This is a genomic window from Meridianimarinicoccus marinus (genome assembly GCF_040689105.1).
In the GTDB taxonomy this organism is placed as follows: Bacteria; Pseudomonadota; Alphaproteobacteria; order Rhodobacterales; family Rhodobacteraceae; genus Meridianimarinicoccus; species Meridianimarinicoccus marinus.
In genome coordinates this window covers 1-55,569 of sequence record NZ_JBFBVU010000003.1, presented here as the reverse complement: position 1 = coordinate 55,569, position 55,569 = coordinate 1, and the positions used below count along the sequence as shown (strand labels likewise).

Sequence of the window (55,569 nt, the reverse complement as noted above, 5' to 3'; positions counted from 1 at the left end):
GCGGCATACAGCCGGGCGGTGAAATCGCCGTCGAACAGGCTGACCAGAAAGGTCACGCCGGGCTGGACCCGATCCGGCAGGGGCACGCTGATGCCGGGCGGCTGATCGCGCAGCGGCGCCAGATGCTGCACCGGTTCGACGCCCATCATCGCCTTGCCTTCGGCGTAGAGCGTGCGGGCGGTCTGGATCGCCTGCTGGATCTGCGGGTAGGGCGGCAGTTTCCACACGCCCAGAAGGGCCCCCAGAAAGATCCCCAACACCAGCCCCGACGTGATGGGGATGAAAAACTCGAAAAAACTGCGAAGTCGCGACATGACTGCCTTGCCCTTGAACTGCGTTGAAACCTTAGCGCGCGGGTCGGGCAGTACCACCGGAAAAAACCGGTCAAATAGATGCGCGTATCATCGCAGGGCGTGCAGGATCGTCAGCAGGCGGGTGGCGGCGGCGGTCAGGGCGGCCTCGTCATAGGCGGCAAAGCCCAGCACAAGGCCCTGCGGCGGGTCGGGCAGCACGCTGTAGGCCGACAGCGCCCGCAAGTGCAGCCCGTGGTCGGTCCCGGCCTGCGCAATCTCGGTATCTTGGACACGCCCGACCAGCGCGGGGCCAAGCGGGCAGGTCAGATGCATGCCGCCGGGATCTTCGGAGACCTGCAACAGGTCGGGCGCGCGCCGCAGGATCGCCAGCAGGTGCTGTTGCCGCCGGCCATACAGTCGCCGCATCCGCCGCAGGTGGCTGGCAAAAGCGCCGTCCTGCATGAAGGCGGCCAGCGCCGGTTGCGGGGTCAGCGAGGCCGAGGAACCGCGCGCCGCCATCTGCGCCGCAAGCGCGGGCAGGTGGCGGCCGGGCACCACAAGGTATCCCAGCCGCAGTCCGGGGCTGAGCAGTTTCGAAAAGCTGCCCAGATAGAACACCTGGCCGGTGCGATCCAGGCTGGCCAGCGCGGGAAGCGGCTGGCCGCGATAGCGAAACTCGCCGTCGTAGTCATCCTCGATCACCGGGGCACCGGTTCGGTTGGCCCAGTCGAGCAGGGCCAGCCGTCGGGCCAGCGGCAGGGTGGCCCCGGTCGGATAGTGGCGCGAGGGGGTGACGATGGCGGCGGCCAGCCCATCGGGCGCGGTGCTGATGTCGAGCCCGTCGCCATCGATCCGGCAGGGCACGGGCCGGCGGCCGGTGCGGGTCAGCACGCGGCGCAGCGGGTCATAGCCCGGATCCTCGATCAGCACCCCGGCCGCGGGGGGCACGCAGCTGTCCAGCACCAGTTCGAAAGCCTCGACCGCACCGCTGGTCACGACCACCTGCCGCGGATGGCAGGCAATGCCGCGCCATGCTTGAAGGTGCGCCGCGATGGCCGCGCGCAGGGGCGGCCAGCCCAGAGGATCGCCCTCGCCCAGCAGTGCCGGGTCGGGGCGCGCCCAGGCCCGCTCCAGCAGCCGCGACCAGAGCCGGTGCGGAAAGGCCGCCATATCGGGGACGCCGGGGCGAAATGGCTGAAACGGCGGCGGCGCGGGCAGTTTCGGTCCGGGATCCGGCGTTGCGGCGGGCCCGGACAGATCCGGCAGATCACTGGCCACGAAGGTGCCCGCGCCCCTCCGCGCGGTCAGATACCCTTCGGCCAGAAGCTGATCGAAGGCGGTTTGCACGGTCATCCGGCTGATCGACAGTTCCGCGGCCAGCGTCCGGCTGGCCGGAAGCCGCGCGCCGGGGGTGGCGGTGCCGGACAGGATCAACCCGCGCAGCGCCTGGGCCAATTGCAGGTGCAGCGCCGGGCGGGCCTGCCGGTCGAGGGTCAGGGCAAACAGGTGGCTTTGCAGATTGGCCCGGTGTTTTTTGTCTGAACTGGACATGTTGACTGGACCAATAGCCGGTTAGGACAGCGAAACACAAGACGCGAGAGAAACCGATGACCCAGCCGACCGACCGCACCCGCCTGCGCCGCACCCACGAGCGTGGCTCTTACGACAAGGCCGATATTCACGCGATCCTGGACGCGACCTCGCAATGCGCGGTGGGCTATGTGATCGACGGCAAGCCCTATGTGACGCCGACGCTGCACTGGCGCGAGGGCAACCACGTCTATTGGCATGGGTCGTCGGCCAGTCGGGCGATCCGCGCCAGCAAGGGGGTGGAGGTCTGTCTGACCGTGCAGATCCTCGACGGCTACGTGCTGGCACGGTCGGGGTTTCATCATTCGGCCAATTACCGGGCGGTCATGATCTTCGGGACCGCCGAAGAGGTGACCGATCCGGCCGAGAAAGAGGCGCGGCTGAACCGCTTCATCGACGGGCTGTGGCCCGGGCGGTCTGCCGGGTTGCGGCCCGCGCAGGCGCAGGAGTTGAAGGCGACGACGCTGTTGAGGCTGGAGATCACCGAGGCCAGCGCCAAGGTGCGGCGCGGTGGGCCGGTGGATGACGAGGCGGACTATGCCTTGCCGATCTGGGCCGGGGTGGTGCCGGTGCGGCAGGTCATCGACGCGCCCGAGGCGGACCCGCGCAATCAGGAGGGCGTGGCGCTGCCCGCGCGCGGGATCGGGTTCGAACAGGAGAGGTAGGGGCGAGCGCCCGGGCCCGGAAGGGGCAAGCCCCTTCGCGGTGCCCGGGCGCGGCCCGGCCTGTGCCGGGCGGGAGCGTGTCAGGCGTCGGGATTGGCCGGCACTGCCCAGCCCCGTTGCACGGCGGGCCGCGCATTGAAGCGGTCGAGATAGGCCGTCACGTGTTTGAAATCGGCCATGCCGACAAGATCGCCCACCTTGTAGACGCGGTTGAGCCCTTCGAGCCACGGTCCGATGGCAATGTCGGCGATCGAATAGTCGCCGGCGATCCAGTCACGATCCGCAAGCTGGGTGTCGAGCACGTTCAGAAGGCGTTTCGCCTCGGCGATATAACGCTCACGCGGGCGGGGGTCTTCGATCTCGGACCCGGCGTAGCGGTGGAAATAGCCCAACTGCCCGAACATCGGACCAATGCCGCCCATCTGGAACATCAGCCATTTCAGGACCTCGTATTTCTGCGACGCGGACTTTCCCAGCAGTTTGCCCGACTTCTCGGCGAGGTAGATCAGGATGGCGCCGCTTTCGAACAGGGTGATCGGCGTGCCATCTGGCCCGTCGGGGTCGAGGATCGCCGGGATCTTGTTGTTCGGGTTGAGCGACAGAAACTCGGGGCTTTTCACATCCTCAGGCGCGAGGGTGACGCGATGCGCCTCATAGGCAATCCCCAGTTCCTCCAGCGCGATGGAGACTTTCACCCCGTTCGGGGTGGCCAGGGAATACAGTTGCAGGACCGTGGGGTCACTGGCAGGCCAGCGGCGGGTGATCGGAAACCGGGAGAGATCGGGAAACGTGCTGTGAATGGTCATTGCGGGTCCTTCCTTGGCCTGACTGTCAGCTAGGTGCACGCGCAGCGAATGTAAGGTGCAACGGTGCAGAGCAACTGTGCGGATCCGAAGGGCCGGCCCCGCGCGTCCGATCGAGTATTTCAGCCAAAGAGAAAGATCGCGACCGGTACCGGGGCCACGGCGAGCGAGACAGTCAGAATAAAGCCATGCAGCGAGAACAGGCGGCAGAACCCGGCGATCAGGCTGATGCCGCCGCCGCCGCCGATCACGAAATTGCCCGGCAGGTTCAGCGCCGCGGCAAGGATCACGAACCGGTAGGACAGCAGCCGGGGCCGGGGGGATTGCATCAGGATGGCAAGCCGGGCCTCGGTGTCCAGCGGTTGCAACTGGCGCAGCAGGTCGGCCATCCGGGTCAGCCGGAGGCGCGACAGCAGCGCGATGACGCGGGTTTCCGGCAGGCAGCGGCCGATCAGGAAGGCCAGTGTCAGCGCCAGCACCGTGCACAGGTAGATCAGCGGCGCGATCCCGGCCCCGAAGGCCATCATCAGCCCCAGCCCGATCTCGACCCCCGGCACGAAGGGGATCATCAGCAGCACCACATAGGCCAGCATCGCACCCCAGACCATGCCATGGCGCAGCGGGTGCGCGCCTTCGGCCAATGCGCCGGGAAGATGCGCGAGCACCCAGTCGCTGGTGTGCCGGGCCGCCAGGATCAGCGCCAGCAGCAGGACCAGGCGCACAAGCAGTCCGGCCCAGGAAAAGGGGCGTCCGGGATTTGACATGGGAACGGTCCAAAGGGTGCCGGTCGGCAATGTGACCCGATGACCTTGCCGCAGACGGGCGGCAAACACCAGCACGGCGCAACGGCAGGCCCTAAAAACAACAAACCCCCGGGCGGAAGCCACGGGGGTCGTCATGGCGACAATGCCGCCGGTTCGCTGTCGAAAGACTTAAAGAAGACCTTCGCGCTGCGCCTTTTTACGGGCGAGTTTGCGGGCACGGCGGATGGCCTCGGCCTTCTCGCGTGCTTTCTTCTCGGACGGTTTCTCGAAATGTTGCTTGAGCTTCATTTCACGGAACACGCCTTCGCGCTGAAGTTTCTTCTTCAGGGCGCGGAGGGCCTGATCGACATTGTTGTCGCGAACGCTGACCTGCATAGTGGTGTCACCACCTTCCTAGTTTAGAGTTGCATGAATCGCAGGAAGTGGCCGTATAGCAAAGGCCACCTATGTTGTCTAGCAGCGTCAGAGACATCCGAGGACCCCATGACCCAGACCACGCAGACCCCGCGCGAGGTGAAAGATTCCCTTCTGGCGGCCATTGAACCGCATGTGCCCTTCGACGGCTGGACCGAGGCGGCCTTCGTGGCGGCAGTGCGCGATTCGGGCGTCGCACCGGCGGTGGCGCGCGGCATCTGTCCGCGCGGGGCGGTCGATCTGGCGGTGCACTATCACAAGAAGGGCGATGAGGAGATGCTGCGGCGGATCCGTGCCGCCGATATGGGCGAGATGAAGTTCCGCGAGAAGGTCGCCGCCGCCGTGCGCTTTCGGCTGGAGGCGGTGACGGACCGCGAAATGGTGCGCCGGGGCGCGACCCTGTTTGCCCTGCCCAATTACGCCGCCGACGGCGCCAGGGCGGTCTGGGACACGGTGGATGCGATCTGGACGGCGCTGGGGGATTCTTCGGACGATATCAACTGGTACACCAAGCGCGCCACGCTTGGCGCGGTGTATTCCTCGACAGTTCTGTATTGGCTGGGCGATGACAGTCCGGACTATGCCCGTACCTGGGCCTTTCTGGATCGCCGCATCGAAGGCGTGATGCAGTTCGAGAAGTTCAAGGCGCAGGTCAACAAGAACCCGCTGCTGAAACCGCTTTTCGCCGGGCCGAGCTGGGCGTTAAGCTGGGTCAAGGCGCCGACACGGGTGCCGGAGGTGGACCTGCCCGGAAGCTGGTCCGAACCCAGGAACTGAGCGCCCCCGGCCTGCGCGGGGCGGAAAGGAAGACCGATCCATGACCCTGCCTGACGCGATGCGCGCCGTGGAGATTTCCCAGCCCGGCGGCCCCGAAGTGCTGCGCCCGGTCACCCGACCCGTGCCCGAATCGGGACCGTCGGACATCGTGATCCGGGTGGCCTGGGCGGGGGTGAACCGCCCCGACGCGCTGCAACGCGCCGGGGCCTATGCCGCGCCGCCGGGTGCCTCGGATCTGCCGGGACTGGAAGCCGCGGGCGAGATCGTGGCGGTGGGTGCCGAGGTCACCCGCTGGCAGGTGGGCGATCACGTCTGTGCCCTGTTGCCCGGCGGCGGCTATGCCGAATTCGTGGCGACACCTGCCGATCATGCGCTCCCGGTGCCCGCCGGTCTGACGCTGGATCAGGCCGCCTGCCTGCCCGAGACCTTCTTCACCGTCTGGTCCAACGTCTTCATGCGCGCGGGTCTGCGCGCGGGCGAGACCCTGCTGGTGCACGGCGGATCCTCAGGCATTGGCACCACCGCGATCCAGCTGGCCACCGCCTTTGGCGCGCGGGTGTTCACCACCGCCGGGACGGCCGAGAAATGCCAGATATGCGAGCGTCTGGGCGCGGAGCGCGCGATCAACTATCGCGAGGAAGACTTCGTCGAGGTGCTGAAGGCCGAAGGTGGCGCGCATGTGATCCTCGACATGGTGGGGGGCTCGTATATCCCGCGCAACATCAAGGCGCTGCGCACCGAAGGGCGGCTGGTGCAGATCGCCTTTCTGGAAAGTCCCAAGGTCGAATTGAACTTCGCGCAGGTGATGCTGCGGCGGCTGACCATCACCGGCTCGACCCTGCGGCCGCAAAGCGATGCCGCCAAGGCCGAAATTGCGCGGCAGCTTGAGGAGAAGGTCTGGCCCTTGCTGGCCAGCGGCGATCTGGGGCCGGTCATGGACAGCGAATTCGCGCTGGAAGACGCGGCGCGTGCCCATGCGCGGATGGAAAGCAGCGCCCATATCGGCAAGATCGTCCTGAAGGTCGCGGGCTGACGGCTCAGGCCGCGGCGGCGTCCCTCAGCTTGCGGCGCACAAGGTCGATGTGCACCCGCAGGGTATAGGCGTTCTCGCGGTACTTCGACGGCACCTGCACCGATTTGGCTTCCTGTTCGATGGTGTCCAGCTCGGCAAACAGCGCTTCGCGCCGGGCATCGGTCATGGCGCCCTCGGCCTCCTGGTCGATGGCCACCAGCCGGTTGTAGCGGCGGTAGATGCGGGCGCGCATTTGCCATTCGTACAGGCTGGGCACCATGCGCATCAGCGGCACCAGCAGCACCAGCAGCGGCACCAGTAGCAGGGTGACGCGGGTGATCTGGGCCGCGACCCAATAGGGCATGTGCCGTTCCAGATAACTGGGGCCTTTCTGAAGCAGGGATTCGGCCTGTGTGTTCATCGGCAGGATGGTGCCTTCGGACATGGGGAATTCCAGATCGGCGCTGAGCAGCACGGGGCCGGAATGAATTTCCTGCGCGGCGCGCACCAGCCGGTCCACCAGCGCCGGGTGCATGTCACCCTGCGCCACCAGTGTGGCGACCATGGCGGTCAGGGTGATGCGCTCTTCGGGGATCTTGTTTGCATAGTCCAGAGCCGAGGGCGGGATGTCGGCGGGCCGCACATAGGCCACCCTTCGGGTCAGCGCCTCGGTATCGCGCAGCGAGCTGATGTTGATGCGCGGATCGGTCAGCAGCGGCGCCAGATAGGGGGCGTCGATGGGCGCCACGAAGATCGCCACATCCACCTCGCCCGCCAGCAGGGCTTCGGCGGCATCGCGTCCGCCGACCGGGTGCAGGTCTTCGTAATGGATCTTCAGCCCCAGCGTCTGCGCTGTGCTGTCGATGGCGGCCCGGGTGCCGCTGCCGGGCTCGCCCGCGGCAACCCGCAGGTCGGGCCATTTGTTGGGATCGGCGGCATCGATGAAATCGCTGCGATAAAGGATCAGGAACGGTTCCAGGAACACCGCCGCAAGCGAGGCCAGCCCGGTCGCCGTGGTGATCGGCACCCCGCCCTGGATCAGCGCCACATCGGCCTCGCCCCTGGCCAGCAGGCGCGAGTTTTCCATGGATCCGGCGGTGTCCAGGATCTCAAGCTCGATGCCGTCGCGCGCAAGGATGGCGCGGTATTGCTCGGCATAGGTGTAATAGCCGCCGCCGGGCCGCCCCGCCGCCATGGTCAGATGATCCGGCGGCACCAGTTCGCGCAACCCCGACAGGGCGATGAAGGCGGCGATCAGCCCGCCGATCAGGGTCAGCGGCAGCAAAAGCGGGCCGAGATTGGACAGGATGCGGCGCATGTCAGTCTCCGGTCGGGGGCATTCCCTGCCCCTTTCTATCCCTAGCGTCGCCCGCGCCAAAGAAAAGCCCTGGCTTTAAGGTCTGGAAAAAAACCATGGCTAAATGGGGGCATGTCGTGGCTTAGTTGTGGTTAACCATACGTTAATCATGGGGAGAGGCCCGTATGTCGGAGACTCCGAGAGCGCGGATATTGTCGGACCTGTTTGCCGGGGCCGGGATGGGCCTGCTTCTGGGCACGGTCATGGGATTGACCACGACGCCGGTTGTTTCGGTGGTGGTGGGCGCGCTGGCCGCCCTTCTGGGCGTGTTCATGGGGCTGGATGGGTCAACCGACGACAGCGGCCGCACACCGCGCGTCAACGGGGTCCGCATCGGCGCCTTGGGCGCGGCGGCAGTCATCGGCTTCGGGCTGGGGCTGTACGTCCGCATCAACAATCCGCTGGCGGAATCGCCCGTCGATCAAATGGCCCGCTGGGCCGAGGCGCTGCCCGAGGATCCGACACTGGCCAAGCAGATGATGCTGTACGAGCGCACCGGCATTTCGCCCGAGGCCTTCACCTATGGCACCGCCGCCCCGGTCGAGCCTGTGGTGGCCGTGATGAATGAAGAGGCGGTGAAGGCCAAATCGGCGATCCTGTTCTCCTCGCTCAGCGACTACGACGTTTGTTCCAAGCTGGACCCGGAAGAATACGGCACCCCGGCGGATGTGCTGGCGCTGTACGCGCGCTCGACCGCCCCGGCGATGCTGAAGCGGATCAAGACCGAGATCGAGGGGCTGGACCCCGCGATGCAGCCTGCCGCCGTGATCACCGCGCATCTGGTGCTTTGCGCCGTTCAGGATGCCGAGGATGAAGAGGAGGATGTACCATGATCCGGATACTGCGAACCGCCGCCCTGGCCCTGACGCTGGTGGCGATGATGGTGCCTCCGGCGCTGGCCGACAGTCGGCAGTCGGTGGTGCGGGTCAAATGCCTGTTGGCAAACGGCGGCGAGATGAAGGCCACCGGCTTCATCTGGCCCAAAAAAGGCCAGATGGTCACCGCGCTGCACGCGGTTGCGGGCTGTCAGGAGGTCGAGGTCTACAGCCAGGCCGCCAAGCGCAGCACCATCGCCACCCATGCGCTGACGGTCGATCTCGAGGCCGATCTCGCCCTGTTGCAACTGGAAGACGATCTTGGGCTGGAAGCCGTCCCCCATGCCGACCGCGAACCCGACCTGTCGCGGCCCTTCATGACCTGGGGCTATCCGCTGGTGCAGAAGAAGGTGATCGGCCACAAGATCGAATTCGGTCTCGGGCTGGACAGCAACATCACCACCATCGGGCAGGCCTTCGAAGGCGACGAGATCAAGGAGCTGTTCAAGCACCAGTCCTATCCCGGCAAGGCGACCCAGATCCTGCGTGTGACCAGCACCATCCAGCCCGGTCATTCCGGCGCGCCGATCTTTGACGAGCACGGCCACGTGGTGGCGATTGCCGATGGCGGTCTGCTGGGCGGCTTCCGGGGCATCAACTGGTCGATCCCGGCGCATATCTACCTGATCAACCTTCCCTATTCCCAGGACCCGATCCCGCAGGAAGCGTCGGAATGGGCCGGCCTGTTCAGCGCGACCCAGCCCGGCAAGGCCAAGCCCACTGCGGGCGGGGGCGTGTTCGGCCAAGATCCCGTTGCGCCCCAGAATGGCGGCGAAGGTCTGGATCACGAGCCCGTGGCCGAACCCGAGTATCTGGGCGATCCGCAGTTCTTCCTTGGCGATGGCAGCGGTCCCTACCTGCTGCGGCAGGTGACCCTGCGCGAGGCGCTGGACTATATGTACTTCGTGCAGGAGGACAGTTTCTACGCCACCGAGATCGAGCATCTGATGTGGGACCAGTCGCTGCTGGAGGACGTCTGGTACAACGTCTATCAGGACCCCACCACCGGCGGCACGCTGGCCTTCCCGTCGTGGGTGACCATCGACTGGCTTCAGGACGGCAATTACATCTGGGCCTACAGCAACGACTACCTGTACCAGATGACCGCCTATTTCCGGCAGGAAGAGACCTTTGAAAACGCGATGGGCCATATCTATGGCCATTCGCAGTGGATCGACGGATTCGCGCAATGGTCCGAAAACTGGCCCAGCCAGGTGACCGATCCGGTGATCGACTATGAATGGGAACACGCGGACTACAGCCGATCCCACATCGGCATTGAGGCCCAGATGAACCATCAGGCCTTCTTCATGGAGACCAGCACGGTGCGCGGCAGCGCCTTTCTTGGTGCCTCGTCCCGCTCGCCCTATCCCGAAGCCGGCCCGGCGGTGCACGAACAGTTCAACGCCCTGGTGATGGAGGCCGGGATGGTCTACCTGACCAGCCTCGTCGACCTGCAGGACTGGGCCTGGGAGTATGACCAAAGGTATCTGGAACAGCAGGGTATCGGCGAGGGCACGGTTGTCGGCTTCGGCAACGACAGCGACCTGACGCTTGTGCGCCAGATGAGCCTGCGGCAGGCGCTGGACTATATCCGCTATCTGGATGAGTACGATCCGTTCATCGGCGAAATCGAAGGCGTTCTCTGGGACGAGGCGCTGAAGGACGAGATCTGGTTCAACGTCTATGAAGACGCGGTGACCGGGGCCACGGTCGCCGTACCGTCATGGATGGCGATGGAGTGGAACAACGACACCGGGATGCTGTTTGCCTATAACGACACCGACACGCTGGAAATGACGGTGGCGGTGCTGCCCGGGCAGGGGTTTGACGGCGCGCTGGAGCAATCGTCCCATCATGTCACCGATCTGCACGGCTGGGCCGAATGGTACGAGAGCAGCCCGCTGGACTTCAACTGGGACTATTTCACTCCCGAGGATCAGTTTGCCACCTTCACCGGCATGTATTCCGGTCTGGACCATGCCACCGGACGCCAGGGCGACATGCTGATGAACCTGTCGGTTCTGGGCGATGTGTTCCTTGGCACCACCGTGTTCATGACCCCACTGGGAGAGTGGCCCGCCGAAGAAGTGGTGCTTGAGGCCATGATGATGGAGGTTTCGGCCCGCTACCTGTCGGATTTCGCCAAGTTCTGAGTCTGCGCGTGGGTCAGCGCAAGGAACACGTCCTCAAGATCGGGTTCCTCGGTGGCCACGTCGCGCAGGGTGATACCAGCGTCGCGCACCCGGTCGAGGATCGCCCCCGGCGAGGTTTCCGCGCGCGAATAGGCAAAGGCCAGCGCGCCGCCGGGCCGCTGGGTGGCGGTGACGCCGGGAATGGTGGGCAGGCCGTTCAGCGGGGCGGATTCCGGGGTGATGACAAGGGTCTTGGCATCCAGGCGCGCCAGCAGGTTGGCGGTGCTGTCCTGCACGATCTTCTCGCCGTGGTTGACGATGGCGATCTCGTCACACATCTCCTGCGCTTCTTCCAGATAGTGGGTGGTCAGGATGATGGTCATGCCGTCGTCATTCAGCTTGCGCACGTTGCGCCACAGCATCTGCCGCAATTCAATGTCCACCCCGGCGGTGGGTTCGTCCAGCACCAGCACATGCGGGTGATGCACCAGCGCCTTGCCCAGCAGCAGCCGTCGCCGCATCCCGCCCGACAGCGACCGGGCATAGGCATCGGCCTTGTCCGACAGGCCGACCATGGCGAGAATCTCGTCGGTGCGCCGCTGCGACCGGGGAATGCCGTAGAGCCCCGCCTGCACCTCCATCGCGCCGCGCGGCGAGAAGAACGGATCGAGGTTCAGTTCTTGCGGCATGACGCCTATGGCGGCGCGCGACTGGCGCGGGTTCACGTCCTGATCGAAGCCCCAGATCGACACCTGCCCGGCGGTCTTGTTGACCAGCCCGGCAAGAATGTTGATGAGCGTGGATTTTCCCGCCCCGTTCGGCCCCAGAAGCCCGAAGATGGCGCCGCGCGGTATGGTCAGGTCAATGCCCTTCAGCGCCTCTTTCGCCGGGGAATTGCCCTGCGCGGCATAGGTTTTGGTCAGGCCGGTGATCTCGATGGCGTTGCGGGACATGAGAGGCTCCTGCTGAGGGCGATCCTGCGCAGATAGCCCTCCGGTGCCCGAACCTCAACCCGCGGGCGCGCCTTCGTCTCGCGCCGGGCCGGGGCCGGGGTGCCCTGAATTGCCGCAAGCCGCCGCGAAGGCTTGCCGCGCGGGCGTCTTTCGGTATCTTGGCGCGGCACGACGCCAGCCCTTGACGGGCTGCACAAAGCGAGGACCCGCATCATGAGCATCCAGCCCCCCGAAACCGAAGTGGTCGACACCTTCCGTGTGGCCTGCGACGGCGGCGAAGGCGCGCTTGGCCACCCGCGGGTCTGGCTGTCGATTCCGAAGGAACGCGGCTGGGTCGAATGCCCCTATTGCGACAAGAAGATCATCCACAAGACCGCCGCCGCCGACTGACCGGCGCGGGTGGCGGGCCTATTGCGCCCGCACCATGCATCCAACCCCTTGCGACCGAAGGCGCGTGCACAGCGACTGCGCGGCCTGGCGCGTGGTCAGGCCGACCTGGGCTGCGTGAAACGGGCGGGTGGATCCGGGCAGGCGATGCTCGGCCACCGCCATCCGGGTTCCGGCAAACAGCGATTCGTTGGCGTGGTACACGACGTTGCCGCGCCGCCGCGCCATGTCCTTGCGCGGATGGGCGGCGAAGATCGCCAGCCAGGGTGCTGCATCGGGGGCGATGATCTGCGACGGCGGGGCCTGCTGGGTGGCCAGCGCCAGGCAGGCGTCGTGAAAGCTGGGCCCGAAGGGGGCCGCGAACCGGGGCAGCCTTGTGGGGCGCGCCGGCGGTGGCGGGGCGTCGGGGGCAATCCAGATCTCGATCGGCTGGCCGGTGATGGTCACCACATAGGCGCGGGTTTCGCCGGGCAGGCCGGATTCCCCGGCCAGATAGCGCCGCAGCCGGTTCTCGCCGCCATTGTAAGCGGCCGCCGCCAGCCCGAGGTTGCCGAACCGCTGCTCCAGATCCTTCAGATAGGCGGCTGAGGCCTCGACCGCCGAAGCCGGGTCGAAAGGATCCTCCAGATCGCGCAGATCGGCGGTGGAGGGGATGAACTGGGCGATGCCCTGCGCCCCCGCCGGGCTGACGGCGCGGGAACTGAACCGGCTTTCCTGCCACAGCAGGCGGGCCAGAAAATGCGCGTCGAGCTCTTCCCGCGCAGCCGCAGCCTCGATCACCCGGCACAGATCCGGGGCATAGCTGGGCAGCCGGATGCACAGGCGACCGTCCGCGGTGCAGGAGGGGTCCATCCGTTGCAAGGGGCGCGGGCGCGGTGGCGGCAGGGACAGGTCGGGCCGCTCTGTGGGGCGGGCAGTCATCGGCAAGGCGGTGATCAGGCGGCGGGGTGCGGCGGGCGTGACCTCGGGCACATCCGGGCGCGGCAAGGGCGGGGTGACCTGTTCGGGATCGGTCGCGGGCGCGATTCCGGTTTCCGGTTCGGGCGCGGTGTCATCCCCGGCCACCGGGGGCGGGTCGGTGGCTGTCGCGGCCCCGGTAACCGTGCTGGTGTTGCTGCCATCCTCTGTCACCAATACCCCGCCGATCTCGGGGCGGACCTGCGGGCGGGCCGTCGCAACCGGCTCGTCCCCGGTCCCGGCGGGACGCGGCAGCGGTTGTGCCCCCGCGCCGCTGGCTGCCAGCCACCCGGCCAATGCCAGCGGCCAAAGGCGCCCGCACCGGCGCGCCCGGTCCCGATCCTTGGGAAAACGCCTTGCCATTCGCCTGCCTGTGCCCGTTGCGTCCCACGCACCCTATCGGGCAGCCGGGGGCGGGTCGACTCTCGGTGCCGTGATCGAAATTCGGGTCGCCAGCGGCGCACCGCTCCTATAGGTCAGAGGACACGGTATTCTAATGGCAGACAGGGGCAAGGCGCGGCATGTTCGGAAAAGGTCACCATCTTCACCTGATCGACGGATCGGCCTTCATCTTCCGCGCCTATCACGCGCTGCCTCCCTTGACGCGCAAGTCCGACGGGCTGCCCATCGGCGCGGTCTCGGGCTTCTGCAACATGCTGTTCAAATACGTCGAGGCCAACACCGGTCCGGATGCGCCCACCCATGCCGCCGTGATCTTCGACCATTCCGGCAAGAGCTTCCGCAACGAGATCTACGACCTCTACAAGGCCAACCGACCGCCCGCGCCCGAGGATCTGGTGCCCCAGTTCCCGCTGACGCGCGAGGCCACCCGCGCCTTCAACATCGCCTGCCACGAGATCGAGGGCTTCGAGGCCGACGACATCATCGCCACGCTGGCCTGTCGCGCCCGCGACGCCGGGGGCCGCGTCACCATCATCAGCTCCGACAAGGACCTGATGCAGCTGGTGGGCGGCGGGGTCGAGATGCTGGACGCCATGAAGAACGCCCGCATCGATGTCGAGGGCGTCGAGGCAAAGTTCGGCGTCGGCCCGGACCGGGTGGTCGATGTGCAGGCGCTGGCCGGTGACAGTGTCGACAACGTGCCCGGCGCGCCGGGCATCGGCATCAAGACCGCCGCGCAACTGATCAACGACTTCGGCGATCTGGAAACGCTGCTGGCGCGGGCCGAAGAGATCAAGCAGCCCAAGCGCCGCCAGACCCTGATCGAGAAGGCCGACCAGATTCGCATGTCGAAGCGGCTGGTGCAGCTGGATTGCGACATGGAACTGGATTTCGGTCTTGAGGATCTCGAGGTGCACGACCCCGATCCCGAGGCCCTGCTGAGTTTCCTGGCAACCATGGAATTCCGCACCCTGACCAAGCGCATTGCGACGCAACTGGGTGTCGATGAGCCCGAGATCGCGGTGCCCGTCGACAGCCCCGCCGCCCCGGCCGAGGACATCCCTTTCGACGCTGCCAATTACGAAACCGTCCGCGACGCGGCGGCGCTGCAGCGCTGGATCGACCTGATCTATGACCGTGGCTGGGTGGCGGTGGATACCGAAACCACCTCATTGAACGAAATGCGGGCCGAGCTGGTGGGCATCTCGCTGGCGGTGGTGGCCGGGTCGGCCTGTTATATACCGATCACCCACAAGGCCAGCGCCGAGGACGGGCTGTTCGGTTCTGACGATCTGGCCGAGGGGCAGATGCCGATGGACGAGGTTCTGGCGATGCTGACGCCCGTGCTGGAGGATCCATCGATCCTGAAAATCGGCCAGAACATGAAGTACGACGCCAAGATCTTCGCCAATCTCGGCATCACCGTGGCCCCGGTCGATGATACGATGCTGCTGTCCTACGCTCAGCACGGCGGGCTGCACGGGCATGGCATGGATTACCTGTCGGACCGTTACCTGAACCACAAGCCGATCCCGATCAAGCCGCTGCTGGGGGCGGGCAAATCCGCCATCACCTTTGACCGCGTGCCCATCGACAAGGCCACGCCCTATGCCGCCGAAGATGCCGACATCACCCTGCGTCTGTGGCATCACCTGAAGCCGGGGCTGCACCGGTCCCGGGTCACCACCGTCTATGAAACGCTGGAACGCCCGCTGATCCCGGTGCTGGCGCAGATGGAGCGGACCGGCATCAAGGTGGACCGCGACACGCTCAGCCGCATGTCCAACGCCTTCGCCCAGAAAATGGCGGGGCTGGAGGCCGAGATCCACGACTTGGCCGGCCAAAGCTTCAACGTCGGCTCGCCCAAGCAGCTGGGCGAGATCCTGTTCGACAAGATGTCCCTGCCCGGTGGCAAGAAGGGCAAGACTGGGGCCTATTCCACTGGCGCCGACATCCTGGAAGATCTGGCGACAGAACACGAACTGCCGCGCCGGGTGCTGGACTGGCGCCAGCTGTCCAAGCTGAAATCGACCTACACCGACGCGCTGCAGGAACACATCAACCCCGACACCGGCCGGGTGCATACCTCGTATATGATTGCGGGGGCGGCCACCGGGCGGCTGGCCTCCACCGACCCGAACCTGCAGAACATCCCGATCCGCAGCGAAGAGGGCCGCCGCATCCGCGAAGCCTTCGTCGCCCCCGAAGGCCGCACGCTGGTCAGCCTCGACTATTCCCAGATCGAGCTGCGCATCCTTGCCCATGTGGCAGATATCGAGAGCCTGAAGCAGGCGTTCCGCGACGGGCTCGACATCCACGCGCTGACCGCGTCGGAAATGTTCAACGTGCCGCTGGAAGAGATGACCCCGGATGTGCGCCGTCAGGCCAAGGCCATCAACTTCGGGGTGATCTACGGCATCTCGGGCTTCGGCCTGGCCCGCAACCTGCGTATTCCGCGCGCCGAGGCGCAGGGATTCATCGACCGCTATTTCGAACGCTTCCCGGGCATCCGCGCCTATATGGACGACACGGTCGCCTTCGCCAAGGAACACGGCCATGTGGAAACCCTGTTCGGCCGCCGCATCCACACCCCCGAGATCACCGCCAAGGGCCCCAAGGCCGGCTTTGCCAAGCGCGCCGCCATCAACGCGCCCATTCAGGGCACAGCGGCGGACGTGATCCGCCGCGCCATGGTGCGCATGCCCGACGCTATCGAGGGCCTGCCCGCGCAGATGCTGCTGCAGGTCCACGATGAATTGATCTTCGAAGTGGATCAGGGCGCCGAGGCGGCGCTGATCGACCGGGTGCGCGAAATCATGGAAGACGCCGCCATGCCCGCCGTCAAGCTGGACGTGCCGCTGGTGGTGGACGCCGGTCAGGGCAAGAACTGGGCTGAGGCCCATTGACCCCGAAGGGCCGGTCCTGGCTCAAGCTGGCCTTTGTGGTGGCGCTGGGGCTGACCCTCATGTTCGGCGTCAAGCTCTCCCGTCACTTGATCGGCTGGGACGGGCAGGCCGACATGAGCGCCAGCCTGGAAAGCTGGATGACCCCGCGCTACGTCGCCCGCATCCGCGAGGTGCCGCCTGAGGCGGTGGCCGAGGCGCTGGATCTGGCGCGGGACGGCAGCGGGCGCCGGATCACCTTGGGCGAAATTGCGCAGGCGCGGGGCGTGACCTTCGACGAACTGTCCCGAACCCTTGATTTACGGATACAGGAGGGAACCGTCCGCTGATGAGCGCCGATCTCCTCGCCCTGGTTCCACTCTATGGCGCTTGGGTCATCCTGCTGACAACCTTCTTGTCCTGCCTCGCAGTGCCAGTGCCCACCTCGCTCATCATGCTGGCGGGCGGGGGGTTCGTGGCCAGCGGCGACCTGAGCCTGCTCCATGTGGGCGGGGGTGCCTTGCTGGGCGCGGTGCTGGGCGATCAGGCGGGCTTTCTGATCGGGCGGCGGGGCGGCAGCGGTCTGGTGACCCGACTGGGCCGGCGTCCCTCCCGCGCCGCAGTTGTCGGCCGGGCCCGTGCGGCGCTGGCGCGCTGGGGCGGGGTGTCGGTGTTTCTCAGCCGCTGGCTGTTCAGCCCGCTGGGTCCCTACGTCAATTTCGTCGGCGGAGCGGGCGGGCTGCCGTGGCGGGTGTTTTCGATCTGGAGTGTCGCTGGCGAATCCATCTGGGTCACCATCTACGTGAGCCTCGGCGCCAGTTTCGCGGGTCGGCTGGATCAGATTGCCGAGATCGCGACCAGCACCGCGGGTGTATTGGCTGCCGGGTTGGTGACCCTGGGCCTGGGCTGGCTGATCTGGCGGCGGCCTCGAGGCTGACACACCCCCGACGGACGCCCCCCCCGAGCCACGGTGGAAATCCCGGTTCAGTCCAGTTCGACCTCTGCCGCAGGGATGATCGGGAAGAACACCCCGCCCGACCAGATGCCCAGCCAGTCCGCCCCGTCATGGGGCGCGACCTCGGCCCGATCCACCAGCCGGTAGAAACTCTTGCGGTCGATCAGCGCCTCCAGCCCGGCGCGGACCATGACGTAGGGAGAGGGCTCTCCGGTCTGCGGATCGCGCACCACGCGGATGGGATGATCGGCGCCGGCGCTGACCACATCGTCCACATGGGTCACGAAGGTCAGGATCTGTTCGCGGCCCGCGCCCTCAACGGTGAAATCCACCGCCACGAAGGGCGCGTCCTCGACCCGGATGCCGACCTTTTCCACCGGGGTGACCAGGAAGTACTTGCCGCCTTCCAGCTTCAGGATCGACGAGAACAGCTTGACCAGCGGCCGCCGTCCGATGGGGGTTCCCATGTAGAACCAGGTGCCGTCGCGGCGGATCTCCATGTCCAGGTCGCCGCAGAACGGCGGGTTCCACAGATGCACCGGGGGCGGCCCCTTGCCGGTCGCCGCCTGCGCGGCCTTCACGATGCTGTCAGCATCCGGTGTCACGATGTTTTGTGCGCACATGGTTTTTTGCCATTTGAGTTGCCAGCGATATGTGGCTTGAATGAAGTATAAGCGCAGCAAGGAGTTTGTCATGACCGAAGCTTCCGATCTTGTGGCCGAAATCGAAGCCCTGGGCGAGAAGCTGGCGGAGGCCAAATCCTCGATCACCCAGCGGTTCATCGGGCAGGAGCGGGTCGTCGACCTGACCCTTTCCGCCCTGCTCAGCGGTGGCCATGGCTTGCTGATCGGCCTGCCGGGGCTGGGCAAGACCCGTCTGATCGAAACGCTGTCGACGGTCATGGGCATGGATTCCGCCCGGATCCAGTTCACCCCCGACCTGATGCCGGCAGATATTCTGGGCTCGGAGGTTCTGGAAACCGCCGCCGACGGCACCCGCGCCTTCCGGTTCCTCGAAGGGCCGGTGTTCTGCCAGCTTCTGATGGCCGACGAGATCAACCGCGCCAGCCCGCGCACCCAGTCGGCGCTGCTGCAGGCGATGCAGGAGAAATCCGTGACCATCGCCGGGCAGCCCCATGCCCTGCCGCCGCCTTTCCACGTTCTGGCGACCCAGAACCCGATCGAGCAGGAGGGCACCTATCCGCTGCCCGAAGCCCAGCTTGACCGCTTTCTGGTGCAGATCGACGTGAACAATCCCGACCGCGATACCGAGCGCGAGATCCTGCTCGCCACCACCGGGCTTGAGGATGCGCAAAGCCATCAGGTGTTCACCGGCGAAGACCTGATCGCGGCCCAGACCGTGCTGCGGCGGATGCCGGTGGGCGAGGCGGTGGTGGAAACCATCCTCGATCTGGTGCGGGCCTGCCGCCCCGACGATCCCGACGCCCCGGCGGCGGTGCGCGAAAGCGTCAGCTGGGGCCCCGGTCCGCGCGCGGCGCAGGCGTTGATGCTGATGGTGCGCGCGCAGGCGCTGCTGGAAGGGCGGCTTGTGCCCACCGCCGATGATGTTGCCCGCATGGCGCGCCCGGTGCTGATCCACCGGATGCAGCTGACCTTTGCCGCCCGCGCCCGGGGCGAGGGACTGGCGCCGCTGATCGATCAGGTCGCCGCCGCCGTCACCCGGACCGAGGCGGCTGCGTGACCTCTGACCCCGCGTCTTCCACGGCCCGGTCGGGCCTGCGCCGCGATGGCGAGGCCCTGGCCGCGCCGCTGCCACCGCTGCTGGCGAATGCCGAACATCTGGCCTCGACCATGCTTCTGGGCGATCACGGCCGCCGCCGCGCCGGCATGGGCGAGGAATTCTGGCAGTACCGTCCCGCCATGGCCAATGACGAGGCGCGGCTGATCGACTGGCGCCGCTCGGCCCGGTCGGACATGCTGTACGTGCGCGAAAAGGAATGGCAGGCGGCGCAATCGGTGGTGCTCTGGGTCGATGGATCGCAGTCGATGGAGTTCACCTCGGGGACGCATCCGCCCAAGGGCGACCGGGCGCGGATGCTGGCCATGGCCATCGCCATCCTGCTGTTGCGCGGCGGCGAGCGTGTCGGTCTGACCGGGCAGGCGGTACCGCCCCGGCGCGGCGACATCCAGCTTCTGCGCATCGCCGACGGCCTGTTGGGCGCACCCGATGCGCGCGAGGATTTCGGCGCACCGGACGTGCGCGGCATCCTGCCCAAGTCGCGGGCGCTGTTCATCTCGGATTTCATGGGCCCGCTGGTCGAGGTCGAAGCCGCCCTGACCGAAGCCGCCGACCTGGGCGTGCGCGGCGCGCTGCTGCAGGTGCTGGACCCGGCGGAAGAGGCCTTTCCCTACGATGGCCGCACCGTGTTCGAAAGCATGGGCGGCGGGCTGCGCCATGAAACGCTGGAAGCGGGCGGATTGCGCGACCGCTATCTGGACCGGATGGCAGAGCGCAAGGCGCGGCTGGCCGAGCTGGCCCGCATCACCGGCTGGCAGATGCTGACCCATCACACCGGCGACAGCGCGCAAACGGCGCTGCTGTGGCTTTACGGCGCGCTGGAACGGCGGCGCTGATGCTGGTTCTGGGGCCCATCGCCTTTGCCGCGCCCTGGGTGCTGACCGCGCTGGCGGTGCTGCCGGTGCTGTGGCTGATCCTGCGCGCGGTGCCGCCCGCGCCGCGGCGGCGGCGGTTTCCCGGCGTCATGCTGCTGCTGGGCCTGCGCGACGACGAAAGCCAAAGCGACCGCACCCCGTGGTGGCTGCTGCTGTTGCGGATGCTGGCGGTGGCGGCGGTGATCCTGGCCTTCGCCGGACCGATCCTGAACCCGCGCGCGACGGCAGAACCGGGCCGGAGTCCATTGCTGATCCTGTTGGATGGCACCTGGGCCGATGCCCGCGACTGGGCGGCCCGGATCGACCGGGTCGAGGCGGCTTTGGGCGAGGCCAGCCGCACCGCGCGCCCGGTCTCCATCGCCGTGACCACCGATCTGCCGGCAGGCGTGGCCGAGTTTCAGGCGGCTGACGCGTGGCGATCCCGGCTGGCCAGCCTTGCGCCCGCCCCCTGGGCCGCCGATCCGGCAGAACTGGCAAGCTGGACACGCGCGCAACCGGACGGTTTCGACACGCTGTGGCTGTCGGACGGGCTGGCCCGCGCGGGACGCGACGAGGCTCTGGCCGCCTTGCAGGACAAGGGCGGCGTGCGGATCTTCGAAAGCCCGCGCGCGGTGCTGGCGCTGCGTCCGCCAGTCTATGTCGACGGGCTGATCGAAATCACCGCCCTGCGCGCCCGCGACAGCGGCGCGTTGCAAGTGCCTGTGGCGGCCATGGGTCTGGATCCCACCGGGGCCGAGCGGATGCTGGCCCAGGCCGAGGCCAGCTTTGCCCCCGGCGCCCGTCAGGCCGAGCTGTCGTTGTCGCTGCCGGCGGAACTGCGCAACCGCATCACCCGGTTCGAGATCACCGGCGGCCGCTCGGCTGGGGCGGTCAGTCTGACCGACGACGCCCTGCGCCGCCGCGAGATCGCCCTGATCGCGGGCCGCGAGGATCGCGAGGGCCTGCAACTGCTGTCGCCGCTGCATTATCTGGAACAGGCGCTGGAACCCAATGCCGACCTGATCGACGGCGCCATCGCCGACATTTTTCAAGCCAACCCCGATGTGATCGTGCTGGCTGATGTGGCGCGGCTGACCGGGGCCGAGACCGAGGAGATCGCCGGTTGGATCGACCGGGGCGGCCTGCTGCTGCGCTTTGCCGGGCCACGTCTGGCGGCGGCGGATCTGGGCGATGACGACGCGGCAGCCCTGCTGCCGGTGCGGCTGCGCGCCGGGGGGCGCACGGTGGGCGGCGCCATGAGCTGGGGCGAGCCGAAGGCGTTGCGCCCCTTCCCCGAGACCAGCCCCTTCTACGGGTTGGACATCCCTGCCGAGGTCACCGTGACCTCGCAGGTGCTGGCGCAGCCCGATCCCGACCTGCCCGAACGGGTCATCGCCGCGCTGGCCGACGGCACCCCGCTGGTCACCCGCCAGCGTCTGGGCGCCGGGCAGATCGTGTTGTTCCACGTCACCGCCAATGCCGAATGGTCGACGCTGCCGCTGTCGGGCCTGTTCGTGCAGATGCTGGAACGGCTGTCGGTGGCCGCGCGGGTGGGCACCGAAACCGCCGAGGATCTGGCCGGCACCACCTGGCAGGCGGTGGAGCATCTGGATGCCTTCGGGGTGCTGTCCCCGGCAGGCATGTCCGAAGGTCTCGACGGCGCGACCCTGCTGGCATCTTCGGTGGGACCGGCGCTGCCGCCGGGGCTTTACGCCTCGGACGATCAGCGGCGGGCGATCAATGTGATCGGCGCCGAAACCGAGCTTGCCCCGGCGATCTGGCCCGCAGGGGTGCCGGTGGAGGGGCTGGAGGTCGCCCGCGAAACCCGGCTGGCGGGACCGCTTCTGGTGCTGGCACTGGGTCTGATGGTGGCCGATGTGGTGGCCTCGCTACTGCTGTCGGGCCTGCTGGGCCTGCGCCGGGCCGGTGCCGCGATGGTGCTGCTGGCGGCGCTCACCCTGTCCGCGCCCGACCCTCTGCAGGCGCAGGACGCCGACCCGCTGGTCGTGGATGACGCCTATGCCATCCGGGTCACCAGCGAGGTTGTCCTGGGCCATGTGGTGACCGGCAACTCGGCGGTGGACGACACCGCCCGCGCCGGACTGCACGGGTTGTCGCGCACCCTGTTCGCCCGCACCTCGATCGAACCGGGCCCGCCGGTGGCCGTAGATCTGGAGACCGATGAACTGGCCTTCTTCCCGGTGCTCTACTGGCCTGTGACGCCGGATCAGCCGCGCCCCTCGTCCGAGGCCTATGCCCGGCTGAACCGCTATCTGCGCGGCGGCGGGATGATCCTGTTCGACACCCGCGACGCCGATCTGGCCGCCATGGGCAGCGAGACCGCGAACACCCGCAAGTTGCAGGATCTGGCCCGACCGCTGGACATCCCGCCGCTGGAACCGGTGCCCGAGGATCACGTGCTGACCCGCACCTTCTATCTGCTGCAGGACTTTCCCGGCCGCCATGCCCGCGGCCCGCTGTGGGTCGAGGCGGCCCCCCCCGATGCCGAGCAGGTCGAGGGCATGCCGTTCCGCAATCTCAACGACGGGGTGACCCCGGTGGTGATCGGCAGCAATGATTGGGCCGCGGCCTGGGCGATGGACGATCAGGGCCGCAAGATGTTCCCCGTCGGGCGCGGTTATGCCGGAGAGCGGCAGCGCGAGATGGCCTATCGCTTTGGCATCAACCTGGTGATGCATGTGCTGACCGGCAACTACAAATCCGATCAGGTGCATGTGCCTGCGCTGCTGGATCGGTTGGGACAATAGATGACACGCGAGATCCTCTATGACCCGCTGATCGCGCCCGTCTTGCTGGCGATACTGGCCGTGGTTCTGGCGGTGGCCATCGGTGTCGCCTTCTGGCGCGGGCTGACCGGCTGGGCGCTGCGCGGCGCCGCCGGGCTGCTGGTGCTGGCGGCGCTGGCCAACCCCTCGGTGCAGATCGAGAACCGCGCCGCCCTGTCGGACATCGTCATTCTCGTGATCGACGAAAGCGCGAGCCAGCGGATCGGCGTGCGCCCCGCGCAGACCGAGGCCGCGCAGGCGCGTGTCGAGGCCGAAGTGGCGCAACTGCCCAACACCGAGTTGCGCATCCTGCGGCTGGGCGACGGGCCGGGCAACGAGGGCAGCCTGCTGATGACCGCCCTGTCCGAGGCCCTTGCCGACGAGCCGCGCGCCCGCGTCGCCGGGATGCTGCTGCTGTCCGATGGCCAGTTGCACGATCTGCCGCGCGCCCCCGACCTGCCCGCCCCGCTGCACCTGCTGCTGACCGGCGAGGCGCAGGACTGGGACCGGCGGCTGGTGGTCACCAACGCGCCCTCCTTCGCGATCATGGGCGAACCGGTGTCGCTGACCCTGCGGCTGGAGGATCAGGGCGCAGTGCCGCCCGAGTTGCAGGGCCGCGCCGAATTGGACATCAGCATCGATGGCGCCGAGGCGCGCCGGGTGACCGTGCCCGTGGGCCGCGACATCACCGTGCCGGTGGATCTGCCGCACGGCGGCATGAACGTGATCCGCTTTGCCACGGCCCCCTCCGTGGGCGAGTTGACCGACCGCAACAACGCCGCCGTGGTGCGCATCAACGGGGTGCGCGACCGGCTGCGGGTGCTGCTGGTGTCGGGCGAACCCCATGCGGGCGAGCGGACCTGGCGCAACCTGCTGAAATCCGACAGCTCGGTCGACCTGGTGCATTTCACCATCCTGCGCCCGCCGGAAAAGCAGGACGGGGTGCCGGTGACGGAACTGTCGCTGATCGCTTTCCCGACGCGCGAGTTGTTCCTGGACAAGATTGACGAGTTCGACCTGATCATCTTCGACCGCTACAAGCGGCGGGGCATCCTGCCGGCGCTCTACCTGGACAATATCCGCAACTATGTCGAACAGGGCGGCGCGGTGCTGGTCGCGGCGGGGCCGGATTTTGCCTCGGCCGTCAGCCTGTTCCATTCGCCGCTGGCCGAGGTGCTGCCGGCGGAACCGACGGCGCAGGTTCTGGAGCAGGGGTTCCATCCCACGATCACCGATCTGGGCCGCAAGCATCCGGTGACCGAGGCGCTGGACGCCGGCACCGCCCCCGGCGACCCGCCGCCCTGGGGGCGCTGGTTCCGGCTGATCGACGTGACGCCCTATCCGGACGCCGAAACCGTGATGACCGGGGCCGAGGGCCGTCCGCTGCTGCTGCTGGACCGGGTTGGCGAGGGCCGCGTGGCGCTGCTGGCCTCGGATCAGGCCTGGCTGTGGAGCCGGGGCTTCGAAGGCGGCGGGCCTCAGTTGGAACTGCTGCGGCGGTTGGCGCACTGGATGATGAAGGAACCCGAGCTTGAGGAAGAGGCGCTGGTGGCCGACGGACAGGACGGCACCCTGATCCTCACCCGCCGCACGCTGGGCGAGGCGCCGGGCGCCTTCGAGGTGACCCGGCCCGATGGCACCACCCTGACGCTGGAGCCGGAGCAGGTGGCGCCGGGCCGGTTCGAGGCGCGGCTGGAAGGGGCGGGCATCGGCCTGTACCGTGTCAGCGACGGGGAGCGCGAGGCGGTGGCGGCCCTTGGCCCCTCGGCCCCGCGCGAATTCGAGCAGACCATTGCCAGCGGCGAATTTCTGGACCCCTTGATCGCCGGATCGGGCGGCGGGGTGCGTCGGATCGAGGCCGGGGTGCCGGACCTGCGCGCCGTGCGTCCGGGACGTCCCGCCGCCGGGCGTGGCTGGCTGGGCATCACCCCGCGCGAGGCCTATCGCACCACCGACATCACCGTGCGCCCCTTCCTGCCAGGCTGGGCCTGGCTGGGGCTGGTCGCGGCTTTCCTGATCGGCGCGTGGCTGTGGGAAGGCCGTCGCCGGGTCAGCGTGGCAAGGTCAGCGTAAACTCCGCAGGCCCCCAGCCATCGGTCTGGCAATGGGCGCGGATCCGCACTTCGTTCAGGTCCGCCGGGATCGCGACGCCGCTCAGGCTGCGGGTGAAGGGCTGTTCCTGTACGTGCGGATGCAGCAACTCGCGATATCCGAGCACCTGCCCGTCGGGGGTCAGAACCTCCCACCCGTCGGCATAGTGGTCCCATCCGGTGTCGGGGTGGCGCAGGGTCACGTCGATGCGCCAGGTCTGGCCGGTGGCGGTGGCGCTTGCGTCCACGACCTCGGGCAGATCGGCCAGGGCCGGGGCGGCGGCAATGAAGGTCAAAAGCAATGCAAATCGTGTCATGGGCGCAGTCTGGCACAGGATGGCCGCCGCCACCGCTCACAGTTCAGTCATCGATGCCTTGCAGCAGCACGTCGCGGGTCTGGGAGCCGAATTCTCGGCGCAGGACCACCGCCACCGTCAGCAGCGTGGTCAGGATCAGCGGCAGGGCGCCCACCAGCCAGGCCAGCGCGCCCATGGCGAAATAGATCGACCGCAGTCCACGGTTGAACGCCTTGGCCGCCGTGATGTTCAACTCGGCCGCTTGCTGGCAGCGGTGCGGGCCGACGGGATCGTCAACCTCGTTGGGGATCGTGCCCAGCATCACCGCGCAATAGCCGAAGATGCGGTTGGCCCAGACGAATTTCAGGAAGGCGTTGACCACCAGCAGCAGGATCAGGATCAGCTTCATTTCCAGAACCACTTTCGAGCTTTCGGCCAGCGAAAGTTCCGAGGCCAGCGTCGTCAGCCGTTCGATATTGCCGACCAGCGCCAGCCCGCCGCCCAGGGCGATCATGGCGGTCGAGGCGAAAAAGGCCGTGCCTTGCCGCAGGCTGCCGACGATCATCGAATCGAACACCCGTGGCTCGCGGGTGATGACATGGCTCATCCAGATCCGCCGGTAGCGCGTCATCAGCACCGACACCGAGGGAAAGCGGCGCGGCGGATGTTCGATCAACACCCCCACCCCCTGCCATGCCACCAGCAGCAAGAGCAGCGCGACCGCGTCCAGCCAGTTCAGCAGGCCCAGTTGGGCGGGGATCATGATGCGATCCAAGGCAGACCTCCGGTTTTGCGGACTGGCCGCGACTGATCCTGCCATACAGACTGAGGGTCGAGGCGTGCAACCGCAACCGGGCCTGCGTTTGGCCCCCCGGGGGAAATTCGTGACAATCGTCCGGGCAAAGCGCGAAATGTTAAGCATGATTTTCGGACACGGCCCGAAATTTGCCGACTTTACTGACCGAGTCGCCGCATTCCACCCAAGACACATCTTTTCAGGCATGGCATAGTTAACCGCATGATCCGCATCTTCGTACCCATCCTGTTCGGCCTTGTGCTGATGGCGACCACGGCCCCGGTTTCGGCCAAGGACACCAGGGGCAGCCGCGAAATGCTGACCGTGCAGGAACAGAACCGCTGGCAGGCCATCGGGCGGCTGAATGTCACCGGCATCGGCTTTTGCACCGCGACGGCGGTCGGGGCCGATCTGATCCTGACGGCGGCGCATTGCGTTGTGGACAAGCGCACGGGCAAACCTGTGCGCCCCGAGCGGGTCCATTTTCTGGCCGGGTTCCGGGCGGGTACTTATGCCGCCCATGGTTTGGGCCGCGAGATCGTGCTGATGCCGGGCTACAACCGCTCTATGCGGACGGTGGATCGCGACATTGCCTTGATACGGCTGGCGGCACCTTTGCCGGCCACGATCACCCCGATCTCCACCGGACGCGGCGTGCAACCGGATCTCAGCCTGCACACCCTGTCTTACGGGCTAGACCGCGCCCAGATCCCCTCGATCGAGCGGGATTGCCACCTGAAGAACCGGGTCGGGGCGGTGATCTATACCAGTTGCGACGGCGTTCCGGGGGTCTCGGGCGCGCCGGTGGTGCAGCTGGTCAAGGGCAAGCCGCAGGTCGTGGCCGTGGCCTCGGCGGTGATGGCGCGGCAGAAGGCACCGATGCTGCGCGGCACGGTTCTGGCCGTTGATGCCGGCGCGCGGCGGCTGGACATCCTGCGCCGCCAGATGGACGCCACCGATGTGGTGATGCTGAATCCGGTGCGCGACGGGTCTTGAACCCCATCTGACAGTTCCTAAATCTGGATCATCGGGTCGCCAGTCGGGGCCCGTTTCTGACCGCGGCCGTCCTTTGGAGGCCGCACAACATCGTTGTCGCTCAATGGAGGATGACCCATGCGCAATTTTGACCTTGCACCGCTTTACCGTGCCACCGTCGGTTTCGACCAGGTGGCGGACCTGATGGATCGGGTTCTGGCATCGGATGTCAGCCAGCCCAGCTATCCGCCCTACAACATCGAAAAGACCGCCGATGACGCCTGGCGCATCTCGATCGCCGTGGCCGGCTTCACCGAGGATGAGCTTTCGGTGGAACTGCGGGAAAACGCGCTTCTGGTTTCGGCCAAGAAAGCGCCGGAAGACACCAATCGCACCTATCTGCATCGCGGCATCGCCACCCGCGCCTTCGAGCGCCGGTTCCATCTGGCCGATCATGTGCGCGTGACTGCCGCCTCGCATCAGGACGGCATGTTGCACATCGACCTGACCCGCGAAGTGCCCGAGGCCCTGAAACCGCGCCGGATCGAGATCACCAATGGTGTTCGGGACGCAGCAGGCGAGGCCCGGCCGGTCAACTAAGACCAGCCGCGTACATCGCATTCGCACACTGGCCCGCGCTTCGGCGCGGGCCTTTTCGCGTTCAGGCAGGCCGGATTGCCGCAGCTGCACAATTCGCTCGCCCCTGATCCTGCCCGCCCGCTAATCTGAGCGCGGTACAGGAGTTTCACCATGCTCGGCATTCTCATTTCTCTAATTCTCTTGATGTATTTGGCCTATCGCGGAATCAGCGTGCTGATCCTGGCGCCGGTGCTGTCGCTGCTGGCCGCAGGTCTGTCAGGCGGTGCGCCGATCCTGGCCACCTATACGCAGGTCTTCATGGAGGCGCTTGGCGGCTATGTCATCAAGTTCTTCCCCCTGTTCCTGCTGGGCGCGATCTTCGGCAAGCTGATGGAGGTGTCGGGCAGCGCCCGTGTCATCGCCGAATGGATCGTCGAAAAGGTCGGGCAGAAACAGGCGGCCCTGGCCGTGGTTCTGGCCTGCGGGGTGCTGACCTATGGCGGGGTCTCGCTGTTCGTGGTGGCCTTCGCGGTCTATCCCATCGCGGCGGCACTGTTCGCGCGGGCGGATTATCCCAAGAAATTCATCCCCGCCACCATCGCGCTCGGCTCGTTCACCTTCACCATGACGGCGCTGCCCGGCACCCCGGCGATCCAGAACGCGATTCCGGCGCCCTATTTCGGCACCGATGCCTTCGCCGCGCCGATCCTGGGGCTGCTGGCCGCGGTGATCATGTTCACGGGCGGCGTCGCCTGGCTGAACATGCGTATCGGCCGCGCCCGCGCCGCCGGGCTGGGTTATGGCGAGGAGGACCAGTATTCCGCCATCGCAGCCCTGCCGCCGACGGTCGAGGACAACGACCCGCCGTTCTGGGCCGCGATCCTGCCGATCTTCGTGGTTATCGGTCTGAACCTGATCCTGTCGCGCTTTGTCTACCCGGCGATGGATTTCTCCTATCTGGCCGAGGAGATCTACGGCGGTATCGTGATCGATGACGTGCGCGGGCTGTGGGCGATCATCACCGCGCTCACCGCTTCGATCCTCGTGCTGATCGGGCTGAACTGGAAGCGGTTTTCAGGGACGCTGAATACGACGATCACGCAGGGGGTCAACGGCTCGTTCCTGCCGATCTTCAACACTGCGTCCGAGGTCGGCTATGGCACCGTCATCGCCTCGCTGCCCGCTTTCGCGCTGATCAAGAACGGGGTCACCGGGATCATGCCGGAGGTGCCGCTGGTGTCGCTGGCCATTGCGGTGAATGCCCTGGCGGGGATCACAGGCTCGGCCTCGGGCGGCATGAGCATCGCGCTGGAGGCGCTGGGATCGACCTATCTGGAACTGGCCGAACTGGCCAATGTCAGCCCCGAACTGCTGCACCGGGTCGCGGCCCTGTCCTCGGGCGGTTTCGACTGCCTGCCGCACAATGGCGCCGTCATCACACTGTTGGCGATCACCAGCCTGACCCACAAGAAAAGCTATGTGGACATCTTCGTCGTCGCCGTGGCGGTACCGGTGGTGGCGCTGATTACCGTGATCGTTCTGGGCAGCCTGTTCGGGTCGGTCTAGGGCCGACGCCCCTGCCGCCTATTTGGTGACTTGTCCTGCCAGACGGTTGCCCTGTGCGTTCAGCAGGACCAGCTTCTTGTCGCGGACCACGTAAAGGTCGAAGCGCGGGCTGGAATAGTCGATGCAGCGCGTGCCGTTGGCATAGAACCGGAAGGCCGGTGCGGCATAGCTCTTGCCGCCAGCCAGATAGGCGTAGGAGCCATCGGTCTTGTATACTTCGGTGCCCTCGCTGCCGTATTTCACCTTCTTGCCGGTCAGCAGATTCTGCAGGTAATCGCCGCTGACGCGCTGGTCCCCGGACTGGATGTTCCAGCCCATCTTGGGGGCGTTCGCGGGGCAGCCGCCTGCAAGGGCGGGTGCGGCCGAAATGGCAAGGCAGGCGAGTGCGGCGGCAAATGACGTGTTCATGAGGTTTTCCTTTCAAATCAACAAGCATATCCTTCAATGCGCATGACCCCACGTCAACAGTACCACCTGCCGCACAGGGCATTTCAGGTGGCACCGGTTGACCGCCCTGCGCCACAAGGCCAATCTGGCGCGATTGCGACACGAAAGGCTCTCCGATGGACATGCGCACCGCCTATGAGATCACCGCCTATATCCCGCAGGCTGATGCGGTGATCGAGGGCTGGACCGAGGATGCGGCGGATCACCGGGCGGTCGAGGCGTCGATCGGGCGGGCCATGCTGAACCTGCCCTACGGGGATCATCCACGGGCCCGCTATGACCTGTTCCTGCCGGCCGGACGGCCCGAGGGGCTGGTCGTCTTCGTGCACGGCGGCTATTGGCGGCGCTTTGACCGCAGCGATTTCTCGCATTTCTCGCGCGGGGCGGTGGCGCGGGGCTGGGCGGTGGCAATGCCCTCCTACCCGCTGGTGCCCGAGGTGCGCATTTCCGAGATCACGCAGCATGTGGCGCGGGCCATCGCCACGGCGGCGGCACGGGTGCCGGCGGGGCCGATGATCCTGGCGGGTCATTCCGCGGGCGGGCATCTGGTGGCGCGCATGGCCGAGGCGAACGGCCCTTTGTCAGCGGTGCTACAGGACCGAGTGCAGCGGGTGGTGCCGATCTCGCCGCTGGGTGATTTACGCCCCTTGCTGCAAACGCCGCTGAACGCCGATCTGCATCTGGATGCCGTCGAGGCCGAGGCTGAAAGCCCGATCCTGCGCCGACCCGCGCCGGGCCTTGCGGTGACGATCTGGGCCGCCGAGCATGAACGCCCGGTGTTCCTGCAACAGGCCGAGGATCTGGCCCGCGCCTGGGGGGGCGGGCACCGGATTGCGCCGGGCTGTCATCATCTGGACGTGATCCACGGGCTGGCAGAGCCGGACAGCCCGCTGACCGAAAGCCTGTTTACGGGTTGAAGCCGGCCAGCCCGTCCAGATCCATGCTTTCCAGCATCGGCATCATCACGTCGGTGCTGGCGCCCTCGGCCTGGATCAGGAAGCGGTTGGCCACCAGCGTCATCAGTTGTCCGTCGGTTTCCAGCACCTTGACGCTGCCCATCCGGTGCAGCTTGCCGCCCGAGGCGGTGGCCAGCATCGGGTTGGCCAGCATTGGCGCCATCGCCATCATCATCGGGCTGTCGGCCAGCAGGGTGATCGAGAAGCTTTGGTCGCCATTGCTGTAGGTCGCCTCGGCCCCGGTGCCGCCGCCGGTGAAGGCCAGTGCGCCGCTCATCTCGGTGCTGACCTCGCGGGTCCAGCCCTCGGAGGCTTCGGGCAGAAAGGCGGCCAGCCCGTCGGTGCGCATGGCCTGCAGCAGGCTTTGGGCATAGGCCAGTTCCTCGATCGCGGCGGTGATGTTGCCGTCGTCATAGGCGGCGCGGGCGGCGTCCAGCGTGTCGGTCACATCGTCGGCCAGTGCGGGCGTTGTGGTCAGCAGCAGGCAAAGCGCGGTACGGGTGGGGAAGCGGAACATGGGGTCTCGACCTCGTGGACATCATCTGAGGACAGGGTGGCGCGATCAGCCGGACTGTTCAACCAGAGATCGCCAGCAGGGCAGGATATCCCCCGGTTCCGGGCGGGCATGGAAAACTCCGCGCGCGATTGCGCGGGCCATGCAGGTGGCCGCCGCGTGCCCCAGATCCAGAAGTGGGGTCAGATCGTCGTCGGGCAGCGGGTGCGCGCCCGAAGCGGCAGCAAAGACCAGATCGCCGTCCAGCAGCGTGTGCGAGGGGAACAGGGCCCGTGCCAACCCGTCATGGGCGCAGGTGGCCAGCCGGGTGGCCTGTGCCTGTGTCAGATCGGCATCGGTGGCGACAATGGCGATGGTGGTGCTGGCGCCGGGCTGCGTGTCCTTGCGCGGCGCCGGGTCCGGGGCCGGATGCGGGCAGATGCCTGCGCCGCCGAATTCGTCGCCCACCTCGAAGGGGGCGGCCCAGAACTGCCGGTGCGGATGCACATTCGCCGCCCCCAGCGCGTTGACCGCCACCAGGGCGCCGACGGTAAAGGGGCCGACCCGGACCGAGGCCGAACCCAGCCCGCCTTTCAGCGTGGCGGTGGTGGCGCCGCATCCCGCGCCCACCGACCCGAGCGCGAAATCCATGACCGCTGCCGCCAGCGCCTGTTGACCCAGATCGGGGTAGGGAGAGGCCACCCACCCCTTGTCGCCGCCGTTCAGCAGGTCGAACAGGATGGCGCCGGGCACGATGGGCACGCGCTGGCCGCCGACCTCGAACCCGCGCCCGGCGGCCCGTAGCGCCTGGCGGACGCCATCGACCGCGCCAAGACCCAAGGCAGACCCGCCGGAAAGCACCAGCGCATCCACCTGCTGCACCAGCTTGTCAGGGGCCAGCAAGTCGGTGTCGGTGGTACCGGGCGCGCCGCCCATCACATGCACGGCGGCGGTGAAAGGGGCGTCGGCTGTCAGGACCGTGGCGCCGGATTTCAGGCGGGGATCCTGCGCGTTGCCGACCCGGAACCCGGCAACATCGGTGATCAGATTGCGGGGGCCGGTGGGCATGATGTTTCTCCTGCGCTGCCCTTGCAGGCTCGGGCCTGCGGCGGTGCGGGTCAACCCCGCCCTGCGACCTTCCGCGATGCGGCAGGGTTTGTGAGCCCGGCTGCTCTCGCCTATGGTGGCCCGAACCGTGGGGCGGCTTGTTTGCGCGGCCTTGCGAACCCACATACTTTTCTCAAGTCAACGAGAGTGACCATGGTCTACGTGAAATGGATATTCTGGGGCCTCGTGGTCCTGTTGCTGGGCGGGTTCCTGCATTACACGCTGCCCCGCCACGACACCCTGCGCATCGTCGAGACCGAGGTCCGGCGCGTCGAGGTCGGCGAAGGGTCGCTGTTCTGGGGCTCGTCCGAGCCGGGCGCGGTGACGGCGGGCAACCGGGATGTGAAATTCATCTCGGGGGTGCGGGACAGCGGCCGCACCAAGGTGTTCCGCAACGAGGACACCGGCTGGGGCTGGCCGCCCTACATGAAGTTCAATTCCGCCGACCTGCAGGCACGGGCCGCGGATCTGACCTCGACCCAGGATGCGCCGCGCTGGATCCTTGTGAAATCCTATGGCTGGCGCAACCAGTTGCTGTCGGTCTTTCCCAATGTGCTGAGCCTGAAGGAAGTGCCCGGACCCGATCATCGCGTGATCCCGGTGTTCAACATCCTTGTGCTGACCGGGCTTGCGGCGCTGGTGCTGGTGATCCGGGCATTTCTGAAGCGGTTCTGGACCAACCGGGTGGATCCGGTGGTCGAGGATGTGGCCAGCGCCTTCGATGCGGCGGATGACCATATGGATGCAGCAGGCCGCCGGTTCCGTGGCCGGCGCGAGAAGTTCCGCGAATGGTGGGTGGAGACCTTCGGCGGCTGAGGCCGGGTGAAACTCCCGCCCCCTGCGGCCCTTGCGGGCCAAAGGCGTTGGGCCGCGCGCCGCTGCGCGGCGGATTGAGTATTTGGGACAAGAAAAATCCGGGGCAGGGAGCGATGCTTGCTGCCTAGCGTTTCAGAAGGCTGCCAAGGAGGCCGCGCACCATGCGGCGGCCGCGACGGGTGGACAGTTGCTGGACCATGGTTGTCGCGAAGGCCTCGCCCAGGGTCGAGGCCATGGAGCCGCTTTCGCTTTTTCCGGGCGAGTTCTTCCCGGTGTAGCGCGTGGCGCGGCCCGGTGAGGGTCGGGCGCTGTGTGACGGGCGGTTGAAAGTGTCGAAGGTGGCCTTCAGCTCGTCCCGGGAGGTGCTTTGGGGGGTCTTGGCCGCCGCACGGTCGGCAAGGATTTCATGGGCGGAACGCCGGTCGACGGCGGTGTCATAGCGACGGCCCAGCGGGGAGGCTGTGATCAGCGCGCGGCGTTCGTCTTCGGTCAGCGGTCCCATCTGGCTGGCGGGCGGGCGGATCAGGACGCGGTCCACCATGCCGGGGATGGCCTTGTCCTCCAGCAGCGACACCACGGCCTCGCCGGTGCCGACCTGCTGGATCGCCGTCGCGGTATCGAAGGCGGGGTTGGGCCGAAAGGTCTCGGCGGCGGTTTTCAGTGCCTTTGCATCGCGCGGGGTGAAGGCGCGCAGGGCGTGCTGGATGCGGTTGCCCAGTTGCGACAGCACGTCCTCGGGGATGTCATCGGGCAGTTGGCTGACGAAATAGACGCCCACCCCTTTTGAGCGCACCAGCCGGACCACCTGTTCGATCCGTTGCAGCAGGCTTTTCGGAGCGGTGTCGAACAGCAGATGCGCCTCGTCGAAGAAGAAGACGAGCTTCGGCTTGTCGGGGTTGCCGACCTCGGGCAGCTCTTCAAACAGTTCCGACAGCAGCCAGAGCAGGAACATGGCGTAGAGGCGCGGGGTGGTGATCAGCGTGTCGGCCATCAGGATGTTGACCTGGCCGCGCCCCTGGGCGTCAGTGGTCATCAGGTCCGACAGTTGCAGCGCCGGTTCGCCCAGAAACCCGCGCACGCCCTGGTTTTCCAGCACCAGCAGCGCCCGCTGCACCGCGCCCAGCGAGGCGCGGGCCACATGGCCATAGGACTGTTGCACCGCCTCGGTGTTGTCGCCGATCCAGTTCAGCACCGCCCGCAGGTCGTCGAGGTCCAGCAGCGCCATCCCCTGATCGTCGCAGATGCGGAAGGCGATGTTCAGAACCCCTTCCTGAACGTCGGTCAGGTCGAGCATGCGGGCCAGAAGCAGCGGCCCAAGCTCGGTCACCGTGGTGCGCACCGGGTGGCCGGACTGGCCAAAGATGTCCCAGAACACGACCGGGCAGGCGGCGGGGGCATAGTCCGCAAGCCCGATCTGGGCCGCGCGCGCCGTGATGCGGTCACTGGCTGCGCCCGGCTTGCCAAGGCCGCTGACGTCGCCTTTCACATCGGCCATGAACACCGGGACACCGGCGGCGGAGAACCCCTCGGCGAGGATCTGCATGGTCACCGTCTTGCCGGTGCCGGTGGCGCCCGCGATCAGCCCGTGACGATTGGCCAGATCCAGTTTCAGAACCTGCGGTGTGCGGTAGTCGCTGCCGCCGCCGCCGATGAAAATGCCTGACATGTTCTGCTCCCTCTTTTGGCCCGATCATGTCGGCGGGCGGGCGATGCGGCAAGGGCAGAGGGGGGGGCGTGCGCAAGGATGGCCGGGAGTTCCGTCGGGTTGGGCGAGACCTGCGCAAAGAGAAACCGCGGCCAAGGGGGGCCGCGGTTCGATGCATTCGTCTCTGGCGGGAGGCCTTCAGCCCGGGCTCATGCCGCGCAGCCGTTCAGACCGGCGGCGCAGGATCTCGAGCGTGGCCAGAAGGGCTACGGAGATCCCCACCAGCAGCGTCGCCACCGCAAGGATCGTCGGGCTGATCTGTTCGCGCAGGCCGATGAACATCTGCCACGGCAGGGTCTTCTGCCCGGCCGAGCCCACGAAGAGCACCACCACGACCTCGTCGAAGGAGGTGATGAAGGCGAACAGCCCGCCCGAGATTACGCCCGGCAGGATCAGCGGCATCTGCACCCGGAAGAAGGTGGTCACCGGGTTGGCGCCCATGTTGGCCGCCGCGCGCGTCAACGAGTTGTCGAAACCCACCAGCGTGGCCGTCACCGTGATGATGACGAAGGGAATGCCCAGTGCCGCATGGGCCAGCACCACGCCCATGTAGGTGCCTTGCAGGCCGATGCGCGAATAGAAGAAATACATCCCCGCCGCCGAGATGATCAGCGGCACGATCATCGGCGAAATCAGGATCGCCATGATGGCCCGGCGTCCTGGCACATGCGGCTGGCTGAGGCCGATGGCGGCCAGCGTGCCGAAGCTGACCGACAGCAGGGTCGCGACCGGCGCGATGGTCAGAGAATTCCACAGCGCCGATTGCCAGTCCGAATTGGTGAAGAAGTCCTGATAGTGCTTCAGCGAATAGCCTTCGGGCTTCAGGGCCAGCATCTCGGGGGTGAAGGTGAAGAAATCCTCGGCATTGAAGCTGAGCGGCATCACCACGATGATCGGCGTGATCAGGAACGCGAAGATCGCCCCGCATATGACCCGGAAGGTATAATGCCACAGCACCTGTCCGGGGGTCAGATAGGGCGCCAGCCCGGCGCGATAGCGGCCGTCCGCCAGCCAGAAGGTCAGGCTGCCGAAGAACCACCCCGCCAGGGCGCCGATGATCCCGCCCATGGTGCTGCCGGCGATCAGGCCGATGGCGGCGAAGATCACCACCAGTCCCAGCCGCACCGACCGGCGCGGCAGTTTCAGATGCATCAGCGCGAAGGCCATGCCGGCCATCAGAGCGGCGCCCAGCACCACGCCCAAAAGGCCCGAGCCCTGCGCCGTGCCCACGAACAGCCCCGCCAGCGCACCGAAGGCGCCGACGATGGGGCCGACAAAACTGAAGGGCTGCGGTTTCAGATCAATGATGGTTGCCATGGATCAGCCCCCCAGTTTCACGTTGTCGATGCCGACGATGCGATCATAGGCCCAGTACAGGATCAGCACCGCGGCCAGCAGGATCGCGCCAAGTGCGGCCCCCAGACCCCAGTTCAGCGAGCTGGAAATATGATAGGCGATCCGGTTCGAGATGAACGTCCCGGTGGTACCGCCGACGATCTCGGGCGTGATGTAGTAGCCGATGGCCAGGATGAAGACGAGGATCGAGCCTGCGCCGATGCCCGGCACCGACTGCGGGAAATAGACCCGCCAGAAGGCCGTCCAATTGGTCGCGCCCAGCGATTTGGCGGCACGCAGGTAGCTGGGGTTGATGGTCTGCATCACCGAGTAGAGCGGCAGGATCATGAAGGGCAGCAGGATGTGGGTCATGGCCACGATGGTGCCGAACTGGTTGTTGATCATGATCAGCCGGTTGGCGTCATCCACCAGACCCAGCCAGACCAGCACGTCGTTGATGACGCCTTGCTGTTGCAGCATGACCTTCCACGCCGAGGTGCGCACCAGCAGCGATGTCCAGAACGGCAGCAGCACCAGGATCATCAGCAGGTTCGCCGTGCGCATCCTCAGGTTGGCCAGCAGCCACGCCACCGGATAGCCCAGCAGGATGCAACTGGCGGTGATCACCAGCGACATGAACAGCGTGCGCTTGAACAGCATCAGGTAGATCTGCTGCGTCTCGGGCTGGTCGGTGATCCCGTCCGGGCCAAGCTGCTTGTCCACCGCGTTGAGGAAATAGCCCGGCGTGTAGCGCGGGGAATAGACACGAATGGTCTGCCAGACGGAAACATCTCCCCAATCCTCGTCGGCCTCGAGGAATTGTGCCTTCCGGCTGGCGCTTTCGAAGTCGGGCACCGCGGTCCGGGCTTCCTGCAGCAGATCGGCCTGGGGACCGGAATAGGCGGCAATCGCGGCCTCGGGGGCGGCCATCAGATCGCGGTAGAGCGCGCTGTAGACCGAGGTCCAGGGTTCGTCATCCAGCGCCGTTTCTTCTTCCTCGGTGCGCATGAAATCGGCGAACTGGCTGAAGGCCTCTGCGGTCTCAGGCAGCAGATCGGCGATGCCGGGGGCCAGTTCAAACGCCGGAGGCGGCGTGGAAAACCGTTGCCCGGCCTGTTTGGCGGCATCCTGCTTGGCCAGCCAGTCGGTGGCGGCCTGCCCATAGGCGGGGCTGGCCATCAGCGCGACCCAGGTGGTTTCTTCGCCCCAAGCGTCGTTCAGGTCTTCGAACTGGTCGACATAAAGATCGCCCATCTTTTCCACGGCCCGCCCGCTTTTGCGGAACAGCGACGACATGCCAACCTTTTCGTAGTTCAGGCGGCTGCCGAGACGGCTGTGGATCTTCAGTTCCTGGGCGATGAACAAGTCCTTGTAGAGCGCCTCGAACGCCGGGTCGCCGGGAACCTCGCCGCTGTCGGGGTCCCAGTCCTTCAGGGCCGCCACCGTGCGCGGCAGAGTGTCCGAGACGATCTGGTTTTCCACCGAGCGGAACAGCATGTCGGTGATCGGCGCAATGAAGGTCACAAGCACGAAGATCAGAAGCGGCGCGATCAGCGCCAGCGCCCGCAGTTTCTGAACACGAAGGGCGCGGTTCAGGCTCTTTTTCAGGGGGGTTCCGTCCGCAGAAAGAACACGGCCTGTCTGGGTTGCGTCGCTCATGCGTATCCCTCGACAATTGTGAAATCTGTTTCGGCGCAACTCTGCCGGATGGCGGCTGCGTCCTGGTATTCCGGGCTGTGATAGCAGGCGCGCGCGGTGGCCAGATCGGGGAAGGCGACGACCACATGGCGGGGGCGTGCCTCGCCTTCGGGCACATCGCTGTCGCCGCCGCGCACCAGGTATGTGCCGCCGAACGCCTCGATCACGGGCTGGGCCTTGCGCACATAATCCGGATACGGGGCCGGGTCGGTGACCTTGATATGGACGATCCAATATCCCTTGGACATGGGAGATCTCCTTTCCGGCTTTGGAAGAACAGGGCCCGAAGGCCCTGTCCGATATGCATGCGGGCGATTACTTCGCCAGCCAGGCCTGGAAGCGGGCTTCCACGTCATCCTGGTTGTCGGCCCACCATTCGATGTTGTTCACCAGGAAATTCTTCTGGTTGGCCGGGTTGGTGGGCATATGCGGTGCCATCTCGATACCCAGTTCGGCATGGGTCGACACAAGCGGCTGCGACGAGGCGCGGGCGGGACCGTAAGAGATGTATTTCGCCTGATCGGCCAGACGCTGGGTGTCGGTCGCGTAGTGCAGGAAATCGGTCACGCGGGCCAGACGCTCTTCGGGAAGATCCGCCGGGATGATCCAGCCGTCGAAATCGAAGACCTGCCAGTCCCACAGCATCGCGACCGGCTGCTTCTGCTCTTCGATCACGCTGAACAGGCGACCGTTGTAGGTCGAGCCCATGACGATCTCGCCGTCAGCCAGCAGTTGCGGCGTGTCGGCGCCCGACGACCACCAGATCACCTCGTCCTTGATGGTGTCCAGTTTCGCCAGTGCCTGCTCGACGCCCTCGGGGGTTTCCAGGGTGTCATAGAGGTCGTCCTTGGCCACGCCGTCGCAGAGAAGCGCCCATTCCAGGTTCTTCTTGGGACGTTTTTCAAGCGAGCGTTTGCCCGGGAAGTTCTCAAGATCGAACACGTCGCACAGGCTGGTCGGGGTTTTCCCGTTCCACTCGGCGACATCGGTCCGATAGCCGAAGGTGGTCGAGAACACGATCTGCGGGATGAAGCAGTCGTTGATCAGCGTCGGGCCGAAGTCGTCCTCAACCTCGGTGCCATCGTCGCCTTCGGCGAGAAGATCGTCGAAATCAACCTCCATCGCCAGACCTTCGTCGCACAGGCGCTGGCTGTCGGGGCCTTCGACGTCGACAAGATCCCAGGTCACATTGCCGGCTTCGTTCATGGCGCGCAGCTTGGACACGGCCTCGTTCGAGCTTTCGTCCCAGGTGACCGAAACGCCATCATTGGCGGCCATGTAAGGCTCGGTATAGGCCTTCTGCTGGCTGGCCTGATAGGCGCCGCCCCAGGACACGATGGTCATGTCGGATGCCATGTGGTCATCCGCAAAGGCGCTGCCCGCGGTTATTATCGCGCTGCTGGTGAGAAACGTGGTCAACAGTTTCATATAGGATACTCCCCTTGGGTGTTGGTCTTGTTGGTTGGGGGATCGCGAGGTTGAGCCCGCGGTCCCGGTGCTCAGGCGTCGAGCGCCCGGCAGTCTTCCGGCAGCCACCCGATCTCGATGGTTTCGCCGGGGGTGAGCCGGACGGTATCGGGGGCGTTGCGGGTCTTGACGATGAAATCGTCATTGCCGGCCACCCGAAGTCGTGTGCGGAAGATGTCGCCCATGTAGATGAACTCCAGCACCTCTGCCTTCAGCAGGTGGGCGTCGGGGTTCAGGCGTTCCTTTCTGGTTTCCACCCGCTCGGGGCGGATCGAGACGCGGGTGCGTTCGCCGGCCTTGGTGACGTTGACAGGCATGCAGTCGATCACCTCGCCATCGTCCAGCTGCACCAGCGCGATCTTGTCGTTGATCTCCTTGACGGTGCCTTCCAGCGTGTTGTTCTCGCCGATGAACTGCGCCACGAAGCTGTTGTCGGGATGCTCGTACAGGTCGTCGGGCGGCGCCAGCTGCTGGATGCGGCCATCGTTGAACACCGCGACCCGGTCCGACATGGTCAGCGCCTCGGTCTGGTCGTGGGTCACATAGACCACCGTGATGCCCAGGTTGTCGGCAATGCGCTTGATCTCGAATTGCATGTGTTCGCGCAGCTGCTTGTCCAGCGCGCCCAGCGGTTCATCCATCAGCACCAGCTCGGGTTCGAACACCAGTGCGCGGGCCAATGCGACCCGCTGCTGCTGGCCGCCCGAAAGCTGCGCCGGGCGACGGCCGCCGAAGGCCCCCATCTGCACCATGTCCAGCGCGCGTTTGACCTTGGCCTCTCGCTCGGGTTTGCCCAGCTTGCGCACTTCCAGCGGGAAGGACAGGTTTTCCGCAATGGTCATATGCGGGAACAGCGCATAGTTCTGAAACACCATGCCGATGCCGCGCTTGTGCGGCGGGATGTTGTTGATGGGTTTGCCGTCCAGCAGGATTTCGCCATGGGTGGCGGTCTCGAAGCCGGCCAGCATCATCAGGCAAGTGGTCTTGCCGGACCCGGACGGGCCCAGCATTGTCAGAAACTCGCCCTTGGGCATCGACAGGTTGAGATCCTTCACCACGAGGGTCTCGCCGTCATAGCTTTTCTGCACACGTTGAAATTCGACGAAGGCGTCGTTGGTCTGGTCTCGTGCCAAGAACTCGGCTCCCTGTTTTTGTCCGTTCGTGTCGTGCCGTCCGGTTTTCCAAATCAAAACGCGTCCCGGCCCGAGTTACAACCAAAGAACCGGATATGTTGCTAAAAACCGCTTGCGGGTATAGGTATGAACGCTTTCTTGGCGCCCTGAAAACATTGCGAGCTTTGCATGAAACCGGCAGCCTGTCGCGATTCGAATCGTCATGGCGCGATCACGTTGTGGGCCGGACCATAGGGAAAGCCGGTGATGTTTTCGGCATCGGTTTCGCCGACAATCAGAATGTCATGCTCGCGGTAGCCGCCGGCGCCGGGCTGGCCTTCGGGGATCCACAGCATCGGCTCCATCGACACCACCATGCCCGGTTCCAGCACGGTGTCGATGTCCTCGCGCAGCTCCAGACCGGCCTCGCGTCCGTAATAATGCGACAGCACGCCGAAGGAATGGCCGTATCCGAACGAGCGGTACTGCAGCAGGTCCATCTCGGCCAGCGCGGCGTTCAACTCGGCGCAGATGCCCGCGCAGGTGGCGCCCGGTTTGATCAGCGACAGGCCCAGTTCGTGAATGGCGACATTGGCCTCCCAGATCCGGCGCGAGGCCGGGTCGGGGTCGCCAAGAAACAGCGTGCGTTCCAGCGCCGTGTAATAGCCCGAGATCATCGGGAAGGTGTTCAGGCTCAGGATGTCGCCGTGTTGCAGGGTGCGGGTGGTCACCGGGTTATGGGCGCCGTCGGTGTTCAGCCCGGACTGGAACCAGACCCAGGTATCGCGCATTTCGCTGTCGGGAAAGGCGCGGGCGATCTCGGCCTCCATCGCATCGCGGCCGGCCATGGCCACGTCGATCTCGCGCGTGCCGGGGCGGATGGCGTCGCGGATGGCGGCGCCGCCCAGATCGGCAATCCGGGCGCCTTCGCGAATCAGGGCGATCTCGCCGGGTGATTTCTTCAGGCGCAGGTGCATGGCGTCGGCGGCAATGTCGGGGGTTTCGGGATTGTTCAGAAAGGCTGTCAGCTTGTCGCGCTGTTGCAGGGTCAGGTGATCGGCCTCGATCCCCAGCCGCGAAACCGGTCCCAGCACCTGGGCCACCGCGCGCCAATAGTTGTCGCGGCTCCAGTCCGTGTAGATCAGGTTGTCCCCGACCGAGCACCGCCAGGGCTGGCCCGCATCGATATTGGCCGAGATCGTGGTGCAGCGGTCCTGGGTGATGACGCAGCCATAGGGGCGGCCAAAGCTGCAATAGAGGAACCCCGAGTAATAGGCGATGTTGTGCATCGAGGTCATCAGCACCGCCGGAATATCGCGCCGGTCCATGACCGCGCGCAGGCGGGAAAGCCGCGCGGCGTATTCAGAAGCAGGAAAGGGCAGGGGGGCCTTCTGGCCATTGTGGCTGGTGAAGAACTGGGGACGATCGGACAGATCGGTCATGGCGCATGGTCCAGATCGGGCCCCGGGCTTGGGCCGGGGCGGATATCCCGGCGTTCAGGACTGAACGGCAGGGCGCGCAGCCCTGATCAGCGACGCCATCGCTGACCCGCCGACGCTAGGCCCCCATGCGCCCTGCGGTCAAGCCCGCCGCGCTGTCAGGTTTCCAGAAGCCGCAGCCGCGCTTCCCCGGCCTGCATTTCGCCGCCCGCACGGTCAAAGCGCAGATGGGCCAGCGCCTCGCCCTCGGACTGGGTGAACAGACGGCCCACCAGTTTGCCGTCCGCCGTGATCTCGCTGCCAACGGGGGCAGATCCGTCGATGGCCACACGGGCCAGCCCCTTGCGCAACGCGGTCTTGTGTTTCATCCGCGCGGTAACTTCCTGGCCGACATAGCAGCCCTTCTTGAAATCCACCCCGTGCAGGCGTTCGAACCCGGCTTCCAGGATGTAGGTCTCGTCGGGGATCAACTCGATCCCGCTTTCAGGGATGGCATGGGCGACGCGCAGGCGATCCCACTCAGCCGGGTCGATGCCCTCCGTCGGTGCCGCCCGATAGGCCCGCCACCCCAGCGCCGGGTGGCGCGGGTCGGCGAAACCGTCCTCGGGGACCTTGCCCAGCCCCTGCGCTACGCCCAGAGGCGACGGCGCGATCTCCACCGCCGCGCGCAGCTTGTACATGCTCAGGCGCTTTAACAGGCCCGGTGCCAGCCCGGCGGCCACATCCAGCAGGATGGCCCCGCCCTGCCGGGCCAGGAAGAAATCGGCCAGATACTTGCCCTGCGGGCTCAGCAGCGCGGCATAGACCAGCCCTTGCTGCAGCCCGGCCAGATCGTTGGTCACCAGCCCCTGAAGGAATGGCTCCGCGTCGGCGCCGGTTACCTCAAGGATGTGACGGTCTGTCGTGGTCATCGGCTTTCCCCTGTCCTGCGCACCCGTCATACAGGGGAATGGCAAACAGAAGAAAGAGCCTGCGATGCGCGCACCGATTTCGGTGGTGATCCCAACCCTGAACGCGGCAAACCAACTGCCCGACACGCTGCGCCACCTGATGCCCGGTCTGGGCGAGGGACTGATCCGCGAGCTTGTAATCTCCGACGGTGGCTCCACCGATGCCACGCAACGGCTTGCGGCGGAAGTCGGCGCCAAATGGCTGGAAGGCCCGGCCGGACGCGGCGGCCAGTTGCAGCGCGGGGTTGCAGCGGCCAGCGGCGACTGGCTGCTGATGCTGCATGCGGACACCCATCTGGGCGCGGGCTGGACACAGGCGGTTGTTGCGCATCTGGAAGCCCATCCCGACAAGGCCGGATTTTTCCGCCTTGGCTTCCGGGAGCACGGTATGGCGCCGCGCATGGTGGCCGGGGGCGCAAACCTGCGTGCACGCCTGTGCGACATGCCGTTTGGCGATCAGGGCTTGTTGATCTCCCGTGCGTTGTACCAGAAGATGGGCGGCTACCCGGATATTCCCCTGATGGAGGACGTGGTGCTGGCCCGCGCCCTGAAAGGCCGTTTGCGCCCGCTGCCCGCTGTCGCCCTGACCGGGGCCGAGCGCTATCGCGAGAACGGCTGGATCGGCCAATCGGCCCGGAACCTCTGGCGCCGCGCCCGGTTTCGTCACGGCGCTGATCCGGCGGACCTGGCGCGTGGCTACGATCCGGACCGGAACACCCAGTAGGTGGGGCGTGACAGTTGCGGCTCCGCCAGGGCGCGCTTGCACCGCGCCCCGCACCATTTTCAAGACGGCGCGCAATTTTTTTCTTGTCGAAAAAACTCCCGCCGGAGGCCCGAAATCCCGGCGCCCGCAGGGGGCCGGTCTCAGCCGTCCTCCCCGCGCGAGGCCTTCCAACTGGCGGTCAGCGCCTTGTGGTCATAGCGGGTACGCAGCCAGTCCTCCAACTCGATGGGGGTCTGGGCGGCCTCGGCCTCGTAGACGTCGAAGACATGATCCAAAATGCCGGTGTCGGTGCTGGACAGATGCAGGTATTTCCAGTGCAACTGCCGCCGCGCCTCGGCCACGGGCCTCCCCTCGATCACCGCCAGATACAGCGCCGAGGCAAACCCCGCGCGGTCGGAACCGGACTTGCAATGCATCACGAAGGGACATTCGACCGTGCGAAACAGCTCCAGCAGCGCCAGAATGTCGTCGCGCGGCGCCAGCTTGCGGGCGCTCAGGGTGATGTTGTGCAGGGTCAGGCCCAGCTTGGCGCAGGCTTCCTGCTCGAACAGGAAGGGGCTCTGCCGGTTGCGGCCGCGCAGGTTGATGACGCTGACGATGCCGCGCTTCTTGTAGATGTTCAGCCGTTTCGGAGACGGCTGGTTCGACCGCCAGACGCCCGGCGCGATTTCCTCGAGGTTCCACCACAGGGTGCGCAGGAAGGCATGGTCCAGAAGCTGGAAATGCCACCACGCGTGCCGCCGCGCCTTCGGGGTCGAGATGTCCCGGCCATAGCGGTCGCGCAGGGCGCGTTCGACCTTTTGGAACTTCGACTTCAGGCTGTTCGTCATCGTGTCTCTCAACTCGCCACTCGGGGACTCTTGCATACGCGGCCCGGTCCGGGTCCGCGGCGGTGGCTGCGGGCAAATTGACCTTGGGGATGCGCCCGCTTACCTGTTTTCAGGCGTGTTTGAAAGGTTTTCCAATGACTCTGTCGCAAGGTCGCCCCTATCTGGCCATCCCCGGCCCTTCGGTCATGCCCGACCGCGTGTTGCAGGCCATGCAGCGCCCCGCACCCAACATCTATGCCGGCGAACTGGTCGGTCTGGTCGACAGCCTGCTGCCCGATCTGAAGGCCGTGGCGCGCACCGATGGAAAGGTGGCGATCTACATCAGCAACGGGCACGGGTTGTGGGATGCTTCGCTGGCCAATCTGGTGACACCGGGGGATCGGCTGCTGGTGGTGAGCACCGGGCGGTTTGCCGCCGGCTGGGGCGATGCGGCCCGCGCCATGGGGGCCGAGGTCGAGGTCATGGACTTCGGGCTGCGCGGGGCGATGGATCCCGACCGGGTCGAAGCCGCGCTGCGGGCCGACACAGGACACAAGATCAAGGCGGTGCTGGTGGCGCATGTGGATACCGCCACCTCGGTGCGCAACGACATTGCCGCCCTTCGTCGGGCCAAGGACGCGGCGGGCCATCCCGCGCTGCTGATGGTGGATTGCATCGCCAGCCTTGGCTGCGATCCTTTCGAGATGGATGCCTGGGGTGTCGATGTGATGATCGCCGCCAGCCAGAAGGGGCTGATGACGCCGCCCGGTCTGGGGTTCGTCTTTTTCAACGACCGTGCCGACACTGTGCGCAAGGGGCTGGACCGCGTGCCGCTCTACTGGGACTGGACCCCGCGCACCGAGGCCGAACTGTTCTACCAGTTGTTCTGCGGCACCGCCCCGACCCATCACCTGTTCGCCCTGCGTGAGGCGCTGACCATGCTGGTGCATGAGGAAGGGCTTCCCCACGCGCTGGCGCGTCATGCCACCCTGGCCCGCTGCGTCTGGGCCGCGGCAGAGGCGTGGCAGGCCGGGGGAGGGCCGCTGCTGAACATTGCTGATCGTGGCGCGCGCAGCCACGCGGTGACGGCGCTCAATACCGTGTCCGCCGAGGACGGCACGCGCCTGCGCGACTGGATGGAACAACAGGCGGGGGTGACACTGGGGATCGGGCTGGGCATGGTTGCCCCCGGCAACCCGGAGTGGCACCGGTACTTCCGCATCGGGCATATGGGGCATGTGAATGCGCATATGGTTTTGGGGGTGCTGGCCAGCATTCAGGCCGGGCTGGTGGCGCTGGACATCCCGCATGGAGCCGGAGCACTGGACGCCGCCGCGCGAGTCTGTGCCGGGGCAAGCGGTTGAGATCACCTCAGAAATTTGCGTCGGGCGTCCTGCGCGATGGCGTGTTTCATTTGCAGGTCCGCAACCTTTGACATCGCCGCCTTGCGGTGTTCGGGGGCCGCATCCGCCAATGCGGCCAGGGCCTGATCCAGGGCCCGCTTGAGACGGATTTCTTCGGGCAGGGCGCCGGCTTCGGCCATGAGGCGATGGCCCACGGCGGTGCCCGCATCGATCAGCGCGTCGCCAGGGCGATAGGGCAAGGGCTTGCCCGCGCCGGACAGGCCGGACAACTTGCCTTCGGCCTCGGCGCGGCGAATGCGGCTTTCGGTGAGCGTGGCGAGCGAACGGATCATGCCCACAAGATGGGCATGATCCGCCTGTTTTCCAAGGGCCTCAGCCCAGTTCGGCCAGACGCGCCAGCGCCGCTTTCACACGGGATTCCTCGTCTTCTTTGACGGCCAGCAACTCGCGGGTTTCGACGATCACCTCTTCGGGGGCGCTTTCGACGAACTTGGGGTTGTTCAGACGGCCGCGCAGGCCGCCCAGATCCTTGGCCAGCTTGCCGAGGGTCTTTTCGAGGCGGGCCTGTTCCTCGTCCACGTCGATGACATCGGCCACCGGCAGGGCAAAGGTGCCGCCTTCCACCGCGACGGTCACGCAGCCCTTGGGCAAGTCACTGACGGTGTTGATCTTTTCGATCCGCGCCAGTTTCCGGATCAGGGCGGCGTTGCGCGACAGGGCCTCGGCCCCGGCGGGGTCCAGTTCCAGTTGCAGCAGCTCCAGTTTCAGACCGGCGGGCACATGCATCTGGGCCCGGACCGAGCGGATCTCGTCGATCAGGGAAATCACCCAGTTCATCTCGCGATCCGCGGATTTGTCCAGCAATTCCGAGGCCTTGTAGGTCGGCCAGTCCGAGACCACCAGCAGGTCGTCGCGCTTGGCTGTCAGGCCCCACAGCTCTTCGGTGATGAAGGGCATGATCGGGTGCAGCAGGATCATGCACTGGTCCAGAACCCAGCCCATGGTGGCGCGGGTTTCGGCCACCACGGCGGGATCGTCCGAGGCCAGCAGCGGCTTGGCGAATTCAACGTACCAGTCGCAAACCTTGCCCCAGACGAAGCCGTAAAGCGCATGCGCCGCGTCGTTGAACCGGTAGCTGTCCAGCGCCGCGTCGACGGTATCCAGCGTGCGGGCGGTTTCGCCGATGATCCAGATATTGGCGGTCTGGCTGGCGTCTGGTGCGTGTATGGCTGGCGTATGGCTGCCATCGGCACCGTAGACCTCGTTCATCTCGGCGTAGCGCACGGCATTCCACAGCTTGGTGCCGAAGTTGCGATAGCCGGCGATGCGGTCCTTCGACAGTTTCAGCACCCCGCCCAGCGAGGCCATGGCGGTGTTGGTGAAGCGCAGCGCGTCTGCGCCGTATTCATCGACGATGTCCAGCGGGTCGATCACGTTCCCGGTGGTCTTGGACATCTTCTTGCCCTTCTCGTCGCGCACCAGCCCGTGGAGATAGACGGTGTGGAAGGGTTCGGTGTCCATCACCGCGAGGCTCATCATCATCATCCGGGCGACCCAGAAGAACAGGATGTCCTGCCCGGTGATCAGCACCGAGGTCGGGAAGTAGCGTGCCAGTTCCGGCGTCTTCTGGGGCCAGCCCAAAGTGCCGAACGGCCAAAGGCCGGACGAGAACCAGGTGTCGAGCACGTCCGGGTCACGCCAGACCGGGTAGACCAGATGGGTCGGGTCGTCGCTGACATTGTATTCGGCCAGACTTTCGGCCAGCAGATGCACGGCGGCCTGATAGTCCGCAACCTCGACAATGCGGGCCACATGCAGCGGCGTCGGCAGGTTGGCCAGATCGCGGCGGAACTTTTCCGACACGGCCTCCAGATCGGCGGCGCAATGGTGCGTGGGGGCCGCGTGGTTGTAGCTGCCCTCGCGCAGCAGGCGGAACAGTTCGACGTCGTCGAGATCGCCTTCCTCGGGGCCCAGCTCGCTGGGTTCGGGCCAGATGTTCAGACCGTACCAGACCGGGATCTGGTGGCCCCACCAAAGCTGGCGCGAGATGCACCACGGCTCGATGTTCTCAAGCCAGTTGTAATAGGTCTTCTCGCCGCTTTCGGGCATGATGACCGTGCGGCCTTCGCGGACCGAGTCCAGCGCCGGGCCGACGATCTTGTCGGCATCGACAAACCACTGGTCGGTGAGCATCGGCTCGATCACCACTTTCGAGCGGTCGCCATAGGGCTGCATGATCGGCTTGGCTTCCACCAGCGGCACCTGCGTGACCTCTTCGGCCTCGGCGCCTTTTTTCTTCTTCGGCTTGCCAAGGCGCGGATCGTCCGAGGTGGTCATCACGGCCAGCCCTTCGGCGGTGATGTCGGCCACGACCCTTTCGCGCGCCTCGAAGCGGTCCAGTCCGCGGTACTCCTCGGGGACGAGGTTCATGGCGGCGATGGAGGCCTCGGTGAACTCGGCCTCGCCGTTGGCGATGCGCTGGGCTTCGGCGGCTTCCTCGGCGTAGGGGCGGCCATCGGCGCGCAGGTGCCCCCTGGTGTCCATCAGGTTGTACATCGGGATGCCGCCGCGCTTGGCGACCTGATAGTCGTTGAAGTCATGCGCCCCGGTGATCTTCACCGCGCCCGAGCCGAAGGTCGGATCGGGGTAGTCGTCGGTGATGATCGGGATCAGGCGGCGGTGGTCTTTCGGGCCGACCGGGATCTCGCAGAGCTTGCCAATGATCGGCGCGTAGCGGGCGTCCGAGGGATGCACCGCGACAGCGCCATCGCCCAGCATGGTTTCGGGCCGGGTGGTGGCGATCGAGATATAGTCGCGGGTCTCGCGCAGGGTGACGTTGCCGTCTTCATCCTTCTCGACGTATTCATAGGTTTCGCCGCCCGCCAGCGGGTATTTGAAGTGCCACATGTGGCCCGGCGTCTCGACGTTCTCGACCTCAAGATCCGAGATCGCGGTTTCGAAATGCGGATCCCAGTTGACCAGCCGCTTGCCGCGATAGATCAGGCCCTTTTCGTACATGTCCACGAACACCTTGATGACGGCATCGTGGAAATCGGGCGAGTTCTCGTGCCCGATGCGCGGATCGCCCGGCGCGCCGGCCATGGTAAAGGCGTTGCGGTCCCAGTCGCAGGAACAGCCCAGACGCTGCAGCTGCTCGATGATGGTGCCGCCGGATTCGGCCTTCCATTCCCAGACCTTGGCGATGAAATCCTCGCGCGACATGTCGGTGCGGCGCAGGTTGCTTTCCGCCTTCAGCTTCTTTTCGACCTGAAGCTGGGTGGCGATGCCGGCGTGGTCCTGACCGGGCTGCCACAGGGTGTCGAAGCCGCGCATCCGGTGCCAGCGCACCAGGATGTCCTGCAGCGTGTTGTTGAAGGCATGGCCGACGTGCAGCGCGCCGGTGACATTGGGCGGCGGGATCATGACGCAGAAGCTGTCATCGCGCGATTTGTTGGCCCCGGCCCGGAAAGCGCCGGTGTCTTGCCACGCCTGGCTGATCCGCGCCTCGGCCTCGGCCGCGTTGAAGGTCTTTTCCATTGCCATGCGTCTGGTCCCCGAGTTCAAGCGTTGCGCGTCGGCATAGCGAATGCGCGGGCCAAGGCCAAGGGGGCGGTGCACCGGGGCTGCGCGCCACGCCTGTTACAGCCCCTGCACAATTTGTGAGTGATTATGATGGGCCGGGGCATCGCTTGTTAAGGGATCGCGACCTATCTTGGTTCTGGAATGGAAGCGAAAGGAAGGTCAGCGTGGCCGGGCGCGCATCACGGTATATCACCACACAGCGGCGGGCGGGGGATGCCCCGCGCACGCATGTGGTGATTCTGGATGGCACGCTGAGTTCGCTGGACGCCGGGCGCAGCACCAATGCCGGGCGCATCTTCAAGCTGCTGATGGATCTGCCCGCCGCCGACCGGCCTTCGGTCTATTACGAGGAAGGCATCCAGTGGCGGCAATGGCGGTCCTGCACCGATGTGCTGACCGGGCGCGGCATCAACCGGCAGATCCGCCGCGCCTATGGGTTCCTGGCCGCGCGCTATCAGCCCGGCGACCGGATTTTCCTGTTCGGCTATTCGCGCGGGGCGTTCGCCGCGCGTTCGCTGGCCGGCGTCATCGACCGGGTCGGGCTGCTGAAACCGCATCGCGCGACCGAGCGGATGATCCGGCAGTTGTACCGCCACTATGAGACCGACCCCCACGGCCGCCACGCCCGGCTGTTCGCCGAGAAATTCTGCCGTCCGGGGGTGGAGATCGAGATGGTCGGCGTTTTCGACACGGTGAAGGCGCTGGGATGGCGGTTTCCTGTGCTGGCCGAACTGACCGACAAGGCGCATGATTTCCATTCGACGCATCTGGGCCACCACATCCGCCACGGCTTTCATGCGCTGGCCCTGCATGAGACCCGCGCGGCGTTCGAGCCGCAGTTGTGGACCTGTCCGGAAGGCTGGACCGGCCATGTGGAGCAGGTCTGGTTCCGCGGCACCCATGGTGACATCGGCGGGCAGCTGGCAGGGTTCCACGCGGCGCGGCCGCTGGCCAATATCCCGCTGGTCTGGATGCTGGAGAAGGCCGAGGCCTGTGGGCTGGTGCTGCCCGAGGACTGGCGCGCGCGCTATCCGATGGATGCCGAGGCCCCCAGTTCCGGCTGGCGCGGCTGGTCGCTGATGTTCCCGCTGCGCAAGCGCCGGGTGGTCGGGCGCGACCCGTCGGAAAGCCTGCATCCGACGGCGCGCAACACCCGCAAGGTGCCCGGGGCCGAGGATCTGCCGCTGGCGCAGGCAGGATAACCGGAAGACCACGGGTTTCAGGTCAAGATTCCGTTGCGGCAATACCTTCAGGCGCGCAAGCTGTCTGTCGTAAGCGGAGGGTACTGCAATGGAAATGCTGGAAGTCGGGCTGGCCTTCACCGTCGCCATGATCCTGTTTTCATCCGTCGTCTCGGCCTTGGTCGAAACCATTCTGCGCAGCATGGCGCTGCGGCGGCGCTATGTCGCCAACAGCGTGCGCAGCATGTTGCGGGATCTGAATGCGCGGCACGGCCGCGCGACATTCCTTCAGACGGCGCGCGACAAGGCCGGCGCCGGGAAGGGACCGCTGGACCTGGACGATTGGATCGAGGGTATGACCGACGATCTGACCTGCAACCGGTCCAAATGGGATCCGCAAGTCAACAACCAGATCAAGAGCAAGGACTACAAGCGGGTCGAGAACCTGTCCCTGACGGGGCTGGCGACCCGGATGGCGGAAAATCCGCTGGGCGAGGCGATCAAGGCCGGGGCGCCAGACGACATTGCCAGACAAAGGGATCAGTGGAATATTGTGCTGCGCTGCTATGCCCGGCACAAGGCGCTGAGTTCGGAACGTCATCGGATCGTCGCCAATCGCACGGCGGTTCTGGTGGCGATCGTCTTTGCCTTCGTGTTCAACGTGCACGCCGGGCGGCTTGTGGCGCATTTCAGCACCAGCGTGGATGTGCGCGAGAAACTGATCGCCAACCCCGAGCAGATCATCGCCGACGCGCAGGAGGCGGTGAGCGCCTTGAATGCCCTGGGCGCCGAGGCGACACCGCAAGACAAGGAAGTTGTCGAAGCGTTTCAGGTCGCCGCCAGCAGCCTTGAGCCGCTGACCGCGGACGGCACCCTGCCGATCGGGGCCAAGTACTATCCCTATTGCGATCTGTTCGCCAAAGAAGGGGAGTCGCGTGTCTGCCCGCCGGACAACAACGGCCTGGTGTTGTGGATCGTAAACGTGCTTCTGGCCGGGATCCTGATCGGTCTGGGCGGGCCGTTCTGGTACCGCGTGTTCGACGGGCTTTCGAACCTGACCAAGATCCTGAGCAGCTGGAAAGGCACCTCGAAGAATCGCGAGACTCTGCCGCCCCCGACACAGGCAGAAAGCAATCGCGCCGGGAACGAAGTCAGCGCCGTCGTCGAGGAGATCCTGCAGGCCACCAACGGCGAAGCCTACACGCTGCCGCCGGATTGGAGAGCCGCGCCGCCCCCGAAATCATCGTCGGACACGGCCTGAACGGAAAAAGGCCGCGTGCGGCAGGTCCGGGGTGTTCCGGACTGGCGCAGCGCGGCCCTTCGATGTCTGGCCTCAGGCGACTTTTTCCAGCGAGCTTTCCTGCGTCACGCCCAGGGCATGGCAGATGTCGCGGGTCAGATGCGGCTTGTTCAGGGTGTAGAAGTGCAGGTCCTCGACCCCTTCCTCCAGCAGATCGCTGCACAACTCGGTGCAGAGGGCCGTGGCCAGAAGCTCTTCACGGCCGTCACGCTTGGCGGCGGCAAAGGCGGTGTCCAGCTCGGCGGGCACATGGGTGCCGCAGCGCAGGGCAAACTTGCGCACGCCGTCCCAGTTTTCGATCGGCAGGATCCCGGGGATGATCGGCGCGTCGATGCCGGCGGCGGCGCAGCGGTCGCGGAAGCGCAGGAAGGTTTCGGCCTCGAAGAAGAACTGGGTGATGGCGGAATGGGCGCCGGCGTCGATCTTGCGCTTCAGCCAGTCCACATCGGCATCGGCATTGGTCGCTTCGGGGTGCGGGTCCGGATAGGCGCCGACGCGCAGCTTGAACTTGCCGGTGTCGGCCAGCGCCGAGATCAGCTCGCAGGAATCGGCAAATCCGTCCGGGTGCGGCACGAAATGATCGGTGCCCTTGGGCGGGTCGCCGCGCAGGGCGACGATCTCGGTCACGCCGGCCAGGGCATAGGCTTCGGCGATTTCCAGGGTTTCGGCACGAGTGGCGTCGACGCAGGTCAGATGCGCGGCCACGTTCAGGCCATAGTGCTTGTGGATCGTCGCCACCGCTTCATGGGTCAGCTTGCGGGTGGTGCCGCCGGCGCCATAGGTGACCGAGACGAAATTTGGGGTCAGCGGCGCCAGCGTCTGGACCGTGTCCCACAGGCGGAACGCGGCATCCAGCGACTTCGGCGGGAAGAATTCGAAAGAGATTCGCGGCTGTGTCATCACATGTCCTCTACGTTTGATCGTGACATGCCATGGATTTGGTGGTGAAACAAATTCATAATCCTCAAGAAGGTTATGAAGGATCTGCATAATGTATCTGGAGCTGAAGCATCTGCGCGCCGTGCGGGCCATCCATGAGGCCGGTGGGCTGGGGCGGGCCGCCGACACGCTAAACATGACGCAATCGGCCTTGTCGCATCAGATCAAGGCCATGGAAACGCTGGCCGGGGTCGAATTGTTCGTGCGCCGGGCCAAGCCGATGCGGCTGTCGGCCTCGGGGCAGAAGCTGTTACGGCTGGCCGAGCGGGTGCTGCCCGAGATCGAGGCCGTCGAGGAAGAGCTGCGCGGTGACGAGGCCGGGCGCAGCGGGCGGCTGCATATCGCCATCGAATGCCATGCCTGTTTCGACTGGCTGCTTCCGGTGCTGGAAAGTTTCCGCCGCGCCTGGCCCGATATCGACGTGGACATCCGCCCGGGCCTGTCGTTCAACGCGCTGCCGGCGCTGCAGAAGGCCGAGGTCGATCTGGTGGTGTCCTCGGACCCCGAGGATCTGGACGGCATCACCTTTGCGCCGCTGTTCGACTATGACCCGGTGTTCATCTGCGCCGCCCAGCACCCGCTGGCCGAAAAGCCCTGGGTCGAGGCCGGGGATTTCCGTGGCGAGACGCTGATCACCTATCCCGTCGATGCCGCGCGGCTGGATGTGTTTACCCAGTTGCTGACGCCCGCGGGGGTAACCCCGCGCGCGGTGCGTCAGGTAGAGCTGACGGCGGTGATCCTGATGCTGGTGGCGTCGAATCGCGGGGTGGCGGTGTTGCCCGACTGGGTGGTGCGGGCAGTGCGGGCCAACCCCGAGTATGCCATACGCCCCTTGACCGCGACGGGGATCACGCGCCGCCTGTATGCGGCCACGCGGACCGAGGACCTGGCCCGCCCCTACATGGCGCATGTGCTGCGGCTGGCCCGCAGCGAGCCGGTGAAATTGCTGCGGGTGTGAGGCGCCTGCAACTTTTCGCCCCCGCCGACTGGACGCTGTTCGGTGCGGCGACTATACGCGGCGTTTGAAACAACGGAGCGCGATCATGCAGGGCAGTGCCAACCTCAATGTGATGATCAAGGCGGCCCGCAAGGCTGGGCGGTCGCTGGTCAAGGATTTCCGCGAGGTCGAGAACCTTCAGGTGTCGATGAAAGGCGCCGGCGACTTCGTGTCGAAGGCCGATATCGCCGCGGAGGAGATCCTGAAGGAAGAACTGCTGGGCGCGCGGCCGACTTATGGCTGGCTGGGCGAGGAAGGCGGCGGCCAGGACGGCGAAGACCCGACCCGGCGCTGGATCGTCGATCCGCTGGACGGCACCACCAACTTCCTGCACGGGATGCCCCATTGGGCGGTCTCGGTGGCGCTGGAACACAAGGGCCAGATCGTGGCGGGCGTGGTCTTCGATCCCGCCAAGGACGAGATGTTCTATGCCGAGAAAGGCAAGGGCGCCTGGCTGAACCAGAGCCAGCGTCTGCGCGTCTCGGGCCGCAGCCGGATGATCGAGGCGGTTTTCGCCACCGGTCTGCCCTTCGGCGGCCGCGACACGCTGCCGGCGTCCTTGCAGGATCTGGCGCGGGTGCTGCCGGTCTGTGCCGGGGTGCGCCGCTGGGGCGCTGCCGCGCTGGACCTGGCCTATGTGGCGGCGGGCCGCTACGACGGCTATTGGGAGCGCGGGCTGAACGCCTGGGACATCGCGGCGGGCCTGCTGATCGTGCGCGAGGCCGGTGGCTTCGTCGAGCCGATCCGCGAGGGCCAGAGCCTGCTGGAGTCCGGCAGCCTGATCGCCGTCAACGATCCGCTCAGCCAGCCCTTCATCAAGGCCATTCGCGGCGCATAACCGGGGACTCATCCCTTGCGTTTCGGCACCCTCGGCACGCGGCTTATCTCGGGCGGTGCGCGGCGGCGCCGCACCCGGGGCACCGGGCTGCGGGCGAAGCGATATCGCGCCTCGGGGTTGTCGGGATGGCCATTGGTGCGGGCCCAGAAAGCGGGCCCGCCCGCGCGGATCCAGGACGGAACCATCAGCACCATCCCCAGCACGAAGCCGCCCGCATGGGCCCAATAGGCCACCCCGCCCACATCCGAGGGCGTGCCCAGCCCGTTGAACACCTGCAACCCGAACCACAGCCCCAGCATGGCCCAGGCCGGCACCGGGATGATCCGCACCAGCACGATCAGGAACACGAAAATGTCGATGCGGGCGCGCGGAAACATCAGCAGGTAGCCGCCCATCAGCCCGGCGATGGCGCCCGAGGCGCCCACCACCGGCACCGTGGAACCCGGATCGGCCAGCACCTGGATCATTCCCGCGCCCAGCCCGCAGGCCAGGTAGAACAGGCCGAACCGCAGGTGGCCCAGCCGATCCTCAAGATTGTCGCCGAAGATGTGCAGAAACAGCATGTTGCCCAGCAGATGCATCCAGCCGCCGTGCAGGAACATCGAGGTGAGCAGCGTGCCATAGGCCCCGCCGGCCTCGATCTGCGCCGGGATGATGCCGTAGGTCAGGAAGAACCCGGTCAGGCGGCGCGGGTCCGAGAACATCGGCACATAGGCCAGGAAGATCACCACGTTCAGCGCCAGCAGCCCGTAGGTGAAATAGGCCGTGCGTGTGGCCGGGTTGTGATCGCGGATGGGGATCATGCTTTCTCAGGTGCGCCGCCCTGTTGCAGAAATCAAGCCGCCGTGTCCGCGCGCTGCGCAGGGCCGCACCCCACCGCCCGGTCTTTACACAGCCGCCCGCGCCGCTTACCTCGAACGGACTGGTCTGGCCCGCGTGGTGGAATGGGTGACACAGGGGACTTAAAATCCTTGAGTCTGTGCGGGAAAATGCATACGGAACAGGGTGTTGAGGCCAAGAGACCGTTTTTAGACGCGATATTGGCCCGAAACTGAAAAATGAGGAACAACGCCAGATGCGGGCGTGATGGAATGGTAGACATACCAGACTTAAAATCTGTTGGGCGTATGCCCGTGTGGGTTCGACTCCCACCGCCCGCACCAAATTACTCAGTAAAAAAAAGGATTTGGTGGGAGCTCTGAAAAGCTAGACTGGGTGATCCCGCTGAGGGTCCCATTGGACCAAGTCTAGGTGTTCAGTCCCGGCATTTGGTGGATCGGATTTGGGATGAATCGATCTGGTTCTGAAGTCTAGATCTTGCAGATGTATTCGTAAGGCGTAAGCCCGCTGAGGGTCTTGAGCCTGCGGGCGAAGTTGTAGGCTGCGATG

At 66.2% G+C, this 55,569-nt stretch carries 51 protein-coding genes and 1 tRNA gene (1 of these 52 only partly in view); 25 read left to right on the top strand and 27 right to left on the bottom strand.

What is annotated here, in order from left to right:
* On the bottom strand, positions 1-314 hold the 5' portion of the coding sequence (locus AB0T83_RS03715) for an arylsulfotransferase family protein (RefSeq protein WP_366191679.1). 979 nt of this gene lie to the left of the window's left edge; 314 of the gene's 1,293 nt are visible here — the first part of the coding sequence; it begins with the start codon at positions 312-314; its stop codon lies beyond the left edge, outside the window.
* Between the two features lie 87 nt (positions 315-401).
* Positions 402-1,844, bottom strand: a complete 1,443-nt coding sequence (gene pdxR / locus AB0T83_RS03710; RefSeq protein WP_366191678.1) for a MocR-like pyridoxine biosynthesis transcription factor PdxR — start codon at positions 1,842-1,844, stop codon at positions 402-404.
* 56 nt (positions 1,845-1,900) lie between these two features.
* Here pdxR and AB0T83_RS03705 point away from each other — a divergent pair, with 56 nt between their 5' ends.
* Positions 1,901-2,548 (top strand): pyridoxamine 5'-phosphate oxidase family protein, encoded by a 648-nt coding sequence (locus AB0T83_RS03705; RefSeq protein WP_366191677.1) that lies wholly within the window; start codon positions 1,901-1,903, stop codon positions 2,546-2,548.
* 80 nt (positions 2,549-2,628) lie between these two features.
* On the opposite strand, the gene AB0T83_RS03700 is transcribed toward AB0T83_RS03705, so the two are convergent.
* The 3 genes from AB0T83_RS03700 to rpsU all read right to left on the bottom strand — a co-directional run bounded on the left by AB0T83_RS03700 (position 2,629) and on the right by rpsU (position 4,490).
* The gene (locus AB0T83_RS03700; protein ID WP_366191675.1) at positions 2,629-3,354 is read right to left on the bottom strand and encodes a glutathione S-transferase N-terminal domain-containing protein; all 726 of its coding nucleotides are present in this window, start codon (positions 3,352-3,354) and stop codon (positions 2,629-2,631) included.
* A 119-nt stretch (positions 3,355-3,473) separates the two neighbouring features.
* On the bottom strand, positions 3,474-4,115 hold the full coding sequence (locus AB0T83_RS03695; protein WP_366191674.1) for a hypothetical protein: 642 nt from the start codon (positions 4,113-4,115) through the stop codon (positions 3,474-3,476).
* A 168-nt stretch (positions 4,116-4,283) separates the two neighbouring features.
* Complete coding sequence (gene rpsU / locus AB0T83_RS03690; protein ID WP_005614280.1) at positions 4,284-4,490, bottom strand: 30S ribosomal protein S21; 207 nt, start codon at positions 4,488-4,490, stop codon at positions 4,284-4,286.
* 108 nt (positions 4,491-4,598) lie between these two features.
* Between rpsU and AB0T83_RS03685 the strand changes: the two genes are divergently transcribed.
* On the top strand, positions 4,599-5,306 hold the full coding sequence (locus AB0T83_RS03685) for a COQ9 family protein (protein ID WP_366191671.1): 708 nt from the start codon (positions 4,599-4,601) through the stop codon (positions 5,304-5,306).
* Between the two features lie 40 nt (positions 5,307-5,346).
* Positions 5,347-6,339 (top strand): NAD(P)H-quinone oxidoreductase, encoded by a 993-nt coding sequence (locus AB0T83_RS03680; RefSeq protein ID WP_366191669.1) that lies wholly within the window; start codon positions 5,347-5,349, stop codon positions 6,337-6,339.
* Positions 6,340-6,343: 4 nt separating this feature from the next.
* Here the strand turns inward: AB0T83_RS03680 and AB0T83_RS03675 are convergent, their stop codons facing one another.
* The gene (locus AB0T83_RS03675; protein WP_366191667.1) at positions 6,344-7,636 is read right to left on the bottom strand and encodes a TAXI family TRAP transporter solute-binding subunit; all 1,293 of its coding nucleotides are present in this window, start codon (positions 7,634-7,636) and stop codon (positions 6,344-6,346) included.
* Positions 7,637-7,800: 164 nt separating this feature from the next.
* Here AB0T83_RS03675 and AB0T83_RS03670 point away from each other — a divergent pair, with 164 nt between their 5' ends.
* Together AB0T83_RS03670 and AB0T83_RS03665 are read left to right on the top strand one after the other, a co-directional pair.
* A complete protein-coding gene (locus AB0T83_RS03670; RefSeq protein ID WP_366191665.1) occupies positions 7,801-8,508 on the top strand; it encodes a hypothetical protein in 708 nt (235 codons plus the stop codon).
* Entirely contained in the window at positions 8,505-10,706 is a 2,202-nt protein-coding gene (locus tag AB0T83_RS03665) for a S1 family peptidase (protein ID WP_366191663.1), read from the top strand. The genes AB0T83_RS03670 and AB0T83_RS03665 overlap by 4 nt, the downstream gene beginning before the upstream one ends.
* Here AB0T83_RS03665 and AB0T83_RS03660 read toward each other — a convergent pair.
* Positions 10,679-11,638, bottom strand: coding sequence for an ABC transporter ATP-binding protein (locus tag AB0T83_RS03660; protein ID WP_366191661.1), 960 nt, complete (start codon positions 11,636-11,638; stop codon positions 10,679-10,681). The genes AB0T83_RS03665 and AB0T83_RS03660 overlap by 28 nt on opposite strands.
* A 213-nt stretch (positions 11,639-11,851) precedes the next feature.
* Between AB0T83_RS03660 and AB0T83_RS03655 the strand changes: the two genes are divergently transcribed.
* A complete protein-coding gene (locus AB0T83_RS03655; RefSeq protein WP_366191659.1) occupies positions 11,852-12,028 on the top strand; it encodes a zinc-finger domain-containing protein in 177 nt (58 codons plus the stop codon).
* 18 nt (positions 12,029-12,046) lie between these two features.
* Here AB0T83_RS03655 and AB0T83_RS03650 read toward each other — a convergent pair whose 3' ends face one another.
* Entirely contained in the window at positions 12,047-13,345 is a 1,299-nt protein-coding gene (locus tag AB0T83_RS03650; RefSeq protein WP_366191657.1) for a lytic transglycosylase domain-containing protein, read from the bottom strand.
* Between the two features lie 158 nt (positions 13,346-13,503).
* Here AB0T83_RS03650 and polA point away from each other — a divergent pair, with 158 nt between their 5' ends.
* The 3 genes from polA to AB0T83_RS03635 are packed head-to-tail and all read left to right on the top strand — an operon-like array spanning position 13,504 to position 17,203.
* A complete protein-coding gene (polA, locus tag AB0T83_RS03645) occupies positions 13,504-16,290 on the top strand; it encodes a DNA polymerase I (protein ID WP_366191655.1) in 2,787 nt (928 codons plus the stop codon).
* On the top strand, positions 16,287-16,616 hold the full coding sequence (locus AB0T83_RS03640) for a hypothetical protein (RefSeq protein WP_366191653.1): 330 nt from the start codon (positions 16,287-16,289) through the stop codon (positions 16,614-16,616). The genes polA and AB0T83_RS03640 overlap by 4 nt, the downstream gene beginning before the upstream one ends.
* Positions 16,616-17,203, top strand: coding sequence for a DedA family protein (locus AB0T83_RS03635; RefSeq protein WP_366191651.1), 588 nt, complete (start codon positions 16,616-16,618; stop codon positions 17,201-17,203). Before AB0T83_RS03640 ends, AB0T83_RS03635 begins: the two co-directional genes overlap by 1 nt.
* 47 nt (positions 17,204-17,250) lie before the next feature.
* Here AB0T83_RS03635 and AB0T83_RS03630 read toward each other — a convergent pair whose 3' ends face one another.
* A complete protein-coding gene (locus AB0T83_RS03630) occupies positions 17,251-17,844 on the bottom strand; it encodes a DUF1285 domain-containing protein (protein ID WP_366191649.1) in 594 nt (197 codons plus the stop codon).
* Positions 17,845-17,914: 70 nt separating this feature from the next.
* On the opposite strand from AB0T83_RS03630, the gene AB0T83_RS03625 reads away from it, so the two are divergent.
* From AB0T83_RS03625 to AB0T83_RS03610, 4 genes are read left to right on the top strand one after another with little or no spacing between them, the layout of a single operon-like run.
* Positions 17,915-18,922 (top strand): AAA family ATPase, encoded by a 1,008-nt coding sequence (locus AB0T83_RS03625; protein WP_366191647.1) that lies wholly within the window; start codon positions 17,915-17,917, stop codon positions 18,920-18,922.
* On the top strand, positions 18,919-19,815 hold the full coding sequence (locus AB0T83_RS03620) for a DUF58 domain-containing protein (RefSeq protein WP_366191645.1): 897 nt from the start codon (positions 18,919-18,921) through the stop codon (positions 19,813-19,815). Before AB0T83_RS03625 ends, AB0T83_RS03620 begins: the two co-directional genes overlap by 4 nt.
* Positions 19,815-22,601, top strand: a complete 2,787-nt coding sequence (locus AB0T83_RS03615) for a DUF4159 domain-containing protein (protein WP_366191643.1) — start codon at positions 19,815-19,817, stop codon at positions 22,599-22,601. Before AB0T83_RS03620 ends, AB0T83_RS03615 begins: the two co-directional genes overlap by 1 nt.
* The gene (locus AB0T83_RS03610; protein ID WP_366191641.1) at positions 22,602-24,692 is read left to right on the top strand and encodes a hypothetical protein; all 2,091 of its coding nucleotides are present in this window, start codon (positions 22,602-22,604) and stop codon (positions 24,690-24,692) included. It abuts the gene before it with no gap.
* Here AB0T83_RS03610 and AB0T83_RS03605 read toward each other — a convergent pair.
* Both AB0T83_RS03605 and AB0T83_RS03600 read right to left on the bottom strand, forming a co-directional pair.
* On the bottom strand, positions 24,670-25,026 hold the full coding sequence (locus AB0T83_RS03605; protein ID WP_366191639.1) for a hypothetical protein: 357 nt from the start codon (positions 25,024-25,026) through the stop codon (positions 24,670-24,672). The two genes, AB0T83_RS03610 and AB0T83_RS03605, sit on opposite strands and share 23 nt — an antisense overlap.
* A 43-nt stretch (positions 25,027-25,069) precedes the next feature.
* Positions 25,070-25,780 carry a DUF599 domain-containing protein gene (locus AB0T83_RS03600; RefSeq protein ID WP_366191637.1) on the bottom strand — a complete coding sequence of 237 codons (711 nt, stop codon included), beginning with the start codon at positions 25,778-25,780 and terminating at the stop codon, positions 25,070-25,072.
* 243 nt (positions 25,781-26,023) lie between these two features.
* On the opposite strand from AB0T83_RS03600, the gene AB0T83_RS03595 reads away from it, so the two are divergent.
* From AB0T83_RS03595 to AB0T83_RS03585, 3 genes are all read left to right on the top strand, one after another.
* Positions 26,024-26,797 (top strand): trypsin-like serine peptidase, encoded by a 774-nt coding sequence (locus AB0T83_RS03595; RefSeq protein ID WP_366191635.1) that lies wholly within the window; start codon positions 26,024-26,026, stop codon positions 26,795-26,797.
* A gap of 117 nt (positions 26,798-26,914) precedes the next feature.
* Entirely contained in the window at positions 26,915-27,376 is a 462-nt protein-coding gene (locus tag AB0T83_RS03590) for an Hsp20 family protein (RefSeq protein WP_366191633.1), read from the top strand.
* Between the two features lie 150 nt (positions 27,377-27,526).
* Positions 27,527-28,921 carry a GntP family permease gene (locus tag AB0T83_RS03585; RefSeq protein WP_366191631.1) on the top strand — a complete coding sequence of 465 codons (1,395 nt, stop codon included), beginning with the start codon at positions 27,527-27,529 and terminating at the stop codon, positions 28,919-28,921.
* Between the two features lie 18 nt (positions 28,922-28,939).
* Here the strand turns inward: AB0T83_RS03585 and AB0T83_RS03580 are convergent, their stop codons facing one another.
* Complete coding sequence (locus tag AB0T83_RS03580; RefSeq protein WP_366191629.1) at positions 28,940-29,329, bottom strand: hypothetical protein; 390 nt, start codon at positions 29,327-29,329, stop codon at positions 28,940-28,942.
* 155 nt (positions 29,330-29,484) lie between these two features.
* Here AB0T83_RS03580 and AB0T83_RS03575 point away from each other — a divergent pair, with 155 nt between their 5' ends.
* On the top strand, positions 29,485-30,285 hold the full coding sequence (locus AB0T83_RS03575; RefSeq protein ID WP_366191627.1) for a hormone-sensitive lipase: 801 nt from the start codon (positions 29,485-29,487) through the stop codon (positions 30,283-30,285).
* Here AB0T83_RS03575 and AB0T83_RS03570 read toward each other — a convergent pair.
* Entirely contained in the window at positions 30,275-30,841 is a 567-nt protein-coding gene (locus AB0T83_RS03570; RefSeq protein WP_366191625.1) for a hypothetical protein, read from the bottom strand. The genes AB0T83_RS03575 and AB0T83_RS03570 overlap by 11 nt on opposite strands.
* Positions 30,842-30,886: 45 nt before the next feature.
* Positions 30,887-31,885 carry a P1 family peptidase gene (locus AB0T83_RS03565; protein ID WP_366191623.1) on the bottom strand — a complete coding sequence of 333 codons (999 nt, stop codon included), beginning with the start codon at positions 31,883-31,885 and terminating at the stop codon, positions 30,887-30,889.
* 192 nt (positions 31,886-32,077) lie between these two features.
* Between AB0T83_RS03565 and AB0T83_RS03560 the strand changes: the two genes are divergently transcribed.
* On the top strand, positions 32,078-32,740 hold the full coding sequence (locus tag AB0T83_RS03560; RefSeq protein WP_366191915.1) for a DUF1523 family protein: 663 nt from the start codon (positions 32,078-32,080) through the stop codon (positions 32,738-32,740).
* Positions 32,741-32,864: 124 nt separating this feature from the next.
* Here the strand turns inward: AB0T83_RS03560 and AB0T83_RS03555 are convergent, their stop codons facing one another.
* From AB0T83_RS03555 to ygfZ, 8 genes are all read right to left on the bottom strand, one after another.
* Positions 32,865-34,406 (bottom strand): helicase HerA-like domain-containing protein, encoded by a 1,542-nt coding sequence (locus tag AB0T83_RS03555; protein ID WP_366191621.1) that lies wholly within the window; start codon positions 34,404-34,406, stop codon positions 32,865-32,867.
* Positions 34,407-34,583: 177 nt separating this feature from the next.
* Positions 34,584-35,762: an ABC transporter permease gene (locus tag AB0T83_RS03550; protein WP_366191619.1), complete on the bottom strand. Its 1,179-nt coding sequence runs from the start codon at positions 35,760-35,762 to the stop codon at positions 34,584-34,586.
* Positions 35,763-35,765: 3 nt separating this feature from the next.
* The gene (locus AB0T83_RS03545) at positions 35,766-37,439 is read right to left on the bottom strand and encodes an ABC transporter permease (protein ID WP_366191618.1); all 1,674 of its coding nucleotides are present in this window, start codon (positions 37,437-37,439) and stop codon (positions 35,766-35,768) included.
* Positions 37,436-37,726 (bottom strand): DUF1330 domain-containing protein, encoded by a 291-nt coding sequence (locus tag AB0T83_RS03540; protein ID WP_366191616.1) that lies wholly within the window; start codon positions 37,724-37,726, stop codon positions 37,436-37,438. Before AB0T83_RS03540 ends, AB0T83_RS03545 begins: the two co-directional genes overlap by 4 nt.
* Before the next feature lie 67 nt (positions 37,727-37,793).
* Positions 37,794-38,906 (bottom strand): extracellular solute-binding protein, encoded by a 1,113-nt coding sequence (locus AB0T83_RS03535; protein ID WP_366191615.1) that lies wholly within the window; start codon positions 38,904-38,906, stop codon positions 37,794-37,796.
* 71 nt (positions 38,907-38,977) lie between these two features.
* Entirely contained in the window at positions 38,978-40,078 is a 1,101-nt protein-coding gene (locus AB0T83_RS03530; RefSeq protein ID WP_366191614.1) for an ABC transporter ATP-binding protein, read from the bottom strand.
* 200 nt (positions 40,079-40,278) lie between these two features.
* The gene (locus tag AB0T83_RS03525) at positions 40,279-41,499 is read right to left on the bottom strand and encodes an aminopeptidase P family protein (protein ID WP_366191612.1); all 1,221 of its coding nucleotides are present in this window, start codon (positions 41,497-41,499) and stop codon (positions 40,279-40,281) included.
* Between the two features lie 155 nt (positions 41,500-41,654).
* Positions 41,655-42,407, bottom strand: coding sequence for a CAF17-like 4Fe-4S cluster assembly/insertion protein YgfZ (gene ygfZ / locus AB0T83_RS03520; protein WP_366191611.1), 753 nt, complete (start codon positions 42,405-42,407; stop codon positions 41,655-41,657).
* A gap of 64 nt (positions 42,408-42,471) precedes the next feature.
* Between ygfZ and AB0T83_RS03515 the strand changes: the two genes are divergently transcribed.
* A complete protein-coding gene (locus tag AB0T83_RS03515; RefSeq protein ID WP_366191609.1) occupies positions 42,472-43,170 on the top strand; it encodes a TIGR04283 family arsenosugar biosynthesis glycosyltransferase in 699 nt (232 codons plus the stop codon).
* 140 nt (positions 43,171-43,310) lie between these two features.
* Here the strand turns inward: AB0T83_RS03515 and AB0T83_RS03510 are convergent, their stop codons facing one another.
* Positions 43,311-44,000 (bottom strand): tyrosine-protein phosphatase, encoded by a 690-nt coding sequence (locus AB0T83_RS03510; RefSeq protein ID WP_366191607.1) that lies wholly within the window; start codon positions 43,998-44,000, stop codon positions 43,311-43,313.
* 134 nt (positions 44,001-44,134) lie between these two features.
* Between AB0T83_RS03510 and AB0T83_RS03505 the strand changes: the two genes are divergently transcribed.
* Entirely contained in the window at positions 44,135-45,343 is a 1,209-nt protein-coding gene (locus AB0T83_RS03505; protein ID WP_366191605.1) for a pyridoxal-phosphate-dependent aminotransferase family protein, read from the top strand.
* A gap of 2 nt (positions 45,344-45,345) precedes the next feature.
* Here AB0T83_RS03505 and AB0T83_RS03500 read toward each other — a convergent pair whose 3' ends face one another.
* Together AB0T83_RS03500 and AB0T83_RS03495 are read right to left on the bottom strand one after the other, a co-directional pair.
* Positions 45,346-45,675, bottom strand: a complete 330-nt coding sequence (locus tag AB0T83_RS03500) for a DnaJ family domain-containing protein (RefSeq protein WP_366191604.1) — start codon at positions 45,673-45,675, stop codon at positions 45,346-45,348.
* Positions 45,676-45,715: 40 nt separating this feature from the next.
* A complete protein-coding gene (locus tag AB0T83_RS03495) occupies positions 45,716-48,886 on the bottom strand; it encodes a valine--tRNA ligase (RefSeq protein ID WP_366191603.1) in 3,171 nt (1,056 codons plus the stop codon).
* Between the two features lie 203 nt (positions 48,887-49,089).
* On the opposite strand from AB0T83_RS03495, the gene AB0T83_RS03490 reads away from it, so the two are divergent.
* Complete coding sequence (locus AB0T83_RS03490; RefSeq protein ID WP_366191602.1) at positions 49,090-50,127, top strand: T6SS phospholipase effector Tle1-like catalytic domain-containing protein; 1,038 nt, start codon at positions 49,090-49,092, stop codon at positions 50,125-50,127.
* An 88-nt stretch (positions 50,128-50,215) separates the two neighbouring features.
* On the top strand, positions 50,216-51,367 hold the full coding sequence (locus AB0T83_RS03485) for a hypothetical protein (RefSeq protein ID WP_366191600.1): 1,152 nt from the start codon (positions 50,216-50,218) through the stop codon (positions 51,365-51,367).
* A 72-nt stretch (positions 51,368-51,439) separates the two neighbouring features.
* Here AB0T83_RS03485 and metF read toward each other — a convergent pair whose 3' ends face one another.
* Positions 51,440-52,306 (bottom strand): methylenetetrahydrofolate reductase [NAD(P)H], encoded by an 867-nt coding sequence (gene metF, locus AB0T83_RS03480; RefSeq protein ID WP_366191599.1) that lies wholly within the window; start codon positions 52,304-52,306, stop codon positions 51,440-51,442.
* Between the two features lie 91 nt (positions 52,307-52,397).
* On the opposite strand from metF, the gene AB0T83_RS03475 reads away from it, so the two are divergent.
* Together AB0T83_RS03475 and AB0T83_RS03470 are read left to right on the top strand one after the other, a co-directional pair.
* A complete protein-coding gene (locus AB0T83_RS03475; RefSeq protein WP_366191597.1) occupies positions 52,398-53,303 on the top strand; it encodes a LysR family transcriptional regulator in 906 nt (301 codons plus the stop codon).
* 85 nt (positions 53,304-53,388) lie between these two features.
* Positions 53,389-54,180 carry an inositol monophosphatase family protein gene (locus AB0T83_RS03470; protein ID WP_366191595.1) on the top strand — a complete coding sequence of 264 codons (792 nt, stop codon included), beginning with the start codon at positions 53,389-53,391 and terminating at the stop codon, positions 54,178-54,180.
* Between the two features lie 8 nt (positions 54,181-54,188).
* Here the strand turns inward: AB0T83_RS03470 and AB0T83_RS03465 are convergent, their stop codons facing one another.
* Positions 54,189-54,983, bottom strand: a complete 795-nt coding sequence (locus AB0T83_RS03465; protein ID WP_366191593.1) for a rhomboid family intramembrane serine protease — start codon at positions 54,981-54,983, stop codon at positions 54,189-54,191.
* A gap of 274 nt (positions 54,984-55,257) precedes the next feature.
* Between AB0T83_RS03465 and AB0T83_RS03460 the strand changes: the two genes are divergently transcribed.
* Positions 55,258-55,343 (top strand) — tRNA-Leu (locus AB0T83_RS03460).
* Positions 55,344-55,569: the final 226 nt, after the last annotated feature.

Bases quoted from the DNA above. Each gene is read 5' to 3' on its own strand.
- AB0T83_RS03585 (WP_366191631.1), top strand. From the start codon at position 27,527: ATGCTCGGCATTCTCATTTCTCTAATTCTCTTGATGTATTTGGCCTAT.
- AB0T83_RS03605 (WP_366191639.1), bottom strand. From the start codon at position 25,026: ATGACACGATTTGCATTGCTTTTGACCTTCATTGCCGCCGCCCCGGCC.
- AB0T83_RS03675 (WP_366191667.1), bottom strand. From the start codon at position 7,636: ATGCGCCGCATCCTGTCCAATCTCGGCCCGCTTTTGCTGCCGCTGACC.
- AB0T83_RS03485 (WP_366191600.1), top strand. From the start codon at position 50,216: ATGGAAATGCTGGAAGTCGGGCTGGCCTTCACCGTCGCCATGATCCTG.
- AB0T83_RS03475 (WP_366191597.1), top strand. From the start codon at position 52,398: ATGTATCTGGAGCTGAAGCATCTGCGCGCCGTGCGGGCCATCCATGAG.
- AB0T83_RS03525 (WP_366191612.1), bottom strand. From the start codon at position 41,499: ATGACCGATCTGTCCGATCGTCCCCAGTTCTTCACCAGCCACAATGGC.
- AB0T83_RS03500 (WP_366191604.1), bottom strand. From the start codon at position 45,675: ATGATCCGTTCGCTCGCCACGCTCACCGAAAGCCGCATTCGCCGCGCC.
- polA (WP_366191655.1), top strand. From the start codon at position 13,504: ATGTTCGGAAAAGGTCACCATCTTCACCTGATCGACGGATCGGCCTTC.
- pdxR (WP_366191678.1), bottom strand. From the start codon at position 1,844: ATGTCCAGTTCAGACAAAAAACACCGGGCCAATCTGCAAAGCCACCTG.
- AB0T83_RS03705 (WP_366191677.1), top strand. From the start codon at position 1,901: ATGACCCAGCCGACCGACCGCACCCGCCTGCGCCGCACCCACGAGCGT.
- AB0T83_RS03555 (WP_366191621.1), bottom strand. From the start codon at position 34,406: ATGTCAGGCATTTTCATCGGCGGCGGCGGCAGCGACTACCGCACACCG.
- AB0T83_RS03580 (WP_366191629.1), bottom strand. From the start codon at position 29,329: ATGAACACGTCATTTGCCGCCGCACTCGCCTGCCTTGCCATTTCGGCC.
- AB0T83_RS03465 (WP_366191593.1), bottom strand. From the start codon at position 54,983: ATGATCCCCATCCGCGATCACAACCCGGCCACACGCACGGCCTATTTC.
- ygfZ (WP_366191611.1), bottom strand. From the start codon at position 42,407: ATGACCACGACAGACCGTCACATCCTTGAGGTAACCGGCGCCGACGCG.
- AB0T83_RS03685 (WP_366191671.1), top strand. From the start codon at position 4,599: ATGACCCAGACCACGCAGACCCCGCGCGAGGTGAAAGATTCCCTTCTG.
- AB0T83_RS03570 (WP_366191625.1), bottom strand. From the start codon at position 30,841: ATGTTCCGCTTCCCCACCCGTACCGCGCTTTGCCTGCTGCTGACCACA.
- AB0T83_RS03630 (WP_366191649.1), bottom strand. From the start codon at position 17,844: ATGTGCGCACAAAACATCGTGACACCGGATGCTGACAGCATCGTGAAG.
- AB0T83_RS03535 (WP_366191615.1), bottom strand. From the start codon at position 38,906: ATGAAACTGTTGACCACGTTTCTCACCAGCAGCGCGATAATAACCGCG.
- AB0T83_RS03650 (WP_366191657.1), bottom strand. From the start codon at position 13,345: ATGGCAAGGCGTTTTCCCAAGGATCGGGACCGGGCGCGCCGGTGCGGG.
- AB0T83_RS03625 (WP_366191647.1), top strand. From the start codon at position 17,915: ATGACCGAAGCTTCCGATCTTGTGGCCGAAATCGAAGCCCTGGGCGAG.
- AB0T83_RS03505 (WP_366191605.1), top strand. From the start codon at position 44,135: ATGACTCTGTCGCAAGGTCGCCCCTATCTGGCCATCCCCGGCCCTTCG.
- AB0T83_RS03575 (WP_366191627.1), top strand. From the start codon at position 29,485: ATGGACATGCGCACCGCCTATGAGATCACCGCCTATATCCCGCAGGCT.
- AB0T83_RS03515 (WP_366191609.1), top strand. From the start codon at position 42,472: ATGCGCGCACCGATTTCGGTGGTGATCCCAACCCTGAACGCGGCAAAC.
- metF (WP_366191599.1), bottom strand. From the start codon at position 52,306: ATGACACAGCCGCGAATCTCTTTCGAATTCTTCCCGCCGAAGTCGCTG.
- AB0T83_RS03540 (WP_366191616.1), bottom strand. From the start codon at position 37,726: ATGTCCAAGGGATATTGGATCGTCCATATCAAGGTCACCGACCCGGCC.
- rpsU (WP_005614280.1), bottom strand. From the start codon at position 4,490: ATGCAGGTCAGCGTTCGCGACAACAATGTCGATCAGGCCCTCCGCGCC.
- AB0T83_RS03470 (WP_366191595.1), top strand. From the start codon at position 53,389: ATGCAGGGCAGTGCCAACCTCAATGTGATGATCAAGGCGGCCCGCAAG.
- AB0T83_RS03595 (WP_366191635.1), top strand. From the start codon at position 26,024: ATGATCCGCATCTTCGTACCCATCCTGTTCGGCCTTGTGCTGATGGCG.
- AB0T83_RS03495 (WP_366191603.1), bottom strand. From the start codon at position 48,886: ATGGCAATGGAAAAGACCTTCAACGCGGCCGAGGCCGAGGCGCGGATC.
- AB0T83_RS03700 (WP_366191675.1), bottom strand. From the start codon at position 3,354: ATGACCATTCACAGCACGTTTCCCGATCTCTCCCGGTTTCCGATCACC.
- AB0T83_RS03590 (WP_366191633.1), top strand. From the start codon at position 26,915: ATGCGCAATTTTGACCTTGCACCGCTTTACCGTGCCACCGTCGGTTTC.
- AB0T83_RS03665 (WP_366191663.1), top strand. From the start codon at position 8,505: ATGATCCGGATACTGCGAACCGCCGCCCTGGCCCTGACGCTGGTGGCG.
- AB0T83_RS03610 (WP_366191641.1), top strand. From the start codon at position 22,602: ATGACACGCGAGATCCTCTATGACCCGCTGATCGCGCCCGTCTTGCTG.
- AB0T83_RS03510 (WP_366191607.1), bottom strand. From the start codon at position 44,000: ATGACGAACAGCCTGAAGTCGAAGTTCCAAAAGGTCGAACGCGCCCTG.
- AB0T83_RS03670 (WP_366191665.1), top strand. From the start codon at position 7,801: ATGTCGGAGACTCCGAGAGCGCGGATATTGTCGGACCTGTTTGCCGGG.
- AB0T83_RS03560 (WP_366191915.1), top strand. From the start codon at position 32,078: ATGGTCTACGTGAAATGGATATTCTGGGGCCTCGTGGTCCTGTTGCTG.
- AB0T83_RS03695 (WP_366191674.1), bottom strand. From the start codon at position 4,115: ATGTCAAATCCCGGACGCCCCTTTTCCTGGGCCGGACTGCTTGTGCGC.
- AB0T83_RS03565 (WP_366191623.1), bottom strand. From the start codon at position 31,885: ATGCCCACCGGCCCCCGCAATCTGATCACCGATGTTGCCGGGTTCCGG.
- AB0T83_RS03615 (WP_366191643.1), top strand. From the start codon at position 19,815: ATGCTGGTTCTGGGGCCCATCGCCTTTGCCGCGCCCTGGGTGCTGACC.
- AB0T83_RS03660 (WP_366191661.1), bottom strand. From the start codon at position 11,638: ATGTCCCGCAACGCCATCGAGATCACCGGCCTGACCAAAACCTATGCC.
- AB0T83_RS03545 (WP_366191618.1), bottom strand. From the start codon at position 37,439: ATGAGCGACGCAACCCAGACAGGCCGTGTTCTTTCTGCGGACGGAACC.
- AB0T83_RS03655 (WP_366191659.1), top strand. From the start codon at position 11,852: ATGAGCATCCAGCCCCCCGAAACCGAAGTGGTCGACACCTTCCGTGTG.
- AB0T83_RS03635 (WP_366191651.1), top strand. From the start codon at position 16,616: ATGAGCGCCGATCTCCTCGCCCTGGTTCCACTCTATGGCGCTTGGGTC.
- AB0T83_RS03550 (WP_366191619.1), bottom strand. From the start codon at position 35,762: ATGGCAACCATCATTGATCTGAAACCGCAGCCCTTCAGTTTTGTCGGC.
- AB0T83_RS03680 (WP_366191669.1), top strand. From the start codon at position 5,347: ATGACCCTGCCTGACGCGATGCGCGCCGTGGAGATTTCCCAGCCCGGC.